Source organism: Nocardioides sp., assembly GCF_036374615.1.
In the GTDB taxonomy this organism is placed as follows: domain Bacteria; phylum Actinomycetota; class Actinomycetes; order Propionibacteriales; family Nocardioidaceae; genus Nocardioides.
This window is the reverse complement of sequence record NZ_DASUTK010000188.1, coordinates 1-54,897: the sequence shown is the minus strand read 5'-3', so window position 1 is coordinate 54,897 and position 54,897 is coordinate 1. Positions and strand designations below refer to the sequence as shown.

Below are 54,897 nucleotides of genomic sequence, written 5' to 3'. Positions count from 1 at the left end.
GTGGCGGCCATCTCGACCACGAGGTCGCGCACCCTGTCGCGGAACTCGTCGGTGCCGAGCCGCTCGGCCTCCTCGAGCACCGAGGCGTACGCCGCCAGGTTGCTGCGCACGAGGTCGCGGACCTCGCCGTACCGACCGTCGAGCAGCCGCGTGAACGCCGGGACGTCGATCTCGGGCCGCCGGTAGCCCACCGGCTCCGGCGCGGAGACAGGACTCGTGACGGCTGGGCTGGGGTCGGGGGCCATGGCCCCGACGTTACTGACCGGTCAGGGGCGGGCGTAGAAGTTGGGCGTGGTCCAGTAGTACATGGACTCCTGGCTGACCGGTCGTCCGGTCCGCGGCGCGTGGATGATCTGGCTGTTCCCGACGTACAGCGCCACGTGGAAGATCGACGACGGGCTGCTCGAGGAACCCCAGAACACCAGGTCACCGGCCCGGAGACTGCTCGCCGAGATCGGGGTCGACTGCTCGTACTGGGCCACGGAGTAGTGCGGCAGGTACTTCCCACCGGCGCCCCAGGCACCCATGGTGAGGCCGGAGCAGTCCCACGAGCCCGGTCCGGCGGCTCCCCAGACGTAGGGCTCACCGAGCTGCGCCCGGGCGAACGCGATCGCCGCGCTGGCCCCACCACCGGGTGCCGGGGGGTCGGGCTGGGGGGGCGGAGGCGCGGGCTCGGTGGCCGGCTCCTCGGGCTCCGGCGCCGCGGGCTGCTGCTCCTCGGCCCGGTCCCCCTGCTGGGCCGCCTCCTGCGCCGCCTGCTCCGCCTGCTCCGCTGCCTGCTGGGCAGCCGCCTGCTGGGCGGTCTCCTCGGCCGCAGCGGCCGCGGCAGCCTGGGCGCGTTGCTCGTCGAGCGCCTGCTGCCGCTCCTCGGCGAGCTCGACGCTGATGTCCTGCAGCTCCGCCAGCTCCTCGATCAGCTCGCCCTTGCGGGCGGCGATCGCGTCGGCCTCCGCCGCGGCGGCCTCGGCCGCCACCCGAGCCTGGTCCCGCGCCTCTCGCGCCTCGACCTGCGCCGTCGCGGCATCCGCGCGAGCCGCCTCCGCCTGGTCGAGCGCGACGGAGGCCAGCGTCGAGGCCGCGACGAACCCGTCGTACCGGCTGTCGAGCGCCGACTCGGCCGCGCGCATCGTCGTGCTCTGCTCGAGGACCGTCCCGATCCCGTCCGCCTGCACCATGGAGGCGACGGCCGTCAGCGTGGGGGCGAGCTGGTAGGAGCTGACAAGCGCGTCGGCGTAGGCGTCCTGCTGGCGATCCACGTCGGTGTGCGCGATACCGGCTCGCTCATCCGCGGCAGCAGCCGCCTGCCGCGCCTGCTCGAGCCGGTACCGCGCTCCGTTCCACGCCTCCGTCGCCTGGGCGGCCTCGATGGCGGACTGCTGGAGTCGGTGGTTCGCCGCGGCCAGGTCGGCCTGGACGGCGTCCACATCACGTGCCTTGTCGCGGGCAGCGGTCCGCGCGTCGCGGACGTCCTGCCGGGACGGGGTGTCGGCCTCGTCGGCCAGCGCCGCCTCGATTCCAGCGAGCCCTGACACCGGGGGGATGGTCAGGCTCACGGCGAGGCCGAGGGCTACTGCGACACCGATCGCGCGAGGCACGTCGCGATTCCTCCTGCATTCCGTCATCCGGTCCCGCCGCCCGGCTGGGCTGCGTGGTCGTCGCTGCCCCACGGGGCAACTCGCGGAACGCTAGTGCTCATTCGTCACAAAAGCCACAAAAATCTCAGAATTCGCAGGGGTCACCGGCGTGTCGGCTTGCGAACTACAACAATGTAGTTCACGAGTCCGGGCGAGAACCCGCCGCGAGATCAGCGGTCGGCGTCGACCGGGACGGCGCTGCTGTCCGTCGTCGGGTGCGACGCGAGGCCGTGTCGCTCGAACACCTGGCCGCTGGCTCGGCCCCCGACGTAGAAGGCGACGAGTGCGATCAGGATCCCGGCGACGTCGTCGGCGAGGTAGTGCCAACCGAAGTAGATGGTCGCCACGACGGTCACCGCGAAGTTGACCCAGAACACCCAGTGCACGATCCGGGAGCGGACGGTGTACTGCACCATCAGTGCGACGAGCAGCGTGATCGCGACGTGGAGGCTGGCGAAGCCGGCGGTCGACTGCACTGCCCCCTCGACCCCTTCGATCGTGACGCGGGCCCGTGCGTTGGCGAGCGCCTCCATCAGGGCCGACGTCGGCGTGCCGGCGTCCACCACGTCCTTGTAGAGCCAGGGGGCGAAGAAGCCCGGCCCCAGGGTGGGCAGCAGGTAGTAGGACAACGTCCCGAGCGACCACGCGATGCACTGGCTGGTCACGAACCAGTAGCCGTAGGAGATGTTGCGCGACCACACCAGCCAGGCGGTGACGGCGAGCGGGACCAGCGGCAGGAACCACAGGTAGATGTAGGACAGGAAGTGCGCTGCGACGCCGGTGCCGAGCAGGTCGTGCAGCACGACGCCCGGCTCGTTGCCGAGGAAGAGGGCGAGGTCGATCAGGTGGAGCTCGTAGTCGTACTTCTTCTCGCGCACGAACGGCAGGAACGACTTGAGGTTCCGGTAGCTCACGTAGGTGATGTAGAAGCAGGCGATGCCCATCACGACCAGCGTCAACCGCTCGCGGGTCCAGTGGCTGCGGACCCGATCGCGGGCGACGGTGGCCCAGCGCGCCGGGTTGCCGCGGGAGACCCACAGCGTCCGCGGGACGACGTCGCCGAGGAATGCGCCGCTCAGCAGCAGCGGGAGCCGCAACCACGATGGGCCGAGGAAGCCCTCGGGGTCGGCGAGCCGCTTGTCGAGGAGCAGCGCCGTGATCACCGCCAGCCCACCCATGACGACGGCGCAGCCGACGAGCAGGACGTAGGCGCGGCGGTACACGCGCGCCAGTCTATTGACCGGTCACGGGGGCGTAGATCGGCGCCAGCCGAGTGCGGTCCACCCGGAGCGCCACCTCGACTCCCGGCCCGGGGTGCCGGTCGAGCGGGGCAACGGCGTCGAGCTCGCCGAGCCCCGGTACGTCGACCCGCAGCCGGACCTGCTCGGGGGTCAGCCTCGACGACACGACCCGTCCCCGCAGCGGTCCGTCGGCGGCGACGGACAGGGCCGAGCGGCGCAGCGCCACCGCGGGCGCGTCCTCGAGGTCGGCGGACCGCAGCAGCCGGGTCGCTGGCTCGCCGACGAGCACGGCGGCGTACCCGAGGAAGAGCGCGGTCTCGTCGTCGACCGGGCGGCGCCACACCTCGTCGATCGGGCCGTGCTGGACGATCCGGCCCGACCGCATCACCGCCAGCCGGTCGGCCACTGCGAACGCCTCCTCGTGGTCGTGCGTCACGAGCAGCGCGGTGGTCCCGGACTCGACCAGGATCGTCCGGAGGTCGGCCGCCAACCGCGCGCGCAGCCCGGTGTCGAGGGCCGACAGCGGCTCGTCGAGCAGCAGCAGCCGAGGCTCGACGGCGAGCGACCGGGCCAGGGCGACCCGCTGCCGCTCGCCCCCGGAGAGAGTCCGTGGCAGCCGGTCGCCGTATGACGGGAGACCGACCAGGTCGAGCAGCTCGGCGACCCGGCGATCGCGGGAGGGGACCCGGCGCAGCCGCAGCGCGTAGCCGACGTTGCGGGCGACGGTCAGGTGCTCGAAGAGCTGCCCGTCCTGGAACATGAGGGCGAAGCCGCGCCGGTGGGTCGGGACTCGACCGAGGTCCTGCCCGTCCCACGCGACGCTCCCCGTCTGCGGCTGTTCCAGCCCCGCGATGGCGCGAAGCAGGGTGGACTTGCCGCACCCCGACGGCCCGAGCACCGCCAGGACCTCGCCGTCCGGCAGCTCGAGGGAGACGTCGTCGAGCGCCCGCTTGCCGTCGAAGACGACGGTCAGGTCACGCACGCGGATCACGTCAGAACGCTCCCACGCTGGGGACCCGCAGCCGCTCGACGAGCAGCATCACGAGAGCCGTGGTGCCGGCGAGCAGGACCGAGGCGGCCAGCGCCATGCCGTAGTTCAGCTCGCCCGGGTGGCCGAGGAGCCGGAAGATCACCAGCGGCAGGGTCGGGAAGTCCTCGCGCGCCAGGAAGGAGGTCGCGCCGAACTCACCGAGCGAGGTCGCGAACGCGAACCCGGCGCCGGCGAGCATCGGCTTCCACAGGACCGGGACGTCCACCGTCAGCACGGTCCGCAGCGGACCCGCGCCCAGGGAGGCGGCCGCCTGTCGCTGCCGGTCGTCGATGCCGGCCAGTACCGGGACCAGGGTGCGCACGACCAGTGGCAGCGCCACGAGTGCCTGCGCGACAGGGACCAGCAGCGCGCTGTCGCGCAGGTCGAGCGGCGGCTCGTCCAGGGTGATCAGCAGCCCGAACCCCAACGTCACGGCGGACACGCCGAGCGGCAGCATGAAGAACCCGTCGAGCAAGCCGCGCACCCGGCGCTCGACCGGCGTGCGCGATCGGCGGGTGACGACGAGTGCGACCAGCAGGCCGGTCCCCAGCGCCATCCAGGTCGCGTCGACCGCTGTCCGCAGCGAGTTCACCAGCGCGTCGGTGACCGTGACCTGGAGTGCGTCGCGGTCGCCGGTGGTGCCGAGCGCCGTGTAGTTCGCGAGGCTCCACTCGCCTTCCGCCTGCAGCGACCCCGAGACGAGGGAGACGATCGGGATCGCGACGAAGGCCATCACCAGCAGCGTCGCCGCGACGGGTACGCCGTCGGCCCGGGTCAGCCGGCTCGCACGACCCGGTGTGCGACCGGCCGGGGCGACCACGCGCACCCGCTGTGCGAGCGCGAGCAGCGCGACGACCACCACCAGCTGGAGCACCGAGAGCGCCGCCGCGGCCGGCAGGTCGAAGACCTGGACCGTGAGCAGGTAGATCTCGGTCTCGACGGTGGCGTAGCGGCTGCCGCCGAGGGTGAGCACGATCCCGAAGGCGGTGGCGCAGAAGAGGAACACGACGGTCGCGGAGGAGGCGATCGCCGGTCGCAGCGCGGGCAGCGTGACCGTCCGGAAGACCTGGGCGGGCGTGGCTCCCAGGGTCGCCGCCGCCTGTCCCGCCCGGGCATCGAGCCCTTCCCAAGCGCCGCCGACGACCCGGATCACCACCGCCAGGTTGAAGAACACCAGTCCCAGCACGATCGCCGTCGGCGTTCCGTCGAGGCCGAGGAAGCCAAGCGGTCCGCCGTCGCCGAGCACCTGGCGGAACGCGACGCCGACGACGACGGTGGGAAGCACGAACGGCACGAGCAGCGCGGCTCGGATCACCCGCCGCAGCGGGAACGCCGTGCGGTGGAGCACGTACGCCGCCGGCAGGCCGAGCAGCACTGCCACCGCGGTCGCCACCGCTGCCGACCACAGCGTGAAGGCCAGCACCCGAACCGTGCGACCCCGCGTCAGGACCTCCAGCACTGCGCCGGGCGCGAAGTCCCCGTCGGGCCAGAAGCCGAGTGCGAGCATGCCGCCGACCGGCACCACGAAGAACACACCCAGCACCAGCACCGGGACCACGGCCAGGGCGAGCAGCCCCAGCAACCGGCGGTTCACGGGGCACTCACCGGGTGACCAGGTCTCGCCACTCCTGCAGCCAGGTGTCGCGGTTGGCGGCGATCTCGTCGGGATCGACGACGTAGGGGTTGTCGGGCTGCTCGGCGTGGGCGGCCCAGTCAGCTGGCAGCTCGACGTCGTCACGCACCGGGAAGACGTACATGGACCCCGGGAGCGCTGCCTGCACCTCGGGGGTCAGCAGGAACTCCACCAGCTGCCGACCACCGTCGGGGTTGGCGGCGCCGGCCAGCACCCCCGCGTACTCGACCTGGCGGAAGCAGGTGTCGAGCAGCGCCGCGGTCGAGGACGTGTCGGAGCCCTCGGGAACGGTGAAGGCGGGCGAGGAGTCGTAGGACAGCACGATCGGCCGCTCACCACCCTCGCCGCCCTGGGTGAAGTCGCCGTAGTAGGCGTCGCTCCAGCCGTCCACCACCAACGTGTCGTTGGCCAACAGGTCCTCCCAGTAGTCCGGCCAGTCCTCGCCGTACGCCGCGACCGTCGTCAGCAGGAACGCCAGTCCGGGCGAGCTCGACAGCGCCGAGGGCGTGACGAACAGACCCTCGTATGCCGGGTCGGCGAGGTCGTCGAGCGTGGCCGGCGGGTCCAGGTCGCGCTCGGCGAACCAGGTGCTGTCGACGTTGACGCAGACATGCCCCACGTCGACCGGCGCCAGCCGCTCGCCGTCGTCGGCCGGGACGACGTACTCCTCGACCCCCTCGGGCAGGGTGACCTCGAGCGGGTCGAAGACGTCCTCCTCCAGGGCCCGCGAGGCGAAGGTGTTGTCGACTCCGAAGGCGACGTCGCCGATCGGGTTGTCGCGGGTGACGGCGAGCTTCGTCGTCAGCTGGCCGGCGTCGCCCGCCGCTCTCACCTCGAGGTCGAGGCCGGACCGGTCCTCGAACCGCCGCACCAGCCTCTTGGGCAGGTTGAAGGACTCGTGGGTGACGAGCACGACGGTGTCGCTCGCGCCGTTCGTGGTCGACGGCGACGCCGCGTCGTCGCCTCCGGTGGAGATGAGGCTGCAGCCAGTGCCCGTCAGGGCAAGCGTCAGCAGCACGGTGGGTAGACGCCACATGGTCGATGACTCCCTACGCCGGTGCGACCCGGATCAGGTTCGGAGGGTCTGCGGCTGGCCCGCACTCTCAGCCCGGTATCGCGCCGGGCTCCCCTGTCTGTACGTCGTCCATCCTAGAGTGCTACCGGGTGAGGTCGACGACCTCCCCGAGCCGCCGCAGCTTCTCGGGGTTCCGCAGCAGGTAGAGCGTCGTGACCAGGCCGTCCTCGATCACGAACGTCGCGACCGTGTCGAGCTCGCCTCCGATGCTGAGCGCCACCGCCGGACCGCCGTTGATCGTGAGCACCTCACCGGTCATGGGGCCCTGACGCTGGCCGGTCGCCGCCAGGAACCGCAGCACCTTGTCGCGGCCCTCGATCGGTCGCAGCGCCGCCTTCTTGAGACCACCGCCGTCGGAGACCAGCACCAGGTCCGGGGCGAGCACGTCCATCAAGGCCTGCAGGTCGCCGGTCGCGGCCGCCGAGAGGAAGCGCTCGATGACCCGGTCCCGCTCGGCAGCGGTGACGTCCTGCCGGGGGCGCCTGGCCTGCACGTGCGATCGAGCCCGGTGCGCGATCTGCCGTACCGCGGCCGGAGTCTTCCCCACGGCCTCCGCGACCTCGTCGTACGGCACGTCGAACACCTCGCGCAGCACGAACACCGCGCGCTCGGTAGGGCCGAGCGTCTCGAGCACGAGCAGCATCGCGGTCGAGACGCTGTCGGCGAGCTCGACGTCCTCGGCGACGTCGGGCGCCGTCAGCAGCGGCTCGGGCAGCCACGGGCCGACGTAGGTCTCCCGGCGACGCTGCTGAGTGCGCAGCCGGTTCAGCGACTGCCGGGTCACGATCCGCACCAGGTACGCCCGCGGATCCCGGATCTCCTCGCCGGCTCCCGCGGTCCGCTCCGACCAGCGCAGCCAGGTCTCCTGCACGACATCCTCGGCGTCGGCGGCCGAGCCGAGGATCTCGTAGGCGACCGTGAACAGCAGATTTCGGTGCTCCACGAACGGTCCCGTGGGGTCCACGGTCGCGTCGTTGCCCGAGGTCACGCCGTCGAGGGTACGGCGAGCGGGAGCTCGCACACATCCGAGTACCCCTGGCTGGCCAGGCCCATCGCCGCGTTGAAGCGCGAGCGCTGGTTCTCGACCGCGATCATCATCGTCAGCTCCACGACCGCGGGGTCGCCGAGCTGCTCGCGCAGCGCGGCCACCTGCGCGTCGGTCACGGTCGGTGGTGTCGCGGTCGCCGCCTCGGCGTACGCCATGACCTCGCGCTCGAGGTCGGTGAAGGCGTCCGAGTCGCGCCAGCGCGGCACCTCGCGGACCTTCGCCTCGTCGAGCCCGTCCTCGTGGGCGAGGTAGTAGCCGAAGTCGAGGCACCAGGAGCAGCCGATCGACGCGGCACTGGCCATCACGGCGTACGTCTTCAGGTGCGGGTCGAGGGCGTCGAGCTTCGCCACCTTCTGCTCGAAGCCGAACACCGCCTTCAGCAGCGGCCGGTTGTGCCAGAGCACGTAGGCAGTGTCAGGCACCTGGCCGAAGGTACGCCGGGCGTACCACTCCAGGATCCGGCCGTACCCGCCGCTGATCGTGGCCCGGGGAACTCGGAACGTGCTGGACATCTCTCCTCCTCTGATCTCTTTCACTCACTCGTGCATGAAGACACCGACCGCGGCCACCGTGTGACATCCCCTCGCTGGGTGCGGCTAGATTCCGGGCATGCCGAGCCGACGCCACGACCTGCTGGCGTACGTCATCCCCCGCGTCAGGAAGTCGCGCGAGCTCGACGACGAGCCCACCGAGCGCGCCCGGGTCGAGCGGTGGCACGCCACGCTCGACCGTTCCCTTCCGACGCGCCTCGTGCCCGGTTTCGGGCGCCGGTTCTCGGTGGTGACCGAGGAGCTCGCCGGGTTCCCCGTGCACGTGGTCACGCCACGGCACCGCGACCCCGACCGGACCCTGTTCTACGTGCACGGTGGCGGGTTCATGGCGCCGATCGACCCGTTCCAGGTCCGTTACGTCACGCGGCTCGCCACAGCGCTGGACGCTCGGGTGGTGCTGCCCGACTACCCGCTGGCTCCCGAGCACACCTGGCGGGACTCGTTCGAGCCGCTCACCGACCTGGTGGCCCGGTTGGCGGGCCAGTCGCGGGTGACCCTCGCCGGCGACTCTGCCGGCGGCGGCTACGCGCTCGCGCTGGCACTCGCGCTCCGCGACCGCGGCGGCAAGCAGCCGAGCGAGCTGCTGCTGCTCTCCCCGTGGGTCGACCTCTCGACGTCGACCCCGGACACCGCGTCGTACGACGAGATCGACCCCTGGCTGTTCCTCGGCAAGGTCCACGCGTACGCCGAGTGGTGGGCCGGGTCGCCGGAGGATCTCGGCCGCCCCGAGGTCAGCCCCGCGCTCGGCGACCTGTCGGGCCTCCCGCGGGCGCTCATGCTCTGCGGCAGCCGCGACCTGCTGGTGCCCGGCTGCCGGTTGCTCGCCGACCGGGCCGCGGCCACCGACTGGGACCTCACCTATGTGGAGCGGCCCGACCTGCTGCACGTCTTCGCGCTGCTGCCGTTCATCCCCGAGGCGCGGGTCGCCCGCCGCGTCACGCTGGAGTTCCTGCGATGACTCCGCCGCCGATCACGGTGACGGCGCTGCCGTTCGTCGAGCTGGACGCTGCCACGTCGTACGCCGTCTGGCGGTTGCGGCAGGATGTCTTCGTCGTCGAGCAGGAGTGCCCGTACCCCGACCTCGACGGCCGTGACACCGAGCCCGGCACGGTCCACGTCGTGCTGCGCGAGGGAGACGACGTGATCGGCTACGGCCGGGTCCTCGACGAGGGTGACCAGTGGCGGATCGGCCGCGTGGTGCTGGCTCGTTCCGGGCGGGGGCGCGGGCTCGCCGACCGGCTCCTGGACGCCGCCCTCGAGGTGTGCGCCGGCCGCCCGGTCGTGCTCGACGCGCAGACGCCGCTGGCCGGTTGGTACGCCGGGTTCGGGTTCACGGTCGTCGGCGAGGAGTTCCTCGAGGACGGCATCCCGCACGTGCCGATGCGGCGCGGTGTCGGTTTCCCCGCTTGAGCGGGAAACTCGCGCCTCCCACGGGAGACTTCCCCCGCTGACCGCCAGACTCGCCCAGCAGGCTCCGACCCGTGGGCCCGCGTGCGGAACCGCCCCGGGACCGGTGCTTCCGGTCCCGGGGCGGTGGCGAGGGACGTACGCCGCCGACCGCTAGCCGCGCCCGCTCGACGACCGCGCCCGGCGGGACACCGAGTCGATCGCGACCGCGATCAGGAGCACCGCACCGGTCACCATGAACCGGACCTCGGACTCCACCCCGGCGAGGTTGAGGCCACTGGTGATCGCCTGGAGGACCAGGATCCCCAGCAACGCCGACCAGGCCGAGCCGCGACCGCCGAAGAGGCTGGTGCCGCCGATGACGGCCGCAGCGATGGCGGTCAGGTTCGTGTCGGTCGTGCCCGTCGCCTGGGACACGCTGGTCTGCAGGCCGGCCCCGAGCAGGCCACCGACGGCGGCGAGCAGGGAGGTCGACACGAACACCGTGACGTAGACGCGGTTCACCTTGATGCCGGACCGACGTGCGGCCTCGACGTTGCCGCCGACCGCGTAGACGTGCCGGCCCCACAGCGTGCGTCGCAGTGCGAAGTCGACCACCACGACCAGCCCGAAGAACAGCCACCACAGGTAGCTGAAGCCGCGGTCGATGTTGACGTAGTAGGTCACGAAGCCCAGCCCGGCGGCGAGCAGGATCGCCTTCGTGAGCACGAGTGGCCACCAGGGTGGCGCGAGGTCGGCGGCTCGCCGGGTCGCGGCGGTGCGCCACTGCGCCGCCAGGTAGACGACCACGACAAGAGCGACGATCGCGTAGGACTGCCAGCCGGTGACGAAGCTGAACCGGGTGAACTCCAGGAGGTAGGACTCGCTCGGCAGGTTGATCGTCCCGGTGTCGCCGAGCACGTACAGCAGCACCCCTTGGAACCCGAGCAGGCCCGCCAGCGAGAACACGAACGACGGGACGCCGATCCAGACGTAGAGCACGCCGTAGAAGATGCCGACGGCGACGCCGACGAGGGCTCCCGCGATCAGCGACACGATCGTCGACTGCCCCTCGTGGACCATGAGCACCGCCATGACCGCGGCCGCCATGCCGCTCACCGAGCCCACGGACAGGTCGATCTCGCCGAGCAGCAGCACCAGCACGATGCCGAGCGCGATGATGCCGATCGGCGCGGCGTACTGCGTGATGGACACCAGGTTGCGCGAGGACAGGAAGCGAGCGTTCTCGAGGTAGAACCCGAGGCAGATGACGACCAGCCCGATGATCACCGGGAGGTTGCCCAGGTCCCCGGAGCGCAACCGGTTGACCTGCAGCCGTAGGTATCCCAGGACCCCCTGGGTCTGGATCAACCGCTCGTCGGCGAGGTCGGCGGCCACCGCGGTGGCCCGGGCCTGCGCGGCGTCGGCTGTGTCGGTGGTGTCGGTGGTGTCAGTCATCGACCGGCCCTTCGTGGGAGGTGCGCCGGGCGGCCCGTTCGGACACGACGTTGTCGGAGGCGCCGGTGATGGCGGCCACCAGCTCCTCGGTGGTCGCCTCCTCGATCGTGAAGTCGGCGGCGTTGCGGCCCAGCCGAAGCACCACGATCCGGTCGGCGACCGCCTGCACGTCGGCCATGTTGTGGCTGATCAGAATCACGCCGAGCCCGGTCTCCCGGAGCCGCTCGACCAGGTTCAGCACCTCGGCCGTCTGGGCGACGCCCAGCGCGGCGGTGGGCTCGTCGAGCAGCACGACCTTGGGCCTGCCGACCAGGCTGCGCGCGATCGCGACGGTCTGCCGCTGACCACCCGAGAGCGAGGCGATCGGGATCCGCACCGAAGGGATCTTCGCGGACAGGGTGCGCAGCAGCCGCCACGCCTCCTTCTCCATCTCCACCTCGTTGAGCACGGCGCCCCGCGTGCGCTCCTGCCCGAGGAAGAGATTGGCGACCACGTCGAGGTTGTCGCACAGTGCGAGGTCCTGGAACACGGTGGCGATCCCTAGCCGCTGCGCGTCGGAGGGACCGTGCACCTCGACCCTGCGGCCGTCGAACACGATCTCGCCCTCGTCCGGCTGGTAGACCCCCGCGATGATCTTCACCAGCGTGGACTTGCCGGCGCCGTTGTCGCCGACGAGCGCGACGACCTCGCCGGGGCGCACGTCGAGCGAGACGTCGGTCAGCGCCTGGACGGCACCGAATCGCTTGTTCACCCCGGTCAGGGACAGCACGCTGTCCCTGACCGGAGCGTCCGCCGTCTGCGTCATCAGCTGATGCCGGCCGCCGCGCAGGCGTCGGCGTACTCCTCGGTGCAGATGTCCTCGACCGCGTAGAAGCCGTCGGCCACCACGGTGTCGGCGACGTTGTCCGCGTTCACGGCGATCGGGTCGAAGATGAACGACGGGACGCCTTCGTACTCGGTCAGCTCGACGCCGGTGTCACTGGTGCCGCTGATGTCCTCGCCCTGCGCGAGCTTCACGGCGACCTCCGCCGCGGTCTCAGCCTCGATCGGGATCGGCTTGTAGATCGTCATGGCCTGCTGGCCCGCGATGATCCGCTGCACGGCCGCGAGCTCGGCGTCCTGGCCGGTGATCGGGGGCAGCTGGTCCTCCGGGACGCCGCCGCCGGTCAGCGCGGCGACCACGCCGCCGGCCTGGCCGTCGTTCGCGGCGTACACGCCCTCGATCTCCGAGGCGTCGAAGTTGCTCAGCTGGTCGGTGACGAACTGCTGGGCCTTCTCGGGCGTCCAGTCGGGGTTGTCGAACTCCTCCAGGATCTCGAGGTCGCTCTCGTCGATCACGCTGTGGGCGCCCGCCTTGAACTGTGCGGCGTTCGGGTCGCTGGGCGCGCCGTTCAGCATCAGGATGCCGCCGGAGCCGCCCATGGCCTCGACCAAGGCCTCGCCCTGCATCCGGCCGACGGTCTCGTTGTCGAAGGACATGTAGTAGTCGGCCTCGGCGATGAAGCGGTCGTAGGCGATGACCGGGATGCCCTCGTCCTGCGCCGCCGTCACCATGCCGCCGGCGCCTGCGCCGTTGACGGGGTCGAGCACGATGACTGCTGCACCTTCACTGATCGCGGTGTCGACCTGCTGGCTCTGCTTGGCCTCGTCCTGGTCGGCGTTGTAGTAGAGCACCTCGCAGTCGGCGCAGAGCTCGGCGACGTGCGCCTCGAAGAGCGGCTTGTCGAACGTCTCGTAGCGAGTGGTCTGCGACTCGGGGAGCAGCAGCGCGATGCGGGTCGCGTCGCCGCCGTCGCCGTCCCCGCTGCCGGGCTCGGCCTCGTTGGCGCCACAGGCCGTGGCCCCGAGCGCGAGCGCGGCGGACAAGCCGACGACGGACAGACGCGTGACTGACTTGGTCACGATGGGTCTCCTTCGGGGATCGGGGCGCCGGCTGGCCAGTGCCCTGTGCGGATGGAACGAGTGTCGGGCGTCACCCGCTTGTCGTCAAGAGTTGAACACGAAGTGAGACAATTCCGGTGTGCCTGCGCTTTAACGGTCATCTCTTGACGACAACGTGAGGCACGGTGCATGGTTCCGGCATGGCGACCGATGCGGCCCCGGGCTCGACGTCGTCGCTGCGTACCGCGAACCAGCACCGGGTGCTGGCGGTCCTGCGCGAGCAGGGTGAGCGGGTCGCCCACACCCAGGCCGAGATCGCACGGGTGACCGGTCTCGCCCCCGCCACCGTCTCCAACATCGTGCGCGACCTCACCGCCGGCGGGCTGCTCGACATCGAGCCGGGCAGTGGCCGCCGCGGCTCCGCCGTACGGCTGTCGGCGCGGGCCGGGATCGTCGCCGGCGTCGACTTCGGGCACCGGCACGTCGCGGTCGCCGTCGGCGACCTCACCGGCCGGGTTCTCTCAGAGGAGCGGGTCAGCGTCGAGCCGCAGGGGCACGAGACGGGGCTCGGGCTCGCCGCGTCGGTGCTCGCCCGGATCGATCCGGGGGTCGGCCCGCTGCGCCGCGTGAGCCTCGGCCTGCCCGCGCCGGTGGTCAAGAACGTGGTCAAGTCCTCCGCGATCTTCCCGGGCTGGGAGGGCGTCGACGCCCGAGCCGCTGCCGAGGCGGTCTTCGGCGCGCCGGCGCAGGTCGAGAACGACGCCAACCTCGGCGCCCTCGCCGAGCACCGGCAGGGTCACGGTCGCGGTTACAGCACGTCGGTCTTCGTGAAGATCGCGAGCGGCGTCGGCGCGGGCCTGATCATCGACAACCAGCTGTTCCACGGTGCCGACGGCACCGCCGGCGAGATCGGGCACCTGACCGTCGACGAGCAGGGGCCGATGTGCCGGTGCGGCAGTCGCGGCTGCCTGGAGACCTACACCTCCAGCGAGCACATGCTGCGACTGCTCCACCCGAGCCTCCCCGGCGCCACGTTCACCGACCTGGTGGCGGCGGCGACCGACGGCAACGTCGCGGCGACCCGGGTGCTCGAGGATGCCGGGCTGCACCTCGGCTGGGCTCTCGCGAGCGTCCTCAACCTGCTCAACCCAGGGATCGTCATCGTCGGGGGTGCGATGTCACGCGCCGGTGACCTGCTGCTCGAGCCGACCCGCACCGGGTTGCGCCGGCATGCGCTCGACTCGGTCGCACAGACACCCATCGTCGTCAGCCAGCTCGGTGAGCGCGCCAGCCTGGTCGGCGCCGTCCAGCTCGCCGCCGAGCGCACCGAGCTCACGCCCTGACCTCAGGCGCGGATCTGGACCGCCTCGAACAGCTGGGCCAGCGGCAGCGGGACGCGGCCGCCGTCGATCGCCTGCGCCAGGCTCCGCGCGAACACCGCCTTGCGCCCTGACTTGGTGCCCGCGAACCGCTGCAGCTGGTCGACGAGCTCCCGCCCGCGCCACTCCGGCTGGTCCTGGAACGTGCGGAACCTGCGCAGCTCACCCAGCTCGTCCAGCAGGTCCACGACCTGCTCCGGCCCGACCGCCCGGATCAGCTCGTCCTCCAGGTCCCGGTCACAGACGAACACCCCCGCCAGCCCGTCAGCGCGCTCGAGGTAGCGCCGCTCGCCCGCGTCGCAGACGCCGAGCACGATCGCCTCGGGACGCTGCGCGGCCAGCACGCCCAGGTGGTGCCGGATGTTCGTGACGCCGCCCATCGCGACCAGCTCGAGCCGGTCGCGCACGCCCTGCGCCTGCGCGAGCACCTCCAGCGCGGCGACGTCGCTGTGACCCTCGACGAGGACGACGACGGGCGGGTCGTTCATGACGCCCAAGCGTGCCACGGCGGTGGGGGTCACGCGCTGTCGTTTCCGGAGGTCGGTGCCGCTGCGGCGAGAGCGGACAGCACGGCGGCGACGGCCGGCGGGTCGGGTGGCTCGCCGTACGTCGCGGCGTAGATCTGGCGTTCGCATCCGACGAGCTCGGTGGTGTGGACGCCGGGATGGCGATGGGCCTGCAGGGCGAGGCCGGGCAGGGTGGCGACGCCGACGCCGGCGGCCACCATGGCCTGCACCACGACTATGTCATCGCTGAGCGAGCCGATGTCGGGCGCGAAGCCGTCGCGGCGGCAGATGGCGAAGAGCTCCTGCTGGCAGTGGTCGCACCCACCGATCCACGCGGACCGCCGGTGGTCGGCCAAGGACTCACCGGGTCGCTGGGTGACGAGGTAGACGGGCTCCTCGACGAGATCGAGGGTGCGGACGTCCTCGTGCTGGTCCGTCGCGTCGACGTGCCGGAAGGCGAGCGCGACATCGATCTCGCCGTGTCGCAGCATCTGCAGTGCCTCGACCGGGTGGCAGTCGACCAGGCCCAGCTCGATGCCGGGGTGCGCGCTGTCGAGCGCGTCGGCGGCGCGCAGAACCAGGGTGCTCAGGACCGACGCGTTCGCGGCGACGCGCACCCGCCCAGACTGCAGGCCCACCTGCGCGGCGAGCTCGTTGGCGGCGGCATCGACCCGGCCGACGATCTCGGCGGCCCGGTGAGCCAACAGCTGGCCCTCGGGCGTGAGCCGGATCCCGCGACCCACCCGCTGGACGAGCTTCGCCCCGGTCGCCGCTTCGAGCCGGGACAGGTGGTGGCTCACCGAGGGCTGGGAGTAGTGAAGCGCGCGGGCCGCCTCGGTCACCGAGCCGTGCTGGGCGACGGCGTGCAGCACCTTGAGATGTGTGAGGTTGAGCATTGATCAACTTTATCAATGCGACCTGTCACGACTTGGCATTAGACGTCATGTCAGAACCGCTCCATGCTGGAAGCAGTCCAGAAATCACACCCGGAAACTGACCCAGCAGGAGCAGCAATGTCCGAGAACACAGGCAAGGTGGTCTGCGGCATCACGATCTCCGCCGACGGCTACGTCGCGGGTCCGAACCAGACCGAGGAACGACCCTTCGGTGACGACCGAGGCGACGGCTGGGGCGACCGGCTCCACGCGTGGTACTCCGAGGCCGCCGAGGAGAACGAAGCCGAGATCGCGGAGATGATCGCGGCCAGCGCCTTCATCATGGGCCGCAACATGTTCGGCCCGGTCCGGGGAGAGTGGGATCGGGAGTGGAACGGCTGGTGGGGCGACGACCCGCCGTACCACGCGCCGGTCTTCGTGCTCACCCACCACCCGCGCGCCCCGCAACCGATGGAGGGCGGCACCACCTACCACTTCGTCACCGACGGGATCGAGTCGGCACTCGCGCAGGCCCAGGCGGCCGCCGGTGACGGCGACGTCGCGATCATCGGCGGCGCGAACACGGTCAACCAGTACCTCGCCGCCGGTCTGATCGACGAGCTCCGGCTGCACATCTCGCCGCTGACACTGGGCGCCGGTGCGCGGCTGTTCGAGGGCGTCCCTCCCCTGGGCCTCGAGCAGGTGCGGGCGCGCGCAGCGAGCACGGTCACCCACGTGACCTACCGCTTGGTCAAGGGCTGAGAGCCATGCCGACGTCCGGACAGTGGGCCGCCTTCCTCATCGCGTCCTTCCTCTTCATCCAGGTCCCGGGCCCGAGCCTCCTCTTCATGCTCGGACGGGCTCTCACAGTGACCCTGCGCGAGGCGCTGCTCTCGGTGGTCGGCAACGCGACCGGGCTCGCCGTGCAGGCGATGCTGGTCGCGGTCGGCCTCGGCGCCGTCGTGGCGACCAGCGCCACGGCCTACACGGTCGTCAAGGTGGTGGGGGCGGCGTACGTCGTGTGGCTGGGCGTCCAGGCGATCCGTCACCGCGGGGACGCGAGGCTCGCGCTGCTCTCGGGTGAGCGCCCTCCCGAGCGTGCTCGCGCGGCCGTGGCGACCGGCTTCGTCGTCGGGGTCACGAACCCGAAGACCGTTCTCTTCTTCGTGGCGTTCCTGCCGCAGTTCACCTCACCCTCGGCGCCGACTGCGCCACAGATCGTCCTGCTGGGACTGGTGTTCGCGCTGATGGAGCTCGTCTCCGACAGCGTGTGGGCAGCGCTCGCCGGCCGAGCTCGGATGTGGATGGCCAGTCGACCCCGGCGCCTTGACACTGTGGGCGCCACGGGCGGCTTGATGATGATCGGTCTGGGCACCGCGATGGTGACGACGAACTGAGAAACCTAACGGGGAGCCGCCTGTCGGAATCGAACCGACGACCTATTCATTACGAGTGAATCGCTCTACCGACTGAGCTAAGGCGGCGCGCTGCCCGGGGCTCGCCCGGGCAACCCGGGTGAGTATACGGAGCGTGGCAGCGCGCCGCGAAACCAGCGATGACCCCGCCTTCACCTCTCCGGCGAGGCGACCAGGCACGTCGCCTCAGGCGGCGTGCGAGACGAGCGGGCGGCGCCGGGCGGTGCGGCCGGTCACCATCGTCTGCTCCGCACCGCACCAGCAGCGGAAGCTGACGATCATCCCGTGATCGGTGTTGACGATCCCGTCGACCTGGCCGGAGAGCACGAGCTGTCGGCGGTCGCAGGCAGTGCAGTGGTGGGCGAACACGGTTCCTCCTCGTGGTCCTGTCCTGGCTGGTCCTCCCATGGTGGGCTCCTGCGGCCCATAGAGGTAGCCTCACTTTCCAGCAGGACCTCAAGGAGATGCCTATGTTTTCACTGCATCAGCTGCGCTGCTTCCTCGCGACGTACGAGCACGGCTCGCTGACCGCCGCCGCGGAGGAGCTGGGATACGCGCAACCCTCGATCTCCGAGCAGATCCGGTCGCTCGAGAAGTCGTGTGGCGCGCAGCTGTTCCGTCGCGTCGGCCGTGGGGTGGTGCCGACGACGGTCGCGGACACGCTGCGTCCGCACGCCGAGCGGACCCTGGCCGCGGCGGAGGACGCACGGCGGGCGATGCGGCAGGTGACGGCGCTCGAGACCGGCACGATCCGTTTCGGCATGTTCGGCACCGCCCGGCTGTACGCCGGCGCCGAGCTGGTCGCAGACGTCCTGCGACAGCACCCGGGCCTGCGGGTCGAGCTGATCGGTCAGAACTCCAACGAGGTCCAGGACGAGCTGCGTCGGGGCCGCCTGGAGGCGGCGATGATCGCCGTGCCCACCGTCAACAGCGAGGGGATGACCGTGATCCCGGTGGCGCGGGACGAGCTCATGTACGTCAGCCTCGACCCGGACCGGGTCTCCTCCCCCGTCACGCCGCAGCGGCTGGCGCGCGCCGCGCTGGTGATGCCCGAGACGACCTGGCGGGCCGAGGACTCGACCCGGATCATCCTGCGCCAGCTGCTCCACGAGGCCGGCCACAACCCGCAGACGCGGATCGAGGTCGAGGACGTCGAGACGGCCGTCGAGCTGGTCGGGATGGGGCTCGCCGACACCGTGATCCCCCGAGGTGCCGCCGAGCAGCTGATCCCCCGCCTGGCCCCGGGCGCCGGGATGGTGTCGCTGCGGCCGCGCCAGTTCGACATGTTCGCCGTGGTGCACCGGGCCGGCGGCACCCTCTCCCCTGCCGCCCGGCTGATGATCGAGCTGGCTACCAAGCGGATCCAGTCGGTCGCCGAGCCGATCCCTACCCGCTGACCACGTCGCCGTACTGCCCGGTCAGCGAGTTCGACGCGCGCACAACTGCCGGGTCAGCGGGTTTGAAGTGCACACAAGTGCCGGGTCAGCGGGTTTGAAGTGCACACAACTGCCGGGTCAGCAGGTAAGGCCCTCGGTGGGGACGGTGCCTTCGAGGAGGAAGCTCTCGACCGCGTCGTCGACGCAGTCGTTGCCGGCGTGGTAACCGGTGTGGCCATCGCCGTCGCGGGTCACCAGGACGGCGGAGTCGAGCTGGTCGGCCAGCGCCTGCGCCCACTCGTACGGCGTGGCCGGGTCGCGGGTCGTCCCGATCACCACGATCGGGGCGGCCCCGGAGCCGTCGATCTCGATCGGGTCCTCGGTGGACTCGGCCACCTGGCCCGCACAGGTGATCAGGCTCCAGGCGAAGACGTCACCGAACGTCGGCGAGGCCTTGCGGAACGCCGGCAGCTCGTCGGCGACCGCGCGCGGCGGGATCGCGGTGGGATCGTCGAGGCAGTTGATGGCGAGATTCGCCTCGGAGCTGTTGTCGGTGAAGCCACCGGCCGGGTCGCGCGAGGTGTAGAGGTCGGCGAGGGCCTGTAGCGCTCCGCCGTTGCCGTCGAACGCGCGCCGCAGCGCGACGCTGAGGATCGGCCAGTACTCGCGCACGTAGAGCGGCGTCACGATGCCGTAGAACGAGGTCCCGACCGTTACCTGTCGACCGTCGCCGGCGGCAAGCGGTTCGGCGTCGACCTGCTCGAGGTACTCGGTGATCCGCCCGAGGCCCTCGTCGACGGAGTCGCCGAGGAAGCAGGAGTCCACCGTGTCGACGCAGTTCTCGACGTACGCGCGCAGCGCGGTCTCGAAGCCACGCGCCTGGCCCAGGTTCGCCTCGCGCGCGGTCGCCGACACGTCGACCGCTCCGTCGAGCACGAACCGGCCCACCCGCTCGGGGAAGAGCTCGGCGTACGTCGCACCGAGCGAGGTGCCGTAGGACGCGCCGAAGTAGTCGAGCTCCGCCCGACCGAGCGCGGAGCGGAGCACGTCCATGTCGCGAGCGGTCTCGATGGTGGAGACGTGAGCCGCGAGATCGGCGTCGTCGGCGACGCAGCCGCGGCCGAAGTCGACCGCACTCCGCACCAGGGCCTGCCGCTCGGCCGCGTCGTCGGGACTGGGGTCGAGGGCGATGCGGGCGTCGAGCTCGTCGTCGCTCAGGCAGTCGACCGGCACGCTGTCGCCGGTCCCGCGCGGGTCGAAGCCGACCACGTCGAGGTGCTCGAGCAGCGGCTGTCCGAATGCGGCGCCCGCGGCCGCGGCGTACTCGGTGCCGGGTGCTCCGGGCCCGCCGGGGTTCACCACCAGGGCTCCGAGCCGCTCGGCCCGGGCGGGCACCCGCAGCAGAGCGAGCTCGATGGTGCGGCCCTCTGGTCGGTCGTAGTCGAGCGGCACCGTCAGCCGCGCGCACTCCTCGTCACCGCACGGCTGCCAGTCGAGCTGCTGCCCGTAGAACGCCGCCAACCGCGCTGACGGCGGCTGCTCGGACCCTGCCTCCGGCGGAGCAGGTGGGTAGGTGCGCTCGGGATCGTCCCGCTGGCCGCCGAGCAGTCCGGCAGCGACCAGGCCGGCACCCAGCAGCGCGAGGACCACGACCGCGACGAGGATCCGCCTCACCGCCGCGCCCCGTCGGGCAGCTTCAACGCCACCATCATCGACTCCAGCGCGAGCGCCACGGGCACGTTGAACTCGAGCATCTGCTCGCGGGCCTCGAAGATCCAGCCCAGCCGACGGAGGTTGAGCTCGGCGCTCGAACCGGCGGCGAGTCGCTCGATCTCGGCGCGGCGCTCCTCGTTGATCAGCTCACCGGGGGCACCCGCGGCGACCGCGATCGCGTCGCGGTAGACCGAGGCGAGGTCCATCAGGCCGCGGTCGACGACATCGAGGTGTCGGCGCTTGGCGCGTGTCTTCTGCGACCGCTCCAGCGCGGCGAGGGCCGGGCCGTACTCCCGTGGGCGGCGGCCCCGCTCGACGACGCCGTACGCCTCCGCGAGGTCCTGCCGCTCGCGGGTGTCGAGGTCGCCGGTGATCTCGTCGGCCTCCGCCTTGGTCTCGTCGGCGAGCGTGGACGCTGCCTGCAAGCAGGCTCCGAGCGAGGTCAGGGTCGCCGGGATCGCGGTCACGCGGTCGCGGCGGTCGCGGACCACGTCGTCGCGGGCCAGCGCCCGGGCCCGTCCGATGTGGCCCTGGCTGGCCCTGGCGGCGTACGACGCCCGCTCGGCCGACGCGCCCTCGGTGCGGACCAGGAACTCGGCGACGTCGGCGGCGGGGGGCGTGGTCAGGGACACCAACCTGGACCGGGAGCGGATCGTCGGGAGCACGTCCTCGATCGTGGGGGCGCACAGGACCCAGACGGTCCGGTCCGTGGGCTCCTCGATCGCCTTGAGGAGCGCGTTGCACGCCTGCTCGGTGAGCCGGTCGGCGTCCTCGACGATCATGACCTGCCAGCGCCGCCCGACCGGCGCCAGCGCGGAGCGCCGCACCAGGTCGCGGACCTCGTCGACGCCGATCGACAGCTTCTCGGTGCGCACCACGGTGACGTCGGCGTGAGTACCCTTCAGCACCGTGTGACAGGCGTGGCAGGCGCCGCACCCGCCGTCCTCGCACTGGAGCCCGGCCGCAAAGGCGACCGCCGCGTTCGACCGCCCGGAGCCGGGCGGTCCGGTAAACAACCAGGCGTGGGTCATGCCGCGGCCCCCGACGGCCGCCTGCAGCGACTCCGCGACCCGGTTCTGGCCGACCAGGCCCTCCCAGACCGTCCGGGACTCGGTGATCGTCATCGCGCCGCCTTGGTGAGCAGCGGTCGGACCCGTTCGCGCACCGCGGCCGCGATCTCGTCGACCGGGGAGCGCGCGTCGAGCACGAGGTAGTGGTCGGGGTCGGCGGCGGCGAGGTCGAGGAACGCCTGGCGGGCTCGGCGGTGGAACTCGAGCGGCTCGGCCTCGATCCTGTCGCGTCCCTCGAACCGGCCGAACCCGTCGGCGGGATCGACGTCGAGCACGATCGTGAGGTCGGGCCGCAGATCCGCCGTCGCCCAGCGCTGGACGGCGGTCACGTCGGCGAGGTCGAGCACGCGGCCGGCACCCTGATAGGCGAGCGAGGTGTCGACGTACCGGTCGGTGATGACGACCTCACCCCGGTCGAGCGCGGGCCGCACCAGGGTGTCGACGTGCTCGGCCTTGTCGGCGGCGTAGAGGAGCGCCTCGGTCCGCGGCGACAGCGCGCCGGTGGCGGGGTCGAGGACGATCGCCCGCAGCTGCTTGCCGACCGGCGTGTCCCCAGGCTCGAACGTGAGCCGCACGGCGTAGCCCTCGTCGGTCAGCCACGCGGCCAGCGCCTGCGCCTGGGTCGACTTGCCGGCGCCCTCGCCACCCTCGAAGCAGACGAAGACCCCGGTCTCGCTGAAGGTCCCGTCGGTCACGGGTTCACCCTACGGGCGGGTGGTGACGGGGCGGACGGTGATCTCCGAGCGCCACCGGTACTGCTCGCCGGGGCGCAGGACGACCGAGGGCCACTCGGGATGATGGACCGCGTCCGGCAGGCCCTGCGGCTCGAGCGCGATCCCGGACACCTCACCGCCCCCGGCGTACACCTGCAGTCCCGGCTGGTCCGTCGCGAGCGTGACGGAGAGCCCGCCCCCGGTCAGCTCGGCGACCTCGCGGAACCCGGTGCCGTCGAGGAGCCAACAGTGGTCGAAGGCGGGGTCGACCCGTGCTGGCTCGCGCAGGTCGTAGGCCGAGCCGGCCACCGATGCGATGTCGGTCGGGACGCCGGTGGCGTCGACGGGGAGGTACGACGACGCGACCACTCGCAACCGGTGGTCGGCCACCGACTCGGTCAACGAGAAGTACGGATGGCTGGCCAGGCTGAGGGCCGTGGGCGCGTCCGTCTCGGCGTCGTACGACGTGCGCAGCACCGGTCCGTCCACCTCGAACGTGGCGCGCACCCGGACCGTCCCGGGGAAGCCCTGGTCGCCGTCGGGGCTGACCAGCGCGAGGGCCACCCGACGAGCTGCGTGCTCGACGACGTCCCAGGTCCTGCGGTCGAACCCGTCGGGCCCGCCGTGCAGGGTGTTCCCGAGGTCGTTGGTCGCCAGTGGATACCGCCGCCCGTCGAGCGGCAGGTCGCCGCCGGCGATCCGGTTCGCGACCCGGCCCACGGTGCAGCCCTGGTAGGTCGACGACGCGAGGTACTCCTGGTCGGAGGCGATGCCTCGGGTGACCTCGCGTACGCCTGCGCGGGGGGCCAGCAGCTGGATCGAGGTGATCCGAGCTCCGAGCGGAGCGACCTCGACGACGAGTCCGTCACCGCCGCCGATCCGCAGCGGCCCGGTCACTTCTTCGCGGTCTTCTTGGCCGTCTTCTTGGCCGGGCTCTTCTTCGTCGTCTTCTTCGCCCCGCGCTTGGCGGTCTTCTTCGCCGGCCCCTTCGCGCGCCGCTCGGCGAGCAGCTCGGCCGCCCGCTCCAGCGTGATCGACTCGACGGAGTCGGCCTGGCGCAGCGTCGCGTTGTACTCGCCGTCCGTGACGTACTCGCCGAACCGACCCGACTTCACGACCACCGGCTGGCCGGAGACCGGGTCGTTGCCGAGCTCCTTGAGCGGGGCCGTGGCCGCACCACGTCCGCGCTGCTTGGGCTGGGCGTAGATCGCCAGCGCCTCCTCCAGCGTGACGGTGAGGAGCTGCTCCTCGGACTCCAGCGAGCGCGAGTCCGTGCCCTTCTTCAGGTAGGGGCCGTAGCGCCCGTTCTGGGCGGTGATCTCCTCGCCGGACTCCGGGTCGGTGCCGACCACCCGTGGCAGGGAGAGCAGCTTCACGGCGTCCTCGAGCGTCACGGTGTCGAGGCTCATCGACTTGAAGAGCGAGCTCGTGCGCGGCTTGTCCTTCTTCGGGGCGTCCTCGGGCAGCTGCTCGGTGACGTACGGGCCGTAGCGGCCGTTCTTGGCCACGACGCGGAGCCCGGTCTCGGGGTGCTCGCCGAGCTCGATCTCCTCCCCCGCGGGGTTTTCGAACAGCTCGCGCGCCTTGCTCACGGTCAGCTCGTCGGGCGGCAGGTCGTCAGGCACGTTGGCCCGCTTCCCGGCGAACGGCCCGTCGTCGTCGCCCTCGAGGTAGGGCCCGTACCGGCCGACCCGCAGCTTCACGCCGTCCTCTGGCGCGCCGATCCGGAACGTCGCGAGCTCGCGGGCGTCGATCTCGCCGAGCTCGCTGACCAGCGTCTTGAGCCCTTCGACGTCGCCGGACCCGAAGTAGAACTCCGCCAGCTCGCTGTTGCGGTCGCGCCGGCCGCCCGCGATGTCGTCGAGCACGTCCTCCATCCGAGCGGTGAACTCGTAGGAGATCTGCCGCGGGAAGTGCTCGACCAGCAGCCGCGTCACCGAGAACGCCAGCCACGCCGGGACCAGCGCGCTGCCCTTCTTGTAGACGTACCCGCGGTTGAGGATGGTGCCGATGATCGACGCGTACGTCGACGGCCGACCGATCTCGCGCTCCTCGAGCTCCTTGATCAGGGTCGCCTCGGTGTAACGCGGCGGCGGCTTGGTGTCGTGACCGTTGGCGCTCACCGACGCGGCGCTGACGCGGTCGCCCTCGTCGAGGTTCGGCAACCGGGTCTCGGCGTCGTCCTTCTGGCCGCCCTCGTCCGTCCCCTCGACGTAGGCCTTGAGGAAGCCGTGGAACGTGATGACCCGACCGCTGGCGGTGAACACCACGTCCTCGCCGCTGGCGGCCGCCCCGCCGACCCGGATCGTGACCGACTGGCCGACGGCGTCCTTCATCTGTGAGGCGACGGTGCGCATCCAGATCAGCTCGTACAGCCGGAACTGGTCGCCGGTGAGCCCGGTCTGGGCGGGCGTACGGAACGAGTCACCCGCCGGCCGGATCGCCTCGTGCGCCTCCTGCGCGTTCTTGACCTTGCTGGCGTAGACCCGCGGCTGGTCGGGGAGGTAGTCGGCGCCGTACAGCTCGCGCACCTGCGAGCGGGCCGCGCCGACGGCGGCGCCGGAGAGGGTCGTCGAGTCGGTCCGCATGTAGGTGATGAAGCCGTTCTCGTACAGCCGCTGCGCGACCGACATCGTCACCGAGGCGCTCATCCCGAGCTTGCGGGACGCCTCCTGCTGCAGGGTCGTGGTGCGGAACGGCGCGTACGGCGAGCGGCGGTACGGCTTGGACTCGACCGACCGCACGTCATAGGTCGTGTCGCGCAGCCCGGCCGCCAGCGCCTCGGCGCGGCCGCGGTCGAGGTGCACGACTCCCGCGCGCACCGCCTTCTCCGTCAGCTCGCCGTCGGGTCCGAACTCAGCGCCACGGGCGACCCGCCGCTCGTCGATGCTGTGCAGGCGCGCGGGGAACATCCGCTGCTCGTGACCGGCGCCGGCGTCGAACGTGCCCTCGAGGTCCCAGTACGACGCGGACCGGAACGCCATCCGCTCCTTCTCACGGTCGACCACCAACCGGGTGGCGACCGACTGCACGCGCCCGGCCGAGAGACCCGACATGACCTTCTTCCACAGCACCGGCGACACTTCGTAGCCGTAGAGGCGGTCGAGGATCCGGCGTGCCTCCTGCGCCTCGACGAGGTCCATGTCGAGCTCGCGTGGGCTCTCCGCGGCGGCCAGGATCGCGGGCTTGGTGATCTCGTGGAACACCATCCGCTTGACCGGGATGCCCTTCGGCTTCAGCTCGTCGAGCAGGTGCCACGCGATCGCCTCGCCCTCGCGGTCCTCGTCGGTCGCGAGGTAGAGCTCGTCGGCGTCCTTCAGCAGGCTCTTCAGCTTCGAGATGTGCGCCTTCTTGTCCCGCGGCACGACGTAGTACGGCTCGAATCCGTGGTCGACGTCGACCGCGAGCCGGCCCCACGGCTGGTCCTTGATCTTGGCGGGCGTGTCGGCGGCGCTGGTCGGCAGGTCCCGGATGTGCCCGATCGAGGACTCGACGACGTAGCCCGAGCCGAGGTACTCCGCGATCTTGCGGGCCTTGGCGGGCGACTCGACGATCACCAGCTTGTGGGGCACAGGCGTGCTTCTCTCTTCGTTCCGGGGCGTGCTCGGCCGGCCAGACGGGCCGACGGCGGATCACGGTAGCGCGACTTGTCAATCCCCCCTCAATCACCCGGGGGCAGGGTCGAGGCGCAGGTAGCCCTCCGCGACGAGGGCGCGCACCTCTGGCAGGTACGCCGCTCGGACCTCGACCGGGTCGCGACCCACCAGCGTGGCCAGCGCCTCGAGCAGCCGACCCGTGGGCAGGTCACCGTCGGCTGCACCGACGAACCCGGCGAGCACCGTGTCGGCGGTGCGGGCGCGCCGCAGCCCGCGTTGCTGCCGCAGCACGATCGTCTGCGGGTCCGGCTCGCCCGGGCGGCCGTCGGTCTCCTGTCGCACGTCAGACGCCACAACGGGGTAGGCCGACAGCAGCGCCTGGTCGTCGAGCGCCTCGAGGGTCGCGACCGCCTCGCCCCACGCCGCCACCGCGGGCGCGATCGGCTGTTCCACGGCGTACGGGTGGTCGAGGAAGGTGTGCGGTCCCGGGGCGTTCCTCACGTTGATCCAACCGAACCCGACACCTTCGATCCGCTGTTCCTCGAACCAGCCCGACCACGCGTCGTAGCGCGCCAGGTAGTCGGCGGCGCCGTGGAGCCCGGCGTCCTTGAGCCACAGCTCGACGTACGCCGCCGGGTCGAGCACCTCCCGCTGCACGGTCAAGGCGCTCGTGCCGTCGTCGAGCCAGCCGGCGAGCCGCTCGTCCCACGGTCGGTCACGCACGATCGCCCAGTTGGCCAGCACCTGGGCCCAGCCGCCCTCGGTCAGGTGCGTCGGAGCGGTCCGCACGATCTCTTCAACGACGCGGTCGCCCGGGAGCCCGCTGTCGCGGTAGGTGAGGACCTCGCCGCCGGGCGGGCTGATCACGAACGGCGGGTTGGTCGTGACCAGGTCGAACTGCTCGCCGGCGACCGGTTCGAAGAGCGAGCCGGCGCGGACGTCGATCGGGTCGGTCTCGTTGAGCACGGCGTTCAGCCGGGTCAGCCACAGAGCGCGGGCGTTGACGTCCGTGGCGACCACGTGACGGCTGTGGCGGGCGAGATGGAGGGCCTGGACGCCGCAGCCGGTGCCGAGATCCAAGGACCGGTCGACGTCGTGACGCAGCGTCAGCTGGGCGAGCGACGTCGACGCCGGACTGATGCCCAGCACGTGGTCGGCGCGGACGCGATGCGGGCTGCCGTCCAGGCCGGGCGTCAGGTCGCTGAGCACCCACAGGTCGCGGTCGTCGTCGGCGTACGGCCGGCAGTCGACGAGCGCCGTGACCTCACCTGCGCTGTGCTCGACCAGCCGCTCGGCGCGCAGGTCCTGCACGAGGTCGGGGAGGGCTGCGTCGGCCGCGGCCCGCGAGACTGCGGTCTGGAGCAGGAACAGCCGGACCAGGGTGGAGAGCGGCGATCCGTCCCGGGTACGCCGCCGGGCGGGTGTGGTCTCGTTGCGACCGAGCGCGGCGTGCGCCTCCGGGCCGATCTGGTCGACCACGGCGTCGTGGGTGTACCCGGCCCCGACCAGCGCGGCGCGCAGCCGGACGACCAAGTTCGGATCGGTCATCCGGCGATCCTCGCACCGGCGCCCGGACGCACCTCGACCCCGCCCGGGACCGGACGGGGTCGAGGTGCTGCTACCTGAAGGTGCGGATCGTGCCTAGCGCGACTCGGTCGGCTCGAACTGCTGGGTCGGGGCGGGCTCGTCCTCGGGCGTGACCGTGTCCGGAGCCTCCGCGGCCGGTGCCGGCGGTGCCGCCGGCGGCTCGGCGGGCGTGCCCGGGTCGTCGTCGCCGATGACCGCGCTCCGCCGCTTCGAGACGACGACCGCCGCCACGATGCCGGCAGCCGCCACGACCGCGATCACGATCGACAGCGGACGGTTGGCGTCCTCGCCGAGGGTCATGCTGACCACGGCGCCCACGACCAGCAGGGACACCAGGTTCATCACCTTGAGCAGCGGGTTGATGGCCGGACCGGCGGTGTCCTTGAACGGGTCACCGACCGTGTCGCCGATGATCGTGGCCTCGTGGGCCAACGAGCCCTTGCCGCCGTGGTGGCCGTCCTCGACCAGCTTCTTGGAGTTGTCCCACGCGCCACCGGAGTTCGCGAGGAACACTGCCATCAGAGTGCCGGAGCCGATCGCGCCGGCCAGGAACCCGGCCAGCGGGGCGACGCCCAGGCCGAAGCCCACGGCGATCGGCGACAGGATGGCGAGGATGCCGGGCGTGGCCAGCTCGCGCAGCGAGTCCTTGGTCACGATGTCGACGACCTTGCCGTACTCCGGACGGCCGGTGCCCTCCATGATCCCGGGGATCTCCCGGAACTGGCGGCGGACCTCCATGACGACTGCGCCGGCAGCCCGGCCGACGGCATTGATCGCAAGACCGGAGAACAGGAACACCACGGACACACCGAGCAGCACGCCCACGAGCACGGCCGGGTCGAACACGAAGAAGCCGAAGATGAACGAGGCGAACTCCTGCTGCTCGGGGCCGGCCTCCCGGACCGCCTCGATCGCGGTGCCGATGTAGGAGCCGAACAGCGCGCTGGCTGCGAGCACCGCGGTGGCGATGGCGATGCCCTTGGTGATCGCCTTCGTGGTGTTGCCGACCGCGTCGAGCTCGGTCAGGATCTGGGCCCCCTCGGGGCTGACGTCACCGGACATCTCGGCGATGCCCTGCGCGTTGTCGGAGACCGGACCGAACGTGTCCATCGCGACGATCACGCCGACGGTGGTCAGCAGACCGCAGCCGGCGAGCGCCACGGCGAACAACGCGATCGACAGCGAGCCGCCTCCGAGCAGGAACGCCCCGAACACCGCCGCGGCGATCACGACCGTCGTGTAGACGGCCGACTCGAATCCGACCGCGAGGCCGGACAGGATCACCGTGGCCGGACCGGTGAGCGACGTGCGCCCGACGTCCTTGACCGGGCGGTAGTCGGTGCCGGTGAAGTACCCGGTGAGCCCGAGGATGGCGGCGGCCAGCACCACGCCGATGACCACGGCCACGCCGGCGATCAGGGCCGGGTTGCCCTCGGGCGTGACCCCGATCAGCTGGTCCAGCGCGCTGTCCCCGGCACCGCTGAGCTCGGAGAAGTCGGTCGGCAGGTAGATGAACGCCAGCGCGAACGACGCGACGGCGCCGAAGGCGGCAGAGAGGTAGAAGGCCCGGTTGATGGTGACCAGGCCGTTCTCACCGGCGCGCGGCCGCATGAGGTAGACACCGGCCACGGCGCTGAGGGCGCCGATCGCCGGGACGAGCAGCGGGAACACGAGCCCGGCGTCGCCGAGGGCGATCGAGCCCAGGATCAGCGCGGCGACCAGCGTCACGGCGTACGACTCGAAGAGGTCCGCCGCCATGCCGGCGCAGTCACCGACGTTGTCACCGACGTTGTCGGCGATGGTCGCGGCGTTGCGCGGGTCGTCCTCCGGGATGTTCTGCTCGACCTTGCCGACCAGGTCCGCACCCACGTCGGCGGCCTTGGTGAAGATGCCACCGCCGACTCGCATGAACATCGCCAGCAGCGCGGCGCCGAAGCCGAAGCCCTCGAGCACCTCGGGTGCGTCGTCCTGGAACAGCAGCACCACGACGCTGGCGCCGAGCAGGCCGAGGCCCACCGTGGCCATGCCGACGAACGCTCCGGTGCGGAAGCCGATGCTCATCGCCGGGTCGCGACCCTGCGTCTCCGCGGCCGCAGCCACCCGCAGGTTCGCGCGCACTGCGAGCGACATGCCGAGGTAGCCGATCGCAGCGGAGAACGAGGCACCCAGCAGGAAGAAGACCGACCGGAAGACCCGGATCACCCAGTCGTCGGCGGGCAGCGCCAGCAGCAGGAAGAACGCGATCAGGGCGAAAACGCCCAGCGTCCTGAACTGCCGCTGCAGGTAGGCGTTCGCGCCCTCCTGCACCGCCTGGGCGATGTTCTTCATGTTGTCGGTGCCTTCACCGGCAGCAAGCACTTCCTGGCGGAACTTGTAGGCCATCGCGAGCGCGCCGAGCGAGATCGCGAGGACAATCAGGACCAGGACGAGGTTGCCACCGGAGACCTCCACGACAGCGGGAGTGATCCCGGTCATGTGATTCCTCCTGGGAGTGACTCAAGTCGCATGAACGTGCGGAGTCTACGCACGGCCTCCGGGCTCACCGCACGGGGGTGCGAGCCGGACCACGGCGGTGCCGGAGCGCCGTCCGGGGGGTGAGCCAGCGGGCAGTCAGCCGGCAGCGAGCGCCTCGTCGGCGGACTCGTGGATCATGAAGACCTTGGCCAGGCCGGTGATCCGGAAGATCTTGAGCAGCCGGTCCTGGTTGCAGACCAGCTGAAGCGAACCGTCGTGGGCGCGGACCTTCTTCAGGCCGCCGACCAGGACGCCGAGACCGGTGGAGTCGAGGAACTCGACCTCCTGCATGTCGACGACCAGGTGGTAGGAGCCGGAGCCGACGAGCTCGGTGATCTTGTCGCGCAGCTTGGGGGCCGTGTAGACGTCGATCTCCCCACCGACAGCGACAATGGTCTTCCCATCCGCCTCGCGCGTCGTCAGTGTCAGGTCCACGTCTGCTCTCCCCAAGATCCCGCCGTCCCGGGCTCGGTCGGCCCGGGTCACGGGCCCTTCGTTCCGTCTGCCGGCCCTATCAAAGCACGCCGACCCTATCCATGGGTGCATACGCTCGCTCAACACCTCGTCCACAGGGATCCGCGGCGACCTGACGGGACCCCCTGGGAGACTGCCCGAGTGACGGCGCCGGACCCCCAGCACGACTCGTGGGCCACCGCGCTGCTCGACGACCTCACGGTCGCCCGGGGCCGCGACGACCGGCTGACCCACCTCGAGCTGCTGCCGCCCCGGGAGGCCCGATCGTCGGAGTGGCCGGACTGGACGCCTGCGTCGGTGTGCAAGGCCTTCGTGGAGCGCGGCGTCGTTCGACCCTGGTCGCACCAGGTGGAAGCCGCAGAGGCGGCGTGGGCCGGGACGCACGTGGTCGTGTCGACCGGCACCGCCTCCGGGAAGTCCCTCGCGTTCCAGCTGCCGGCACTGGCGGGGGCACAGGCGGCGCGCGGCGACCGCGGCCAGCGCGGCGCCACCGTGCTGTACATCGCCCCGACCAAGGCACTGGCCCATGACCAGTGGGCATCGCTGCGTTCGCTGGGTCTCGACGTCCGGCTGTCGACCCACGACGGCGACAGCACGCGGGAGGAGCGGGACTGGACCCGCGACCACGCGGAGTACGTGCTCACCAACCCCGACATGCTGCACCGCTCGCTGCTGCCCGCCCACGCGCACTGGTCGCGCTTCTTCGCGAGCCTGCGCTACGTCGTGGTGGACGAGGCCCATCACTACCGCGGCATCTTCGGAGCCCACGTCAGTCAGGTGCTGCGACGCCTGCGACGGATCTGTGACCGGTACGGCGCGGATCCGACGTTCGTGCTCGCGTCGGCGACGATCTCCGAGCCGGCGGTGACCGCGAGCCGACTCACAGGCCTGCCGGTGCGCGCGGTGACCGATGACGGGTCGCCCCGCGGCCAGGTCGCGCTGGCGCTGTGGGAGCCGCCGTTCACGTCGTACCTCGGCGAGCATGGAGCCCCGGTACGCCGCGCCGCGACCTCGGAGGCAGCCGACCTCCTGACCGACCTGGTCGTGGCGGGCGTGCGCACGCTGGCGTTCGTCCGCTCGCGCCGCGGTGTGGAGCAGGTGGCGCTCACGTCTGCGGAGCTGTTGGCAGAGGTCGACGACTCGCTGCCGGCGAAGGTCGCCGCCTACCGCGGCGGTTACCTCCCCGAGGAGCGGCGCGAGCTCGAGGAGCGACTGCGGCGTGGTGACCTGATCGGGCTCGCCGCCACCAACGCGCTCGAGCTCGGCATCGACATCTCCGGACTCGACGCCGTGGTGATGGTCGGTTTCCCCGGCACCCGGGCGGCGCTGTGGCAGCAGCTGGGGCGCGCCGGCCGCGGCGCTCGCGACGCCCTCGGGGTGCTGGTGGCGCGCGACGACCCGCTCGATACCTACCTGGTCCATCACCCGGACGCGCTGATCGGGCAGCCGGTCGAAGGGAGCGTGTTCGACCCGGACAACCCGTACGTGCTCGGGCCTCACCTGTGCGCGGCTGCGCAGGAGCTGCCGCTGACCCCGGCCGACGACGCGCTGTTCGGGCCGACCACGGCCACGGTCCGCGACCAGCTCACCGAGGCCGGACTGCTCCGCCGCCGCCCGCGCGGCTGGTTCTGGACCGACCGCCGCCCGGCGTCGGAGCTGGCCGACATCCGGTCGGCCGGCGGTGCGCAGGTCCAGCTGCTCGAGGCCGGCACCGGTCGAGTCGTCGGAACGGTCGACGGTGCGCGCAGCCACGGGACGGCCCATCGCGGCGCGGTCTACCTCCATCGCGGCGAGACCTGGTTGGTGACCGACCTCGACCTCGACGACCGGGTCGCCCTGCTCGAGCGGAACGACCCGGGTTGGTCGACGTCGGCCCGGGAGATCACCTCCGTCTCCGTCCTCGACGAGCGCGAGCACATCCGGTGGGGACCGTGCCGGCTGTCGCTCGGTGATGTCGAGGTCACCCAGCAGGTCGTGTCGTACCTGAAACGGCGCCACCCCGGAGGTGAGGTCATCGGCGAGGAGCCGCTCGACCTTCCCGAGCGCACCTTGCGCACGGTGGCGGTCTGGTGGACGGTTCCCGACGACGTCGTGGAGGCCGCCGGACTCGCCCACGCCGACGTCCCCGGGGCGGCGCACGCGGCCGAGCACTGCTCGATCGGCCTGCTGCCTCTGGTCGCGACCTGCGATCGCTGGGACATCGGCGGTGTGTCGACCGCCCTGCACCCCGACACCGGCCAGCTCACCGTGTTCGTCCACGACGGCCACCCGGGCGGGGCCGGGTTCGCCGAGCGCGGCTACCGCGCCGCTGCCGAGTGGTTACGGGCGACCCGCGACACGATCGCGGACTGCACCTGCACGGAGGGCTGCCCCTCGTGCGTCCAGTCGCCCAAGTGCGGCAACCAGAACCACCCGCTCGACAAGGGCGGGGCCCGAACCCTGCTCGACGCTTTGCTCGCACACGCACCGGCCTCTCGCGAGTAGCCTGCGAGCATGGTGATCCTCGGAGTCGTGCTGATCGCGCTCGGTGCGGTGGTGATCGTCGCAGCGGTGTTCGACCTCCAGGGGTCGGCGGCGCTGCTCAGCATCGACCTCAGCGCCGTGACGGTCTTCCTGCTCGGCGTCGCCGCGGGGGTGGCCGTGCTCTGGGGCTTCGGCATCCTCAGGTTCGGGACGAAGCGCTCACTCCAGCGGCGTCGGGAGTCCAAGAAGCTCGAGGAGCTCTCCCAGAAGCTCGACCGCGTCGAGGCCGAGCGCAAGCACGACGAGCGGGACGAGAACCCCTGACGGGTTGCCGGTCTCAGCACGGGACACCCACGGAAGCACCGCACCTCTGACCCGGCCCGGCCCGCGCGTGACCGTCCAGGTCGGCGCCCAGCCCGAGCCAGCGCGGGCCCGTGACGCTCACTTCGACGACCAGGTCGGCGTCGACCAACCGGCAGGTCCGCAACGCTGCCTGGTTCGCGGTGGCGACGCGGCCGGCCTCGGTGCAGCCGTCGCCTCCACGCTGGACGTCACCGGCCCCCGCCAGTGCTGCGAGGTCGGCGGCGAGCTGCGCCCGTCGGTGAGCCACCACGGTCGCGGCCACCGTGCTGAGCCCGCACCCCACGAGCAGCAGCACGGCGGCGCACGCCACGATCACGACCGAGGCTGCTCCCCGCTCGGACCGGCGGTGGAACATCATGGCGCCTCCGCCGCTGCCACTGCCTCGGCGTGCAGACCGACCTCGGGCCAGGCGTCGAAGAGCCCGCCGGGCCCGGACACCCGGCGGTCGACGGTGACGCTCACGCGGCCGTCACCGTAGGACGCGGCCACGCGACTGCCGGGCCCGGCCACCTCCGCCGCGCGCGCGAAGGCGGACCCCTCGGCGTCTCCACGCGCGAGTGCGCGAGCGGCCTCGCGCGCCCCGTCGACCACACGCACCTGGGCGGCCCCGACCGCGAGCAACCACACCAGGCCGACGGTCACGGCCAGCAGGAGGGGCAGACCGAGAGCAAGCTCAGCAGTCACCGCCCCCCGCTCGGCGCGGACCCCTCGACTCATCCGAGGCCCAGCAGTCCGAGCACGTGGTCGAACAGGGTGCGAAGCAGCTTCTCGCCGAAGCCACCGCTCAGCAGCTTGTAGAGCAAGCCGGCCAGGCCCGCGCCGGCGGCTGTGCCCACCGCGTACTCCGCCGTGGTGATGCCTGCGTCACGGTGCCCGCCGGTCCGAACGATGTGGTGTCTCATGCCTGCCTCCTCGTGTGACGGCCGCCCCCTGCGGCCGTCTGCGTCGACTCTCGCGCGGACCGCCGACGTCGCGCGAGCGGTGGCGCGGATGCTGTGGAAGGCGGCTCTTGACGGCGACATGTGGACGGTGAGTGGCTCGGCGTCAGGGGCCCAGCCCATCGACCAGAGCGGCCACCAACGGGACGATCCCGAGCAGCAGGAAGCTCGGGAGCAGGCACACACCGAGCGGCACCGCCGCCCGCACCCCGACCGCGCGTGCCCGGTCCTCGACCTCGGCGCGGGCGGCCCCCGCCAGGTCGTCTGCCAGCCGCTCGACGACCGCCGCCACCGCGGCCCCGGTGCGTTCGGCCCGGGCAAGGGCGCGGCCGACCGCGCCCAGCTCGGTGTCGCCGGCCAGCGTCTCCCACACGCGTTCCGGAGGCACTCCGAGGGCGAGGCGGTCGGCGGCGACCAGGAGCCGGTCGGCGGCCGGACCCGGTAGCGCAGCAGCGGCCTGCCGGACGGCGGACGTCGTGGAGGCGCCGGCTCGCAGCGCCGTGGCGAGGAACAGGACGATCAGTGGCAGGTCTGCGCGCACCGCCGCGCGTTCGCGTCGCTGCTCGAGGGGCTCCGCTCCGGCGACGACGCGGTGCACGATCGCCGCCGCGCCGGCTCCGAGCACGACGCCGCCCCAGCCGGGCCACAGGAGCCAGCCCGCCACCAGGCACGAGGCGGGCCAGACCAGCCGCGCCCGTCGTACCCGCTCCGGCCGGGGTGACGCCGGAGGCTCGGATGCGGCCGCCAGGTCGCGGCGCGGGCGTTCGGGTGCGGGCGAGAACCACAGAGCGGTCCCAAGCCCGGCCAGCAGGGCAGGGGTCACCACCGCCCAGAGCATCAGCGCGTGACCTGAGCGGCGATCCGCTCGATCCACCACAGGCCGGCGAACCCCAGCGTGAGTCCGGCTGCCAGGCACGCCAGGCCCAACGGGCTGCCCAGCAGGAACTCGACCGCCGAACCGCCGCCGCCGTTGCCGAGCAGCAGCACCACGAGCGGGAGCCCCGCCACGAGGCGTGCCGTCGCGCGGGCCGAGGCGAGCTCGCTCTCGACGACCCGGCGCAGCGCCCGGTCGGCGCGGATGCCGGAGACGACCCGGTCGAGCGCCTCGGCCAGGCCCGCGCCGGTGCGGTGCGCCAGCACCCACGCGCCGGCGACCGCCCGCAGGTCACTCGCCCCCGGCTCGGCGGCCGCCCGGCGCAGCGCGAGTGGTACGTCACCCCCGAGCTCGGCCGCCTCGGCGACGGGGAGGAGGTGTGTCCAGGCCTCAGCGGCGCGACGCAAGGCGTGGCCCGGCGGCTGACCGGCTGCGAGCTCGGCCGACATCAGCTCGCACGCGTCGAGGACCTGGGACCCCGCCTCGGCGGCGGTACGGCGCCGCTCCCGAGCCCGCACCAGCGTCCGCGCCGCCATCAGCGCTGCGACCGCCACCGCGGCAACCGGGCCGACCACGACAGCGGCGAGGCCGGCGACCCCGGCCACAGAGACGACGGTCGGCGGCCAGCCCGGGGCGCGGCCCGCCCTCGAACCGGCGGCCACCACCGGCGGCGGCCTGATCACCAACCAGGCCGCAGCGCCGGCAAGAACCACGGCCACCGCTGTCACCGGGACAGCCGGCTGTCGAGGTCGGTCGCGCCGTCGCCGAGCACGACCTCGCCGTCGTCGTCGAACGTCACGGCCGCCAGCATCAGGACCAGTCCGTCGGCGCCTCGGCTCGGGACCGCGACCTCCCGCAACACACGGGTGCCGTCGCGGCGCCGCCCGAGCTGGACCACCGCGTCGAGCGCGGCGGCGAGCTGGCTGTGCGTCGCCTCCCGGCTCCAGCCGGCGGCCAGCGCGAGCGCCTCGACCCGGGCCGGGACGTCGGCCGCGGAGTTGGCGTGCAGGGTGCCGCAACCCCCGTCGTGACCGGTGTTGAACGCTGCCAGGAGGTCGGTGACCGAGGCGTCGCGCACCTCGCCGACCACGAGCCGGTCGGGTCGCATCCGCAGCGCCTGCCGCACCAGCGTGCGGACCGTGACCTCCCCGGCACCCTCGACATTCGGCGGTCGCGCCTCGAGCCCGACGACGTGCGGATGATCGGGCCGGAGCTCGCTCATGTCCTCGACCAGCACCATCCGCTCCCCCGGGTCGACCAGGGAGAGCAGGGCGGCGAGCAGCGTGGTCTTCCCGACGCCGGTGCCGCCGGTCACCAGGAAGGCGAGACGTCGCCGGACGATCGAACCGAGCAGCCGGGCGCCGTGCTCGGTGACGGTGCCCGCCGCGACCAGGTCGTCGAGCGACAGTGGTCGCCGGCTCGGGACGCGCAGCGACACGGTGGTTCCCGGGCGGGCCACCGGAGCGAGGACGGCGTGGCAGCGGGTGCCGTCGGCCAGCCGGGCGTCGACGAACGGGGTGGCGTCGTCGAGCCGGCGGCCGGCCGTCGCCGCGAGCCGCTGCGCCAGACGCCGGACCGCGTCGTCGTCGGGCAGCCGCAGGTCGACCCGCTCCAGCCCAGCGCCGCGGTCGACGAAGACCTGGTCCGGCCCGTTGACCAGGACGTCGGTGACCTCGGGCATCCGCAGCAGGGGCTCGAGCGGGCCGGCACCGACGACGTCGTGGCGCAACGCCTCGTGGACGGCGAGCACGGTGGCGTCACCGACCGGCCGACCCGCGGCCCGCAGCGCCGCTGCCACCCGGTGCGGCGTCAGCTCACCGGGTGTGCTGGCGAGTCGGTCACGGACCACCTCCACCAGGTCGGCCGGGGCAGCAGCCGCGGTCATGCGACGGCGGCCGAGGCACCCTCGCCCTGGGCCATGACCTGGCGGGCCGCGCGGGCCAGTGGCGACCGCCGGGTACGGACCGGACCGAGTCCGAGGTCGACGGACTCGGCGAGCCCGCGCTGGTCCCCCATCCGCGCGACGACGGGTGCCGGGACGACCCGAGCCACGTCGACGTCGTCGAGGCCCGACCCGCGCAGGACAAGGACCGCGCGTCCCTCCGGGAGGCCGGTCACGACCCGGCCTGCCGCGGCGAGCCCGAGGACCGTCGGGCGGGCGACCACCAGCATCAGGTCGCAGCGGGCGACGACCTCGTCGAGGAGCGGGTCACGGCTGCGCGGCAGGTCGATCACCACGGTCTCGTGGCCACGGCAGGCGGCGGACAGCACCTCGCGGACCGCGAACGGCTGGAGAGTGCCCCGGCGCCCGGCGTACCACGTGAGCACCCCCAGCCCGTCGCGCCGCGGCACGCTCTCCCGGAAGGACGCAGCACCGAGCCGCCCGGTCGTCTGGCACAGCTCGTCCCAGCGGACACCGGCCCGCTCCTCCATGCCGAGCACGCGGTCGAGCCCGGGGCCGAGCGGGTCCGCGTCGAGCACGACCGTCGGGCCGTCCACCGCCGCGACCTGTCCGAGCGCGGCGGCAAACGTCGTCGCCCCGGCGCCACCCGAGCCGCCGGTGACGCCGACGCACCAGGCGCGCCGCGGCCGCTCGTCGCCGAGGTCCGTCAGCTGCTCGACGACCCACTCCCCGGACTGGGGCAGGTCCGCAACGTTCTCGGCCCCGAGCGCGAGCGCGGTCGCCATCGCCTCGGACGGCAACCCGCCCCAGGAGACGACGTGCACGCCGTCACGCCGGACCGGTCGGAGGTCGGCCAGCTCTCGGGCGACGTCGACCCCGACCAGCACCAACGGTGCGGCCGACCAGCCAGCCAGCCCGCCGAGGCCGTCGGGCGCGACCACGGGTGTGACCCCGGCCGCGGCACCGAGCCGCAGCAGCTCGTCGAGCAGGTCGTCGTCGCGCGTGATGATGAGTGGTGCGTTCATGGCCCGGAGCCTTTCCCGCCCCGCCGTCGTCCGGAACCGTCGCCGCAGCCACCTGTGGAGGAGCAGGACCAGCCCGGGACTGTGGAGGTTCGGTGGTCCCAGAACGGAGTACCCGCCGCCCCTACGATGGGGCGCGTGACCCGCCCCACTGCGGCCTTCTTCGACCTCGACAAGACGATCATCGCCAAGTCGAGCACGCTGGCCTTCAGCAAGCCGTTCCAGGCGGGCGGTCTGATCTCACGGCGAGCCGTGCTGCGCTCGGCGTACGCCCAGTTCGTCTACCTCGTGGGCGGCGCCGACCACGACCAGATGGAGAAGATGCGGGCGTTCATGTCGCAGCTGTGCGCCGGCTGGGACGTCGCCACCGTCCGCGAGATCGTGGCCGACACGCTGCACAACATCGTCGACCCGCTCGTGTACGACGAGGCGGTGAGCCTGATGGAGGAGCACCGGCTCTCCGGCCGCGACATCGTGATCGTCTCGACGTCGGGGGCCGAGGTGGTCGGACCGATCGGCGAGATGCTCGGGGCCGACCGGGTTGTCGCGACCCGGATGGAGATCGCGGACGGCCGCTACACCGGCGAGATCGAGCACTACGTCTACGCCGAGGAGAAGGCGCGCGCCATCCGGGACCTCGCCGAGCAGGTCGGCTACGACCTGCCGCGGTGCTACGCCTACAGCGACTCCGTGACCGACGTCCCGATGCTGGAGGCGGTCGGGCACGCGCACGCGGTGAACCCGGACAAGGAGCTGCGGAGGGTCGCAGCGGCGAAGGGTTGGCCGGTGCTGGTGTTCACCAAGCCGGTGACGCTGCGCAGCCGGGTGCCGCTGCCTCCGGCCAAGCCGACCCTCGCCGCCCTGGCGGTCGGCGGGGTCCTGGCGGTGGGAGGACTGATGTGGAACGCGCGGCGCCGGCGCACCGCCTCCTGAGCACGTCGGACGCATCCCGGGGTCAGGAAATCAAGTCTTGAAGTGTCGCGCCGGCAGGCGTACACAGGAGACACACATCTGAAGACCCGCACGTGAGCTGGGTACCCACGCGGCGATCCACCCTTCCTACAGGGCGCCTGTCGCCGGGAAATGCCCGGGGCAGCAACTCCAGAGATGCACGCCTGGTAGCCACGGCCCACGTGTCAGCGGCGGCACCCGAGTCCATCTCGAGTCGGGTGCCGCTCGCATGCGAGATCGCACGGTCAGGGTCGGGAACGGCCGAGGGGGCTGGCCTCGGCGCCGGCGGCGTACGCCTCGGCGGCGTACAGCAGCCAGCGGTGGACCCCCTGCTGCCCACCGTCCCGCAGGCCCGCACTGTTCGCCTCGTACGCCGGCCGCAACGCCAAGTGACCCGCCTCGGGCACGATCAGAGAGGTGGGATCGATCCCCCGGGCGACGAGCACCAGCCGCTCCGCGGCGCGAGCGACGAGCCCGTTGTGGGACGCGAACGGCGACGCCGAGACCAGCTCGCCGTGGACGACCGCCGCCACGAGCAGCGCGGGCCCGTCGTACGAGAGCACCTGCGAGACCGTCCGCAGCAGCTGAGCGGACTCGGCGTCGCGCGGCCGGCCGAGCTGGTCGTCCGGGACGGCGCCGGCTCCCGCCAGCGTGTGAAGTCGGGCCAGCGCCTGGAGCGGCGAGCGCCGCAGCACCGGCGCCAGCGACAACAGCTCGGTCGACAACCGGACCGAGGCGGCCGCGACCTCGTCACACGAGCCCTCGCGGACGTCGTCCAGCGTCGAGGACGAACCCTCCAGCACCGCGCTGGCGTGGGCACCGCGCAGCAACGACTCCCCCGTCACGTCGGGTGCCGTACGACGGAGTCCGCGGTCTCTCAGCACCGCGTCGATCCCGTCGAGGGCCGCCGCCAGCGCCGACGGCACCCCTTCGAGAGCGTGCAGCCGGTCGAGCAGCGCGGCCGTGTCGGTCGCGGAGACCGGGAAGTTCGGAGGCATCGTGCGCCCAGGCTAGGACGTCACCGGACGCGTCGCGGGGACGGGGCGATTCGAGCAGGTAGCCTGCCCGTGATGAGCAGCGAAGAGCGCCCGGAGGTCAGCCGGCTCTCGCGCGCGTTCGGTCCGCTCGCCGAGGCCTACGACCGGGGGCGGCCGTCGTTCCCGGCCGACGCGGCCCGGTGGCTGGTCGGCCGCGACGCCGCCACGGTCCTCGAGCTCGGCGCCGGCACCGGCAAGCTCACCCGCGAGCTGGTCGCCCTGGGGCACGACGTCCACGCCTCCGACCCGGACCCCGGCATGCTCGCCGTCCTGAAGCGGCACCTGCCCGACGTACCCACCAGCGAGTGCACTGCCGAGGACATCCCGCTGCCGGACCGCTCCGTCGACGTGGTGGTCGCCGGGCAGGCGTTCCACTGGTTCGACACCGACCGGGCACTGCCCGAGATCGCACGGGTGCTCAAGCCGGGTGGCGCGGTGGCAGTGGCCTGGAACAACCGCGACGCCAAGATCCCCTGGGTGCGCAAGCTCTGGGCGCTGCTGGGTGAGCAACCGACCGTCAAGGAGCGCACGGACAGCGCGGTCGACGCGCTGGTCACCTCGCCGTTGTTCGGCTACGTCGACCGTTCGACGTTCTCACACTGGCAGGAGATCAACCGTTCCTCGATCGTCGACCTGGTCGCGTCGCGGTCCTACGTCGCCGCGCTCGACGAGCCGGCACGCGCCGCCAAGCTCGCCGAGGTCCTCGACTTCTACGACGACTACGGCCGAGGCATGGACGGGATGCAGCTCGCCTACGAGTGCGAGTGCTTCCGGGCCGTGGTCGCCGACCGGGCCGAGAGCGACCCCTCCGACGAGGACGGCAGCGGGGACGGCAACCGCGACGGGGACGACCCGGGCGGGGCCAGCGACGGCACCGACACGGAGATGCTCCTCATCGACTTCCGCTAGACAGTCCTCCAGAAACGTCCCTAGAACAGGCGAGGGTGATGCGCGCGCGGCTGCGTCCCTGGCGACGGACCCACCTCGGGACCGAGGTCGACCGTGCGACCTACCGCGCCCTCCACACCGCCAGCCTGGCCTCCCCGGCGCTGCGTGGAGGTCTCACGACCAGCAGCGCCGAGCGCGGGCTCCGGCACCTGCGCACCCTGCTCGGCACGCCGGCGGCGGCCCTCACCGACACCAGCGGGGTGCTGCACTGGGACGGGATCGCCGGCCACCATCGCACCCAGGTCCCTGGCCTGATCGTTCCGGTGGTGGAGCAGGGTCGGACCCGGGTCGTGAGCCGCGCCGACCTGCCGTGCGACGACCCGGGCTGCTCGGTCCGCCAGCTGGTCATCAGCCCGCTGGTCGTGTCCGAGACCCTCGTCGGCACGCTGGTCGCCGGGGCACCGCAGGCGACCGGCGGGCTGGTGCGGGCCGCCGACGAGGTCGCGGTGTGGGTGTCCGGCCAGCTCGAGCTCGCCCAGCTCGATGCCTCCCGCACCGAGCTGATGGAGGCCGAGGTGCGAGCGCTGCGAGCACAGATCAGCCCCCACTTCATCTACAACTCGCTCGGCGCGATCGCCAGCTTCGTGCGGACCGACCCGGACCGCGCCCGGGAGCTGCTGCTCGAGTTCGCCGACTTCACCCGCTACTCGTTCCGTCGCCACGGCGAGTACACGACCCTGGCCGAGGAGCTGCGCTCGGTCGAGCGGTACCTGTTGCTCGAGCAGGCGCGCTTCGGCGACCGTCTGCACGTCACGCTGCGGATCGCGCCGGAGGTGCTGCCGGTCGCGGTGCCGTTCCTCTGCATCCAGCCGCTCGTCGAGAACGCAGTGCGGCACGGGCTCGAGGCGAGCGCCGACAAGGAGGACGGCGTCGGACGCCTCACCATCGAGGCCCGGGACGTGGACCAGGAGTGTCTCATCGAGGTCGAGGACGACGGGGTCGGCGAGGACCCAGAACGGGTACGCCGTGCCCTCGCCGGTGACACGGAGCTCGATGCCGTCGGGCTGGGCAACGTCGACGCCCGGCTGCGCAACGCCTACGGTGACGAGTACGGGCTGGTGGTCGAGACCGCTCCGGGTGCGGGAACCAAGGTCATCGTCCGTGTCCCCAAGTTCGCTCCCGGAGTCCACGTATGACCGAACGGCTCGACGTCCTCGTCATCGACGACGAGAAGCCCGCGCTCGACGAGCTCGCCTACCTCCTCGAGCGAGACCCGCGGGTCGCGACGGTGCGCAGCTGCGACTCGGCCGCGGAGGCGCTGCGGGTGCTCCAGGAGTCCGACGTCGACGCGGTCTTCCTCGACGTGCAGATGCCCGGCCTCACCGGACTCGACCTCGCCCAGGTGCTGTCCCGGTTCAAGGCACCGCCCCCGGTGGTGTTCGTGACCGCACACGAGAAGCACGCCGTCGACGCGTTCGAACTGCGCGCCGTCGACTACGTCCTCAAGCCGGTGCGCGCCGAGCGGCTCGGTGAGGCGGTCCGCCGGGTGGTCGAGGCCCGCGGGCCGATGCCGGGTGAGGACGTCCGGATCCCGGTCGAGCGTGGCGGCGTGACCCGGTTCGTCGACCGGTCAGACATCACGCATGTCGAGGCCGAGGGTGACTACGCCCGGCTCCACACGGCCGAGGGCTCCCACCTCGTGCGCACGCCGCTGTCGTCGCTCGCCGAGCAGTGGGCCCCGGCAGGGTTCGTGCGGATCCACCGGTCGATGCTGGTCGCGCTGCCCCACGTCCAGGAGCTGCGGTCCGACGGCGGCCGCTACGTGGTCCTGGTCGGCGGCCGGGAGCTGGTCGTCGCGCGCCGCCACACCCGGGAGCTGCGCGAGCTGCTCACCGGGACAACGACATGAGCGAGGAGCGCCCGGCCCGGGTCCGCGTGACCGGGCCTCCGCGACGACCGGTGTCGATCGGCCGGACCACCGGGACGCGCGAGATCGACGCCGGCACCGAGGTCGGCGAGGTCTACATGCGCTCGCTGCTCCGGGAGCAGCGGCGGCTGGCGATCCGGGTGCTGGCGCTGCTCACGGTCAGCGTCGGCGGGTTGCCGCTGCTGTTCCGCGCGTGGCCGTCGCTGGCGGCCGAGCGGCTTCTCGGCGTACCGGTGGCGTGGGTGGTGCTCGGCGTCCTGGTCTACCCGTGGCTGGTCTTCCTCGGCTGGCGCTTCCTGCGGCAGGTCGAGCAGAACGAGTCCGACTTCGAAGCGCTGGTCGGCGAGGAGCGGCAGTGAACCCGGACGCCTCCCAGGTCCCGGGCGCGGTCGCCGTCGTCCTGGTCGCGATCGCGACCCTGGCGATCGGCACCTGGGGGGTCCGGTTCTCCCGGACGACGAGCGACTTCTTCGTCGCCTCGCGCACGGTGCGCCCAGGCCTCAACGCGTCGGCGATCGGCGGCGAGTACCTGTCCGCGGCCTCCTTCCTCGGCGTCGCCGGTCTGATCCTCACGTTCGGAGCACAGATGCTGTGGTACCCGGTCGGGTGGACCGCCGGGTATCTGGTGCTCATGGTGCTGGTCGCCGCCCCACTACGCCGGTCCGGGGCGTACACGCTGCCCGACTTCGCGGAGGCGCGGCTGGACTCGATGGCGGTACGCCGCCTCTGCTCGCTGCTCGTGGCCCTGATCGGGTGGTTGTACCTGCTCCCCCAGTTCCTCGGTGCCGGTGTCACACTCCGCTCGACGCTCGGTGCACCGGAGTGGCTCGGTCCGGTCGTGGTCGCGCTGGTGGTCCTGGCCGGGGTCAGCGGCGGCGGGATGCGCAGCATCACCTTCGTGCAGGCCTTCCAGTACTGGCTCAAGCTGACGGCGCTGCTGATCCCGGCGATGGTGCTGCTGATGATCTGGGTGGGCGACGGCGCCCCGGACCCCACCACTGCCGCCACCGTCTCGGCTTCGGCGACCCCACCCGAGGCGTGGTCGCTGCCGGTGGCCCCCGGTGGTGGCCAGGGCCTCTACATCACGTACTCGCTGATCGTCGCGACCTTCCTCGGCACCATGGGGCTCCCCCACGTGGTGGTCCGCTTCTACACCAACCCCGACGGCCGCGCCGCCCGCCGGACCACGCTCGTGGTGCTGGGGCTGCTGGGGATCTTCTACCTGCTCCCACCGGTGTACGGCGCGCTCGGCCGGATCTACGCACCCGAGCTCGCGACCGACGCAGCCCGCGAGGCGATCGTGCTCGAGCTCCCGCGGCTGATGGTCTCCGGGGTGCTGGGCGACGTCCTCACCGGGCTGGTCACCGCCGGCGCGTTCGCGGCGTTCCTGTCGACCAGCTCCGGGCTCTCCATCGCCGTGGCGGGGGTCATCAGCCAGGACGTGATCGGCCGTCGCTGGGGCGGTCGCCGCCTCAGCGGCGTCACTGCCTTCCGGCTCGCCGCGATCGTGGCTGTCGTGGTGCCGTGCCTGGTCTCCCTGCTCTCGCCCGACGTCGGCGTCGCCCGCACGGTCGGGCTGGCGTTCGCGGTCGCCGCGTCGACGTTCTGCCCACTGCTCCTGCTCGGCATCTGGTGGCGCGGCCTGACCGCCGCCGGAGCCGCCGCCGGACTGCTGGTCGGCGGACTGGGCTCGGGCACGGCGGTGGTCTGGACGATGTCGACCGCGACCACCAGTGGCTGGGCCGGCGTGCTGCTCGGCCAGCCCGCGGCGTGGAGCGTGCCCGCGGCCCTGCTGACGATGGTCGTGGTCAGCCGGCTGACCCGCGACCGCCGGCCTGCTCACGCCGACCGGTTCATGGTCCGGCTTCACACCCCGGAAGCGGTGGAGCTCGAACGGGGATAGCAGCTGCCGCTCGTCGTACGAGATCGACCGTTCGGCGAAACCACGCCTCCGTTCGTCGCCGGACCCGACCGCGCCCCTCCCGGCCGTCTGCGCACCGGTGCCACGGTGACGGCTGTCACACCCGTGCGATCACATCGGACGATTCGGAGGCAGCACGTGTCCACTCCCACCCCCCAGAACAACCATCGGGTCCATCAACGGTCCGAGCATCCTGTGTACGCCGAGCTCCACGCCTCTCCGGAGTTCCACGAGCTGCGCAGCAAGTTCCGACGGTTCGTCATCCCGGCGACGATCGCCTTCATGGTCTGGTACCTGCTCTACGTCGTGATGTCGAACTGGGCGCACGACTTCATGAGCACGAAGGTCATCGGCAACATCAACATCGCCCTGATCTTCGGACTGCTGCAGTTCGCCTCCACCTTCCTCATCGCCTGGATGTACGGGCGCTACATGAACAAGCACACCGACCCGCTGGCGCGTGAGCTCGATCGCCGCTACAACGACGCAACCGGGGAGGCGCAGCGATGAGCTCCGAGAGCCTCTCCACGATCCTCTTCCTGGCCGTCGTCGCCGTCACGATCGGCATCACCTTCTGGGCGAGCCGACAGACCCAGAGCGCGGCCGACTACTACGCCGGCGGCCGCTCCTTCAGCGGCTTCCAGAACGGCCTCGCCATCTCGGGCGACTACATGTCGGCAGCATCGTTCCTCGGCATCTCCGGCGCGATCGCGCTCTCCGGGTACGACGGCTTCCTCTACTCGATCGGCTTCCTCGTCGCGTGGCTGGTGGCCCTGTTGCTCGTGGCCGAGCTGCTGCGCAACTCCGGTCGCTTCACGATGGCCGACCAGCTCGCCTACCGCATGCGGCAACGGCCGGTCCGCACCGCGGCCGCGACCTCCACCGTCGTGGTGTCGATCTTCTACCTGCTGGCCCAGATGGTCGGCGCCGGCGCGCTGGTCACGTTGCTGCTCGGCGTCGAGGGTGAGTGGGCGATCCGCGCCACCATCGTGGTCGTGGGGCTGCTGATGATCTTCTACGTCGTGGTCGGTGGCATGAAGGGCACGACCTGGGTGCAGATCGTCAAGGCCGTGCTGCTGATGAGCGGCACGATCCTGATCACGATCCTGGTGCTGGCGCAGTTCAACTTCAACCTGTCCGAGCTGCTCGGCGCCGCGGCGCAGAACACCGGCAAGGGAGACGCCCTGCTCCAGCCGGGTCTGAAGTACGGCGAGTCGCTCACCACCAAGATCGACTTCGTGAGCCTGTCGCTGGCTCTGGTGCTCGGCACCGCCGGACTGCCGCACATCCTGATCCGCTTCTACACCGTCCCGACCTCGCGTGATGCGCGGACGTCGGTCAACTGGGCGATCACGCTGATCGGCGCCTTCTACCTGATGTCCCTCGTGCTGGGCTTCGGTGCCGCGGCACTGCTGAACACCGGCGAGGGCAGCAAGGTCGCCGACTCGGCGGGCAACCTCGCTTCGCCGCTGCTGGCCGAGGAGGTCGGCGGAGGCGCCGGGACCTCCGGTGGCGCGATCCTGCTGGCGTTCATCGCCGCGGTGGCGTTCGCGACGATCCTCGCGGTCGTTGCGGGCCTGACGCTGACGTCGGCGTCGTCGGTCGCGCACGACATCTACGCCAACGTCATCAAGAAGGGCCAGGCGTCGGAGAAGGACGAGGTCCGGGTCGCCCGGATCGCGGCGTTCGGGATCGGCGGGGTGGCGATCATCCTCTCGATCTTCGCCCAGTCGCTGAACATCGCCTTCCTCGTGGCGCTCGCGTTCGCGGTGGCCGCGTCGGCCAACCTGCCGTCGTTGATCTACAACCTGTTCTGGAGCAAGTTCAACACCCGTGGCGCGGTGTGGGCGATCTACGGCGGCCTGATCACATGTGTCGGACTGGTGTTCTTCTCGCCGGTCGTGTCCGGCTCCGAGACCGCCCTCTTCTCGGGGTCTGACTGGTCGTGGTTCCCGTTGGCCAACCCGGGCATCATCTCGATCCCGGTGGGCTTCATCCTCGGCTACATCGGGACCATGACTGCACCTGAGCCGGAGGCGGAGGCCGCCTTCCCCGAGCTGGAGGTCCGCTCGCTGACCGGCGCCGGCGCCGAGCGCGCGGTTCAGCACTGACCTACCAGGCACGAAGCACCACCGCACAACCCCCCTCAGTGGGGTGGCGCGATCCCCGGCCAGCCGGGGGTCGCGCCACTCTGCACCCGACCCGCGAAGAGTAAGTTGAACGCCATGGCTGACGAGACGCTCTCGAACCTGATGCAGGAGAACCGCCGCTTCGAGCCGCCCGCCGAGCTCGCGGAGAACGCGAACGTGAAGGAGGATTCCTACGCCCGGGCCGAGTCCGATCCCGAGGCGTTCTGGGCCGAGGCCGCCGAACGGCTCGACTGGGGCCAGAAGTGGGACCAGGTGCTCGACTGGTCGAACCCACCGTTCGCGAAGTGGTTCGTGGGTGGAACCCTGAACGCCGCGGTCAACTGCGTCGACCGCCACGTCGACGCGGGCAACGGCGACAAGGTCGCCTTCCACTGGGTCGGTGAGCCCGAGGGCGACACCCGCGACATCACCTACGCCGAGCTGAAGGACGAGGTCTGCAAAGCCGCCAACGCGCTGACCGAGCTCGGGGTCGGCAAGGGCGACCGGGTCGCGATCTACATGCCGATGATCCCCGAGACCGCCATCGCGATGCTCGCCTGTGCCCGACTCGGCGCCCCGCACACAGTCGTGTTCGGAGGGTTCTCAGCGGACGCTCTGGCCAGCCGGGTGGTCGACTGTGGCGCGGCCGTGGTCATCACGGCCGACGGCGGTTACCGTCGCGGGGCTCCCTCGGCGCTGAAGCCGGCCGTCGACGAAGCCATCGCGAAGGCCGCGGACGACGGTCAGAAGGTCGACAGGGTGCTGGTGGTCCGTCGTACCGGCCAGGACGTGGGCTGGGACGAGGGCCGCGACGTCTGGTGGCACGACGCCGTCGACGGCGCGTCCAGCGACCACGAGGCCGAGCTCCACGACTCCGAGCACCCGCTGTACGTGATGTACACCTCCGGCACCACCGGCAAGCCCAAGGGGATCCTGCACACCACCGGCGGCTACCTGGTCGGCACGTCGTACACGCACTGGAGCGTCTTCGACCTCAAACCGGAGACCGACGTCTTCTGGTGCACCGCGGACGTCGGCTGGGTGACCGGCCACTCCTACATCGTCTACGGGCCACTGGCGAACGGCGCCACGCAGGTGATGTACGAGGGCACGCCCGACAGCCCCCACAAGGGCCGTTGGTGGGAGATCTGCCAGGAGTACGGCGTGACGATCTTCTACACCGCGCCGACCGCGATCCGGACCTTCATGAAGTGGGGTGACGACATCCCCGCGAAGTTCGACCTGTCCTCGATCCGGCTGCTGGGCTCGGTCGGCGAGCCGATCAACCCCGAGGCCTACGTCTGGTACCGCGAGCACATCGGAGGCGGCAAGGTCCCGATCGTCGACACCTGGTGGCAGACCGAGACCGGCCAGATCCTGATCTCCCCGCTGCCGGGCGTGACCCACGGCAAGCCCGGGTCCGCCATGAAGGCGCTGCCGGGCGTGGCCGCCGACGTGGTCGACGACATGGGTGAATCGGTCCCGAACGGGTCCGGCGGCTACCTCGTGCTGAAGAAGCCGTGGCCGGGCATGCTGCGCACGCTGTGGGGCGACGACGAGCGCTTCAAGGACACCTACTGGTCGCGGTACGCCGAGCAGGGCTACTACTTCGCCGGCGACGGCGCCAAGAAGGACGACGACGGCGACATCTGGCTGCTCGGCCGGGTCGACGACGTGATGAACGTGTCCGGCCACCGGCTCTCCACGACCGAGATCGAGTCGGCTCTGGTGTCGCACCCGAAGGTGGCCGAGGCCGCCGTGGTCGGCGCGACCGACGAGACCACCGGTCAGGCCGTCTGCGCGTTCGTGATCCTGCGCGAGACCGCGGTGGAGGAGGCCGACGAGGAGGGCGAGGGCCAGGACCTGGTGCAGGAGCTGCGCGCGCACGTGCAGAAGGAGATCGGCGCGATCGCCAAACCGCGCCAGATCATGATCGTGCCCGAGCTGCCGAAGACCCGGTCGGGCAAGATCATGCGCCGGCTGCTCAAGGACATCGCCGAGCACCGCGAGGTCGGCGACGTCACCACCCTCGCCGACTCCACGGTCATGGACCTGATCAAGCAGCGGGAGGGCAGCGGCTCCGCCGACGAGGACTGACCCGTCAGTGGTGCACCCACCCAACCCGCTGACCGGGCAGTTGCGTGCCGAGCTGCCCGGGTCGGCACCTCTGGTGGGTGCACAAGTGCCCGGTCGGTGCTTCTGGTGGATGCACAACTGCCGGGTCGGCACCTCTGGTCGATGCACAAGTGCCGGGTCGGCGCTTCTGGTGCGTGCACAACTGCCGGGTCAGCGGGTTGGGCGGCGCGTGGCCAGGAGCAGGAGGGTCACGCCGAGCAGAGCGGACAGCAGCGAGCCGGCGAGGATGCCGATCTTCGCCTCGCCGGTCAGCAGCTCGTCGCCCGGGAACGACAGCCCGGCGATGAACAGGCTGACGGTGAACCCGATGCCTCCGACCGCACCGAGCCCGGTCAGCATCCGCCAGCTGGTGCCGTCGGGCAGCCGCCCGAGGCCGAGCCGCACGGCGACCAGCGCCGCGAGCACGATCCCCACGGGCTTGCCGACGACCAGGCCGAGGGTGATGCCGAGCGCGATGGCGGAACCCGCCGCTGTGCCGAGCACCCCACCGCCGAGCTCCACCCCCGCGTTGGCGAGCGCGAACACCGGCAGCACGACGTACGCCGACAGCGGGTGCAGCCGCGTCTGCAGCCGCTCCACCATCGACACCGACTCGTCGAGCAGGAACCGCATCCGGGCGAGCTCGTCGGCGTCCAGCTCGTGGTCCGAGATCGCCTCCCGGGCGTACTCGCGGGCCACCCGCTCCTCGAGCAGCGGCCGGGCCGGCGTCATGAGGCCGATCGCCACTCCTGCCAGCGTGGCGTGCACGCCCGACTCCAGCGTCGCCAGCCAGGCCAGGCCACCGACCAGGACGTAGGCCGGCACCGCCCAGATCCGCAGCACCCGCATCGCGAGCATCACCAGCAGCAGTCCGACCGCGATCGCCAACCAGACCAGGTCCAGGTCAGCGGTGTAGAAGACCGCGATCACGAGGATCGCCCCGATGTCGTCCACGACCGCGAGGGTCAGCAGGAAGAGACGTGCCGGCGCCGGGATCCGCCGACCCAGCAGGCCGAGCACTCCGACCGCGAACGCGATGTCGGTCGCCATCGGGATGCCCCAGCCCGCGCTGCCGTCGCCGCCTCCCACCACGACCGCGTAGATCCCTGCCGGGACCACCATGCCACCGATCGCCGCCACGATCGGGAGCGCGGCGGACCGGGGGTCGCGCAGGTCGCCGTGGACGAGCTCGTACTTGATCTCGAGTCCCACGACGAAGAAGAAGACGACCATCAGTGCGTCGTTGACCCAGTACTGCAGCGACTCGTCGAGACGCAGCACGCCGAGGTCGAGGCTGATGTGGGTGCGCCAGAGGTCGTCGTACGTCGACGACCAGGGTGAGTTGGCCCAGACCAGTGCCACGACGGCGGCCGTCAGGAGCAGCACCGAGCTGGCGTACTCGACCCGGAGGAACTCGCGGACCGGCCTGGCGACCAGCCGGGCCATCGTCCGGTCGCTCTCGGTGTAGACAGGCCCCCGCCGCCACAGCGCGTCCCTGCGTCCCGGCAGGTCAGGGGGGTTGGACTGGTGAGACATGGGGTACGGCCTCTCGGTCGACGAGGAGTGCTTCCGCCGGCTTCCGCCGACGAGCCGACCAGACTTCCCGGCACACCTTGGGCGATCGTACCGGGACGGTAGGGTCGGGCCGAGCCTTCCCACGAGCGGACCAGCACGGAGGTACCCCACGCATGGCCCCCGAACCAGTCCGGGACACCGACCCGACGATCGGCCGTCTGGTCACCGACGCGAGCCGCGACATCTCCGGCCTGATCCAGAAGGAGATCCAGCTCGCGAAGTCCGAGCTCAAGGTCAGCGTGAGGGCTGGTGGGATCGGAGTCGGGCTGTTCGCGGCGGCCGCGTTCGTCGTCGTGCTCGCCATCGTCATGCTGTCGGTGGCGATCGCCTACTTCATCCACTGGGCCGGCCTCGGCCTCCACTGGGCGTTCCTGATCGTGTTCGGCGCCTACGTGCTGATCGCGGCGCTGCTGACGTACATCGGTGTGCGCAAGGTCAAGCAGGTTCGCGGGCCCGAGAAGGCCATCAGCCAGGGCAAGGAGATCCCGCGGGCGCTCAAGGGCAACCCGGAGCCCACGTCCAGCGCCCCCGAGCTGCCTCGACCCAGCTGACCGCCCAGCTCACCGGCCAGCTCACCCTGCGCAGTCCCCGGTGCCGACCTCGTCGGAGCGGGACACGCCGGTCACCGCACTCCGACCCACCTGCTCGGCGGTCAGGGCGTAGCCGGTCTGGGGGTCGGTGACGGACGCCGCGAACACCACCCCGACGACGTCACCGCCCGAGGAGAGGATCGGTCCGCCGGAGTTGCCTGGACGGATCAGGCCGCGCAGCGAGAACACCGATCGGATGACGCTGCCGTCGCCGTAGATGTCCGGCGAGCGGAGCCGCTGCTCGGAGCGGATCCGGCCGGTCTGGACGTCGTAAGGGCCGTCGAGCGGGTAGCCGACGATCGCGACGCCCTCACGCGGCTCCGCCCCGGTGTCGAAGGACAGGTTCGGGACGTTGCTGGTGTCGAGAGCGAGCACGGCGATGTCAAGGTCGGGGTCGTAGTGGACGACCTCCGACGGAACGGCATCGCCGCCGACCTCGACCTCCGGGTCGTTGACGCCCGCGACGACGTGCGCGTTGGTCATCACCCGGCCGTCGGCGTACACGAAGCCGGTGCCCTCGACCCCCCGGCCGCACCGGTTCGTACCACGCACCTTGACGACGGCGGCCTGGGCCGCCTCGACATCCGGGTCCGTGAGCAGCCGCGGCGGCCCCGGCCCCACCTGCACGATCCGCTCCGGCGCGAACGGGTCGAGGTACTGCGGGAAGAACCCTGATCCGACGACGTCGTTGAACGCCCCCAGGGCGGTGTCGGCGGACGCGGGCAGCACCTGGTCGACCTGGGCCAGCACCGTGGAGCTGCGCACCTGGCTGGTGATGCCCTTGATGCCCGAGCCGGAGATCGCCACGCCGAGCGCCCAGGCCACCAGCAGCACCGCGACCGCGCTGAGAGCTGCACCACCCACGGCATCGACGGCACGCACGGGCTGCCAGGTGATCCGGTCGCGGATCCGGGCCCCTGCGAACTGCAACAGCGCCTGACCCAGCGACGCGCAGAGGATCACGATGAAGAGAGCGCCGAGCGAGACGAAGACCGACGGCTCGGCGTCGCCGAGCGCGGTCGGGGCCAACCAGACCCCGAAGAGACCGCCGAGCAGCAGCCCCGTCGTGGCGAACGCGCCGGTGATGAACCCCTGCCAGTAGCCAGACAGCGCGTAGGTCAGGACCAGCACGACGAGCAGCCAGTCGAGCAGGTTCACCGACGATCTCCGAATCGCTGGTCGGGCGGCGGGACGGCCCGCGTGGGGTCACCCTGCAGCATGTGCGCCGGCAGCGCACGCAAAGGAGCATCTTCGTTGAGCTCTGCCCAACCGACGAAATCGAAGAGCCGGGCGATGATCCCCGCCGTGAAGCCCCAGAGCACCCGGTCCTTCTGCTCGCCGATCAGGTAGCCGGGTCCCACCCAGCCGGAAGGGTGCTCGACCCGGATCCGGTGGTCCGGCCCCACCAGGTCGTCGATCGGGACCCGGTAGACGGCGTGCACCTCGTCGGGGTCGACGACGCCGACCTCGCAGTCGTTCTCCCACCACGCCAGGATCGGCGTGACGGCGAAGTTGCTCGGCGGCAGCCACAGCTCGGGCAGCTCGGCGAACACGTCGACCCCCGCCGGATCGACGCCGGTCTCCTCCTGCGCCTCGCGCAGCGCTGCCTCGCGCGGAGTCTCGCCCGGGTCGATGGCCCCACCTGGGAAGGCGATGTGGCCAGGATGGCTGCGCATGTGGTGCGCCCGTTCGGTCAGCAGCAGATCGGGCCCGTGCTCACCCTCGCCGAAGAGGATCAGGACGGCGCCACGCCGTGGGTCGGAGTCCTCAGGCGGCAGGAACCTCGTCAGGTCGTGAACCGTGATCGATCGCGCGCCCTCCTCGATCGGGCGGAGCCACTCCGGTCTCATGGTGGGGGCCTCATGCCGGGCGCCTCATGGTGCGGTCTCACAGCTCGACCCCGAGATGGACGTCGACCAGGTCGACCAGCTCGCGCACGGAGTCGACGCCGCCCGCGACCACGGTGGCGCGGCCCTGCTCGTCGACGAAGGCGAAGATCGGCAGGCCCATCCGGCCCGGGAAGGGATCCGCACCCTGCAGCGATGCCTGCGGGTCCGCGAGCAGCGGGTAGGTCACACCGCTCGCGCGGACGAGGTCGAACGCGCCGGCGACCTGCGGGTCCTCGTAGTCGACCCCGACGATCCCGACCTGGTCGGCGTACCTCTCGTGAAACTTCTGGAGCACCGGCATCTCGGTGCGGCAAGGCCCGCACCACGACGCCCACAGGTTGACGACGAGCGGACCGCGTAGCCCGGAGATCGGCACGTCGCTGCCGCCGCCGAGGCAGGGCAGCGTGACGTCGGGCAACCCGTCGGCTACCGGTTGCGGCTCGACCTCCGGGCAGTCCTCGACGCCGAGATCGGCCTTGAGACGCCGCAGCTCCGCAGTGTCGACGTCGATCTCCGCCGGACCAGGCATCAGCCCTGGGTCCTGCTCCCCGGCGCAGGCCACCAGCGTGCCGACGCCGGCCAGCAGCACCGTGAGCGCCACGGCGACGGCACGACTCACGCAGGCCCCTCCGTGCGCACCAGGGCGGCGGCGACCTCGGGGTCGGTCGGCCCGGTGCCGTACGACGGGCACCAGCGGGCCACGGGGCAAGCGCCGCAGGCCGGCTTCTTGGCGTGGCAGCGCCGACGACCGTGCCAGATCAGGTGGTGGCTCAGCATCGTCCAGTCGCGCTTGGGGAACAGCGCCCCGATCGCGTGCTCGACCTTGACCGCGTCGGTCTCCTCGGTCCAGCCGAGTCGGCGGACCAGCCGGCCGAAGTGGGTGTCGACGGTGATGCCAGGGATGTCGAAGGCGTTGCCGAGGACCACGTTGGCGGTCTTGCGGCCCACGCCGGGCAGCGTGACGAGCTCCTCGAGCTTCGGCGGCACCTGCCCGTCGTACCGCTCCACGAGCGCGGCGGAGAGCTTGAGCACGGTCTCGGTCTTCTGCCGGAAGAACCCGAGCGGGCCGAGCAGCTGCTCGAGGTGCTCGCGGGGGGCGGCGGCCATCGCGGCCGGGTCAGGGTACGCCGCGAACAGGATCGGCCGGACGGCGTTGACCCGTCGATCGGTGGTCTGCGCGCTCAGGACGGTGACGACGAGGAGCTGGAACGGGTCGTCGAAGTCGAGCTCGCACCGGGCGTCGGGGTAGGTCTCGGCGAGCACCCGGTCGACCTTGCGGGCTCGGCGGACCAGCGAGGTGCGGCTGGTGGGCTCGCGCACGGGCGGGACACGCGTCGTCGACATGCGGCAAGCCTAGGCGGACCTACCCACCCCCGCCCTGGTCGCCGTCGTCGCGTGAGAACAGTGAGATCACGGATGGCGAGGCTGGGATTCACGTGTGACGTGGGCCACTCGCTAGGATCAGCGGCGTCACCCCGACACCGACCGAACGACATCCGTCACCCGGGCCGATCCTTGGGAGGATCCGTGGACAACGACGTGCTGCGTCAGGCGCCGCTCTTCAGCGCGCTCGACGACGAGGCGGCGACCGCGCTGCGCTCCTCGATGGCCGAGTCGCGGCTCCGGCGGGGCGAGGTCCTCTTCCACGAGGGTGACTCCGGCGACAAGCTCTACATCGTCCTCGACGGGAAGGTGAAGCTGGGCCGCACCTCCAGCGACGGCCGCGAGAACCTCCTCGCGATCCTCGGGCCCGGCCAGATGTTCGGCGAGCTCTCGCTCTTCGATCCCGGCCCCCGCTCGGCGACCGTGACCGCGGTGACCGACGCGGCGTTCGCGTCGCTCTCCCACGACGACCTGCTCCGCTGGCTCGAGGGCCGGCCGATGGTGGCCCGCGGGCTGCTGTCCCAGATCGCCAGCCGGTTGCGCAAGGCCAACGACGTCAACGCCGACCTGGTGTTCTCCGACGTACCGGGCCGGGTCGCGAAGGCGCTGCTCGACCTCGCCGACCGGTTCGGCCGCACCGCCGACGATGGCGTGCACGTCCACCACGACCTCACCCAGGAGGAGCTCGCCCAGCTGGTCGGCGCCTCTCGCGAGACCGTCAACAAGGCGCTGGCCGACTTCGCCTCCCGAGGCTGGCTGCGCCTCGAGCCCCGC

At 71.7% G+C, this 54,897-nt stretch carries 53 protein-coding genes, 1 tRNA gene, 1 pseudogene and 1 riboswitch; of the genes and pseudogenes, 19 read left to right on the top strand and 36 right to left on the bottom strand.

The window, feature by feature from the left end; translation table 11 throughout:
* The 8 genes and pseudogenes from VFZ39_RS14735 to VFZ39_RS14700 form a co-directional block, all read right to left on the bottom strand.
* A pseudogene (locus VFZ39_RS14735) lies at positions 1-245 on the bottom strand (acyl-CoA oxidase); the annotation flags it as partial.
* Positions 246-266: 21 nt separating this feature from the next.
* Positions 267-1,595: a C40 family peptidase gene (locus VFZ39_RS14730; protein ID WP_330866531.1), complete on the bottom strand. Its 1,329-nt coding sequence runs from the start codon at positions 1,593-1,595 to the stop codon at positions 267-269.
* 209 nt (positions 1,596-1,804) lie between these two features.
* Positions 1,805-2,857, bottom strand: a complete 1,053-nt coding sequence (locus VFZ39_RS14725) for a phosphatase PAP2 family protein (protein WP_330866530.1) — start codon at positions 2,855-2,857, stop codon at positions 1,805-1,807.
* 10 nt (positions 2,858-2,867) lie between these two features.
* Complete coding sequence (locus VFZ39_RS14720; protein ID WP_330866529.1) at positions 2,868-3,866, bottom strand: ABC transporter ATP-binding protein; 999 nt, start codon at positions 3,864-3,866, stop codon at positions 2,868-2,870.
* A gap of 1 nt (position 3,867) precedes the next feature.
* Complete coding sequence (locus VFZ39_RS14715; RefSeq protein WP_330866527.1) at positions 3,868-5,499, bottom strand: iron ABC transporter permease; 1,632 nt, start codon at positions 5,497-5,499, stop codon at positions 3,868-3,870.
* Positions 5,500-5,506: 7 nt separating this feature from the next.
* Positions 5,507-6,574, bottom strand: a complete 1,068-nt coding sequence (locus tag VFZ39_RS14710) for a thiamine ABC transporter substrate-binding protein (protein ID WP_330866526.1) — start codon at positions 6,572-6,574, stop codon at positions 5,507-5,509.
* A riboswitch (TPP riboswitch) is annotated at positions 6,568-6,679 on the bottom strand. It overlaps the preceding gene by 7 nt.
* Before the next feature lie 16 nt (positions 6,680-6,695).
* A complete protein-coding gene (locus VFZ39_RS14705) occupies positions 6,696-7,601 on the bottom strand; it encodes an RNA polymerase sigma-70 factor (RefSeq protein WP_330866525.1) in 906 nt (301 codons plus the stop codon).
* Positions 7,598-8,173: a carboxymuconolactone decarboxylase family protein gene (locus tag VFZ39_RS14700; protein WP_330866524.1), complete on the bottom strand. Its 576-nt coding sequence runs from the start codon at positions 8,171-8,173 to the stop codon at positions 7,598-7,600. The genes VFZ39_RS14705 and VFZ39_RS14700 overlap by 4 nt, the downstream gene beginning before the upstream one ends.
* A 97-nt stretch (positions 8,174-8,270) precedes the next feature.
* On the opposite strand from VFZ39_RS14700, the gene VFZ39_RS14695 reads away from it, so the two are divergent.
* Positions 8,271-9,170, top strand: coding sequence for an alpha/beta hydrolase (locus tag VFZ39_RS14695; RefSeq protein WP_330866523.1), 900 nt, complete (start codon positions 8,271-8,273; stop codon positions 9,168-9,170).
* On the top strand, positions 9,167-9,622 hold the full coding sequence (locus VFZ39_RS14690; RefSeq protein ID WP_330866522.1) for a GNAT family N-acetyltransferase: 456 nt from the start codon (positions 9,167-9,169) through the stop codon (positions 9,620-9,622). Before VFZ39_RS14695 ends, VFZ39_RS14690 begins: the two co-directional genes overlap by 4 nt.
* A gap of 150 nt (positions 9,623-9,772) precedes the next feature.
* Here VFZ39_RS14690 and VFZ39_RS14685 read toward each other — a convergent pair whose 3' ends face one another.
* From VFZ39_RS14685 to VFZ39_RS14675, 3 genes are read right to left on the bottom strand one after another with little or no spacing between them, the layout of a single operon-like run.
* A complete protein-coding gene (locus tag VFZ39_RS14685) occupies positions 9,773-11,056 on the bottom strand; it encodes a sugar ABC transporter permease (RefSeq protein WP_330866521.1) in 1,284 nt (427 codons plus the stop codon).
* Complete coding sequence (locus tag VFZ39_RS14680) at positions 11,049-11,861, bottom strand: ATP-binding cassette domain-containing protein (protein ID WP_330866520.1); 813 nt, start codon at positions 11,859-11,861, stop codon at positions 11,049-11,051. Before VFZ39_RS14680 ends, VFZ39_RS14685 begins: the two co-directional genes overlap by 8 nt.
* Complete coding sequence (locus VFZ39_RS14675; RefSeq protein ID WP_330866519.1) at positions 11,861-12,958, bottom strand: substrate-binding domain-containing protein; 1,098 nt, start codon at positions 12,956-12,958, stop codon at positions 11,861-11,863. The genes VFZ39_RS14680 and VFZ39_RS14675 overlap by 1 nt, the downstream gene beginning before the upstream one ends.
* A gap of 179 nt (positions 12,959-13,137) precedes the next feature.
* Between VFZ39_RS14675 and VFZ39_RS14670 the strand changes: the two genes are divergently transcribed.
* Positions 13,138-14,280, top strand: coding sequence for an ROK family transcriptional regulator (locus VFZ39_RS14670; RefSeq protein WP_330866518.1), 1,143 nt, complete (start codon positions 13,138-13,140; stop codon positions 14,278-14,280).
* 2 nt (positions 14,281-14,282) lie between these two features.
* On the opposite strand, the gene VFZ39_RS14665 is transcribed toward VFZ39_RS14670, so the two are convergent.
* Positions 14,283-14,804 carry a hypothetical protein gene (locus VFZ39_RS14665; RefSeq protein ID WP_330866517.1) on the bottom strand — a complete coding sequence of 174 codons (522 nt, stop codon included), beginning with the start codon at positions 14,802-14,804 and terminating at the stop codon, positions 14,283-14,285.
* A 29-nt stretch (positions 14,805-14,833) separates the two neighbouring features.
* A complete protein-coding gene (locus tag VFZ39_RS14660) occupies positions 14,834-15,718 on the bottom strand; it encodes a LysR family transcriptional regulator (protein ID WP_330866516.1) in 885 nt (294 codons plus the stop codon).
* A 117-nt stretch (positions 15,719-15,835) separates the two neighbouring features.
* On the opposite strand from VFZ39_RS14660, the gene VFZ39_RS14655 reads away from it, so the two are divergent.
* Together VFZ39_RS14655 and VFZ39_RS14650 are read left to right on the top strand one after the other, a co-directional pair.
* Positions 15,836-16,459, top strand: a complete 624-nt coding sequence (locus tag VFZ39_RS14655; protein WP_330866515.1) for a dihydrofolate reductase family protein — start codon at positions 15,836-15,838, stop codon at positions 16,457-16,459.
* 5 nt (positions 16,460-16,464) lie between these two features.
* Complete coding sequence (locus VFZ39_RS14650; protein WP_330866514.1) at positions 16,465-17,094, top strand: LysE family translocator; 630 nt, start codon at positions 16,465-16,467, stop codon at positions 17,092-17,094.
* 14 nt (positions 17,095-17,108) lie between these two features.
* Here the strand turns inward: VFZ39_RS14650 and VFZ39_RS14645 are convergent.
* Positions 17,109-17,181: transfer RNA gene (locus tag VFZ39_RS14645), tRNA-Thr, on the bottom strand.
* 117 nt (positions 17,182-17,298) lie between these two features.
* Positions 17,299-17,481: a hypothetical protein gene (locus VFZ39_RS14640; RefSeq protein WP_330866513.1), complete on the bottom strand. Its 183-nt coding sequence runs from the start codon at positions 17,479-17,481 to the stop codon at positions 17,299-17,301.
* Positions 17,482-17,582: 101 nt separating this feature from the next.
* Here VFZ39_RS14640 and VFZ39_RS14635 point away from each other — a divergent pair, with 101 nt between their 5' ends.
* Complete coding sequence (locus VFZ39_RS14635; RefSeq protein ID WP_330866512.1) at positions 17,583-18,509, top strand: LysR family transcriptional regulator; 927 nt, start codon at positions 17,583-17,585, stop codon at positions 18,507-18,509.
* A 117-nt stretch (positions 18,510-18,626) separates the two neighbouring features.
* On the opposite strand, the gene VFZ39_RS14630 is transcribed toward VFZ39_RS14635, so the two are convergent.
* The 8 genes from VFZ39_RS14630 to VFZ39_RS14595 form a co-directional block, all read right to left on the bottom strand.
* Entirely contained in the window at positions 18,627-20,162 is a 1,536-nt protein-coding gene (locus tag VFZ39_RS14630) for an alpha/beta hydrolase (RefSeq protein WP_330866511.1), read from the bottom strand.
* The gene (locus tag VFZ39_RS14625; protein WP_330866510.1) at positions 20,159-21,325 is read right to left on the bottom strand and encodes a DNA polymerase III subunit delta'; all 1,167 of its coding nucleotides are present in this window, start codon (positions 21,323-21,325) and stop codon (positions 20,159-20,161) included. Before VFZ39_RS14625 ends, VFZ39_RS14630 begins: the two co-directional genes overlap by 4 nt.
* Positions 21,322-21,966 carry a dTMP kinase gene (gene tmk, locus VFZ39_RS14620; RefSeq protein ID WP_330866509.1) on the bottom strand — a complete coding sequence of 215 codons (645 nt, stop codon included), beginning with the start codon at positions 21,964-21,966 and terminating at the stop codon, positions 21,322-21,324. The genes VFZ39_RS14625 and tmk overlap by 4 nt, the downstream gene beginning before the upstream one ends.
* 9 nt (positions 21,967-21,975) lie before the next feature.
* Complete coding sequence (locus tag VFZ39_RS14615; RefSeq protein ID WP_330866508.1) at positions 21,976-22,881, bottom strand: aldose epimerase family protein; 906 nt, start codon at positions 22,879-22,881, stop codon at positions 21,976-21,978.
* Positions 22,878-25,556, bottom strand: coding sequence for a type I DNA topoisomerase (gene topA, locus VFZ39_RS14610; protein WP_330866507.1), 2,679 nt, complete (start codon positions 25,554-25,556; stop codon positions 22,878-22,880). The genes VFZ39_RS14615 and topA overlap by 4 nt, the downstream gene beginning before the upstream one ends.
* A 93-nt stretch (positions 25,557-25,649) precedes the next feature.
* Positions 25,650-27,128 (bottom strand): DUF7059 domain-containing protein, encoded by a 1,479-nt coding sequence (locus tag VFZ39_RS14605; RefSeq protein WP_330866506.1) that lies wholly within the window; start codon positions 27,126-27,128, stop codon positions 25,650-25,652.
* 93 nt (positions 27,129-27,221) lie between these two features.
* Positions 27,222-29,642 carry a sodium-translocating pyrophosphatase gene (locus VFZ39_RS14600; protein WP_330866505.1) on the bottom strand — a complete coding sequence of 807 codons (2,421 nt, stop codon included), beginning with the start codon at positions 29,640-29,642 and terminating at the stop codon, positions 27,222-27,224.
* Positions 29,643-29,777: 135 nt separating this feature from the next.
* Entirely contained in the window at positions 29,778-30,116 is a 339-nt protein-coding gene (locus tag VFZ39_RS14595) for an anti-sigma factor antagonist (protein WP_330866504.1), read from the bottom strand.
* 180 nt (positions 30,117-30,296) lie between these two features.
* On the opposite strand from VFZ39_RS14595, the gene VFZ39_RS14590 reads away from it, so the two are divergent.
* Entirely contained in the window at positions 30,297-32,639 is a 2,343-nt protein-coding gene (locus VFZ39_RS14590; RefSeq protein WP_330866503.1) for a DEAD/DEAH box helicase, read from the top strand.
* A gap of 9 nt (positions 32,640-32,648) precedes the next feature.
* Entirely contained in the window at positions 32,649-32,942 is a 294-nt protein-coding gene (locus VFZ39_RS14585) for a hypothetical protein (protein ID WP_330866502.1), read from the top strand.
* A gap of 13 nt (positions 32,943-32,955) precedes the next feature.
* On the opposite strand, the gene VFZ39_RS14580 is transcribed toward VFZ39_RS14585, so the two are convergent.
* The 7 genes from VFZ39_RS14580 to ssd form a co-directional block, all read right to left on the bottom strand.
* Entirely contained in the window at positions 32,956-33,339 is a 384-nt protein-coding gene (locus VFZ39_RS14580) for an Rv3654c family TadE-like protein (RefSeq protein WP_330866501.1), read from the bottom strand.
* Positions 33,336-33,665, bottom strand: a complete 330-nt coding sequence (locus VFZ39_RS14575) for a TadE family type IV pilus minor pilin (protein WP_330866500.1) — start codon at positions 33,663-33,665, stop codon at positions 33,336-33,338. Before VFZ39_RS14575 ends, VFZ39_RS14580 begins: the two co-directional genes overlap by 4 nt.
* 29 nt (positions 33,666-33,694) lie before the next feature.
* Positions 33,695-33,883, bottom strand: coding sequence for a DUF4244 domain-containing protein (locus VFZ39_RS14570; RefSeq protein WP_330866499.1), 189 nt, complete (start codon positions 33,881-33,883; stop codon positions 33,695-33,697).
* A gap of 142 nt (positions 33,884-34,025) precedes the next feature.
* Positions 34,026-34,745: a type II secretion system F family protein gene (locus tag VFZ39_RS14565; protein WP_330866498.1), complete on the bottom strand. Its 720-nt coding sequence runs from the start codon at positions 34,743-34,745 to the stop codon at positions 34,026-34,028.
* A gap of 11 nt (positions 34,746-34,756) precedes the next feature.
* On the bottom strand, positions 34,757-35,521 hold the full coding sequence (locus tag VFZ39_RS14560; protein WP_330866497.1) for a type II secretion system F family protein: 765 nt from the start codon (positions 35,519-35,521) through the stop codon (positions 34,757-34,759).
* Positions 35,518-36,678: a TadA family conjugal transfer-associated ATPase gene (locus tag VFZ39_RS14555; RefSeq protein ID WP_330866496.1), complete on the bottom strand. Its 1,161-nt coding sequence runs from the start codon at positions 36,676-36,678 to the stop codon at positions 35,518-35,520. Before VFZ39_RS14555 ends, VFZ39_RS14560 begins: the two co-directional genes overlap by 4 nt.
* Positions 36,675-37,721, bottom strand: a complete 1,047-nt coding sequence (ssd, locus tag VFZ39_RS14550; protein WP_330866495.1) for a septum site-determining protein Ssd — start codon at positions 37,719-37,721, stop codon at positions 36,675-36,677. The genes VFZ39_RS14555 and ssd overlap by 4 nt, the downstream gene beginning before the upstream one ends.
* 126 nt (positions 37,722-37,847) lie before the next feature.
* On the opposite strand from ssd, the gene VFZ39_RS14545 reads away from it, so the two are divergent.
* Positions 37,848-38,651, top strand: coding sequence for an HAD family hydrolase (locus VFZ39_RS14545; protein ID WP_414690300.1), 804 nt, complete (start codon positions 37,848-37,850; stop codon positions 38,649-38,651).
* Positions 38,652-38,914: 263 nt separating this feature from the next.
* On the opposite strand, the gene VFZ39_RS14540 is transcribed toward VFZ39_RS14545, so the two are convergent.
* Positions 38,915-39,667, bottom strand: coding sequence for an oxidoreductase (locus VFZ39_RS14540; protein WP_330866493.1), 753 nt, complete (start codon positions 39,665-39,667; stop codon positions 38,915-38,917).
* Positions 39,668-39,739: 72 nt separating this feature from the next.
* Between VFZ39_RS14540 and VFZ39_RS14535 the strand changes: the two genes are divergently transcribed.
* From VFZ39_RS14535 to acs, 8 genes are all read left to right on the top strand, one after another.
* Positions 39,740-40,615: a class I SAM-dependent methyltransferase gene (locus VFZ39_RS14535; RefSeq protein WP_330866492.1), complete on the top strand. Its 876-nt coding sequence runs from the start codon at positions 39,740-39,742 to the stop codon at positions 40,613-40,615.
* A 38-nt stretch (positions 40,616-40,653) separates the two neighbouring features.
* Entirely contained in the window at positions 40,654-41,790 is a 1,137-nt protein-coding gene (locus VFZ39_RS14530) for a sensor histidine kinase (RefSeq protein ID WP_330866491.1), read from the top strand.
* Entirely contained in the window at positions 41,787-42,503 is a 717-nt protein-coding gene (locus tag VFZ39_RS14525; protein ID WP_330866490.1) for a LytTR family DNA-binding domain-containing protein, read from the top strand. The genes VFZ39_RS14530 and VFZ39_RS14525 overlap by 4 nt, the downstream gene beginning before the upstream one ends.
* A complete protein-coding gene (locus VFZ39_RS14520) occupies positions 42,500-42,880 on the top strand; it encodes a hypothetical protein (protein ID WP_330866489.1) in 381 nt (126 codons plus the stop codon). Before VFZ39_RS14525 ends, VFZ39_RS14520 begins: the two co-directional genes overlap by 4 nt.
* Positions 42,877-44,424, top strand: a complete 1,548-nt coding sequence (locus VFZ39_RS14515) for a cation acetate symporter (protein ID WP_330866488.1) — start codon at positions 42,877-42,879, stop codon at positions 44,422-44,424. Before VFZ39_RS14520 ends, VFZ39_RS14515 begins: the two co-directional genes overlap by 4 nt.
* A gap of 156 nt (positions 44,425-44,580) precedes the next feature.
* Positions 44,581-44,952, top strand: coding sequence for a DUF485 domain-containing protein (locus VFZ39_RS14510; RefSeq protein ID WP_330866487.1), 372 nt, complete (start codon positions 44,581-44,583; stop codon positions 44,950-44,952).
* Complete coding sequence (locus VFZ39_RS14505) at positions 44,949-46,553, top strand: cation acetate symporter (protein WP_330866486.1); 1,605 nt, start codon at positions 44,949-44,951, stop codon at positions 46,551-46,553. Before VFZ39_RS14510 ends, VFZ39_RS14505 begins: the two co-directional genes overlap by 4 nt.
* Positions 46,554-46,667: 114 nt before the next feature.
* Positions 46,668-48,668, top strand: a complete 2,001-nt coding sequence (gene acs / locus VFZ39_RS14500) for an acetate--CoA ligase (protein WP_330866485.1) — start codon at positions 46,668-46,670, stop codon at positions 48,666-48,668.
* 189 nt (positions 48,669-48,857) lie between these two features.
* Here acs and nhaA read toward each other — a convergent pair whose 3' ends face one another.
* Positions 48,858-50,222: a Na+/H+ antiporter NhaA gene (gene nhaA / locus VFZ39_RS14495; protein WP_330866484.1), complete on the bottom strand. Its 1,365-nt coding sequence runs from the start codon at positions 50,220-50,222 to the stop codon at positions 48,858-48,860.
* A 152-nt stretch (positions 50,223-50,374) separates the two neighbouring features.
* On the opposite strand from nhaA, the gene VFZ39_RS14490 reads away from it, so the two are divergent.
* Positions 50,375-50,812, top strand: a complete 438-nt coding sequence (locus VFZ39_RS14490) for a phage holin family protein (protein WP_330866483.1) — start codon at positions 50,375-50,377, stop codon at positions 50,810-50,812.
* Between the two features lie 21 nt (positions 50,813-50,833).
* On the opposite strand, the gene VFZ39_RS14485 is transcribed toward VFZ39_RS14490, so the two are convergent.
* From VFZ39_RS14485 to nth, 4 genes are read right to left on the bottom strand one after another with little or no spacing between them, the layout of a single operon-like run.
* Complete coding sequence (locus VFZ39_RS14485) at positions 50,834-52,009, bottom strand: MarP family serine protease (protein WP_330866482.1); 1,176 nt, start codon at positions 52,007-52,009, stop codon at positions 50,834-50,836.
* Positions 52,006-52,701 carry a CoA pyrophosphatase gene (locus VFZ39_RS14480; RefSeq protein WP_330866481.1) on the bottom strand — a complete coding sequence of 232 codons (696 nt, stop codon included), beginning with the start codon at positions 52,699-52,701 and terminating at the stop codon, positions 52,006-52,008. The genes VFZ39_RS14485 and VFZ39_RS14480 overlap by 4 nt, the downstream gene beginning before the upstream one ends.
* A 37-nt stretch (positions 52,702-52,738) precedes the next feature.
* A complete protein-coding gene (locus VFZ39_RS14475; RefSeq protein WP_330866480.1) occupies positions 52,739-53,359 on the bottom strand; it encodes a TlpA disulfide reductase family protein in 621 nt (206 codons plus the stop codon).
* Complete coding sequence (gene nth / locus VFZ39_RS14470; RefSeq protein ID WP_330866479.1) at positions 53,356-54,084, bottom strand: endonuclease III; 729 nt, start codon at positions 54,082-54,084, stop codon at positions 53,356-53,358. The genes VFZ39_RS14475 and nth overlap by 4 nt, the downstream gene beginning before the upstream one ends.
* Positions 54,085-54,267: 183 nt before the next feature.
* Between nth and VFZ39_RS14465 the strand changes: the two genes are divergently transcribed.
* Positions 54,268-54,897: Crp/Fnr family transcriptional regulator (locus VFZ39_RS14465; RefSeq protein WP_330866478.1), on the top strand; the 630-nt coding region annotated here is incomplete at its 3' end.

Coding starts and splice junctions, on each gene's coding strand:
- VFZ39_RS14635 (WP_330866512.1), top strand. CDS start 17,583: ATGTTTTCACTGCATCAGCTGCGCTGCTTCCTCGCGACGTACGAGCAC.
- VFZ39_RS14655 (WP_330866515.1), top strand. CDS start 15,836: ATGTCCGAGAACACAGGCAAGGTGGTCTGCGGCATCACGATCTCCGCC.
- VFZ39_RS14625 (WP_330866510.1), bottom strand. CDS start 21,325: ATGACGATCACCGAGTCCCGGACGGTCTGGGAGGGCCTGGTCGGCCAG.
- ssd (WP_330866495.1), bottom strand. CDS start 37,721: ATGAACGCACCACTCATCATCACGCGCGACGACGACCTGCTCGACGAG.
- VFZ39_RS14555 (WP_330866496.1), bottom strand. CDS start 36,678: ATGACCGCGGCTGCTGCCCCGGCCGACCTGGTGGAGGTGGTCCGTGAC.
- VFZ39_RS14525 (WP_330866490.1), top strand. CDS start 41,787: ATGACCGAACGGCTCGACGTCCTCGTCATCGACGACGAGAAGCCCGCG.
- VFZ39_RS14650 (WP_330866514.1), top strand. CDS start 16,465: ATGCCGACGTCCGGACAGTGGGCCGCCTTCCTCATCGCGTCCTTCCTC.
- nhaA (WP_330866484.1), bottom strand. CDS start 50,222: ATGTCTCACCAGTCCAACCCCCCTGACCTGCCGGGACGCAGGGACGCG.
- VFZ39_RS14660 (WP_330866516.1), bottom strand. CDS start 15,718: ATGCTCAACCTCACACATCTCAAGGTGCTGCACGCCGTCGCCCAGCAC.
- acs (WP_330866485.1), top strand. CDS start 46,668: ATGGCTGACGAGACGCTCTCGAACCTGATGCAGGAGAACCGCCGCTTC.
- VFZ39_RS14535 (WP_330866492.1), top strand. CDS start 39,740: ATGAGCAGCGAAGAGCGCCCGGAGGTCAGCCGGCTCTCGCGCGCGTTC.
- VFZ39_RS14670 (WP_330866518.1), top strand. CDS start 13,138: ATGGCGACCGATGCGGCCCCGGGCTCGACGTCGTCGCTGCGTACCGCG.
- VFZ39_RS14530 (WP_330866491.1), top strand. CDS start 40,654: ATGCGCGCGCGGCTGCGTCCCTGGCGACGGACCCACCTCGGGACCGAG.
- VFZ39_RS14680 (WP_330866520.1), bottom strand. CDS start 11,861: ATGACGCAGACGGCGGACGCTCCGGTCAGGGACAGCGTGCTGTCCCTG.
- VFZ39_RS14710 (WP_330866526.1), bottom strand. CDS start 6,574: ATGTGGCGTCTACCCACCGTGCTGCTGACGCTTGCCCTGACGGGCACT.
- VFZ39_RS14545 (WP_414690300.1), top strand. CDS start 37,848: ATGGGGCGCGTGACCCGCCCCACTGCGGCCTTCTTCGACCTCGACAAG.
- nth (WP_330866479.1), bottom strand. CDS start 54,084: ATGTCGACGACGCGTGTCCCGCCCGTGCGCGAGCCCACCAGCCGCACC.
- VFZ39_RS14605 (WP_330866506.1), bottom strand. CDS start 27,128: ATGACCGATCCGAACTTGGTCGTCCGGCTGCGCGCCGCGCTGGTCGGG.
- VFZ39_RS14585 (WP_330866502.1), top strand. CDS start 32,649: ATGGTGATCCTCGGAGTCGTGCTGATCGCGCTCGGTGCGGTGGTGATC.
- VFZ39_RS14695 (WP_330866523.1), top strand. CDS start 8,271: ATGCCGAGCCGACGCCACGACCTGCTGGCGTACGTCATCCCCCGCGTC.
- VFZ39_RS14700 (WP_330866524.1), bottom strand. CDS start 8,173: ATGTCCAGCACGTTCCGAGTTCCCCGGGCCACGATCAGCGGCGGGTAC.
- VFZ39_RS14685 (WP_330866521.1), bottom strand. CDS start 11,056: ATGACTGACACCACCGACACCACCGACACAGCCGACGCCGCGCAGGCC.
- VFZ39_RS14580 (WP_330866501.1), bottom strand. CDS start 33,339: ATGATGTTCCACCGCCGGTCCGAGCGGGGAGCAGCCTCGGTCGTGATC.
- VFZ39_RS14570 (WP_330866499.1), bottom strand. CDS start 33,883: ATGAGACACCACATCGTTCGGACCGGCGGGCACCGTGACGCAGGCATC.
- VFZ39_RS14520 (WP_330866489.1), top strand. CDS start 42,500: ATGAGCGAGGAGCGCCCGGCCCGGGTCCGCGTGACCGGGCCTCCGCGA.
- VFZ39_RS14505 (WP_330866486.1), top strand. CDS start 44,949: ATGAGCTCCGAGAGCCTCTCCACGATCCTCTTCCTGGCCGTCGTCGCC.
- VFZ39_RS14690 (WP_330866522.1), top strand. CDS start 9,167: ATGACTCCGCCGCCGATCACGGTGACGGCGCTGCCGTTCGTCGAGCTG.
- VFZ39_RS14665 (WP_330866517.1), bottom strand. CDS start 14,804: ATGAACGACCCGCCCGTCGTCGTCCTCGTCGAGGGTCACAGCGACGTC.
- VFZ39_RS14600 (WP_330866505.1), bottom strand. CDS start 29,642: ATGACCGGGATCACTCCCGCTGTCGTGGAGGTCTCCGGTGGCAACCTC.
- VFZ39_RS14490 (WP_330866483.1), top strand. CDS start 50,375: ATGGCCCCCGAACCAGTCCGGGACACCGACCCGACGATCGGCCGTCTG.
- VFZ39_RS14480 (WP_330866481.1), bottom strand. CDS start 52,701: ATGAGACCGGAGTGGCTCCGCCCGATCGAGGAGGGCGCGCGATCGATC.
- VFZ39_RS14540 (WP_330866493.1), bottom strand. CDS start 39,667: ATGCCTCCGAACTTCCCGGTCTCCGCGACCGACACGGCCGCGCTGCTC.